The 57,232-nt window shown below is 65.0% G+C and carries 55 protein-coding genes, 2 tRNA genes and 1 pseudogene (1 of these 58 only partly in view); 24 read left to right on the top strand and 34 right to left on the bottom strand.

The window, feature by feature from the left end; all coding sequences use genetic code 11:
- A protein-coding gene (locus tag NV1_RS02260) for a protein kinase domain-containing protein (protein WP_067884875.1) crosses the window boundary here: on the top strand, positions 1-452 show its final stretch. 1,105 nt of this gene lie to the left of the window's left edge; the window shows 452 of its 1,557 coding nt (coding positions 1,106-1,557); the start codon falls outside the window, past its left edge; the stop codon is at positions 450-452.
- Positions 449-2,332, top strand: a complete 1,884-nt coding sequence (gene pknB, locus NV1_RS02255) for a Stk1 family PASTA domain-containing Ser/Thr kinase (protein ID WP_067884873.1) — start codon at positions 449-451, stop codon at positions 2,330-2,332. The genes NV1_RS02260 and pknB overlap by 4 nt, the downstream gene beginning before the upstream one ends.
- A 57-nt stretch (positions 2,333-2,389) precedes the next feature.
- On the opposite strand, the gene NV1_RS02250 is transcribed toward pknB, so the two are convergent.
- From NV1_RS02250 to NV1_RS02240, 3 genes are all read right to left on the bottom strand, one after another.
- The gene (locus NV1_RS02250) at positions 2,390-2,851 is read right to left on the bottom strand and encodes a deaminase (RefSeq protein WP_245713512.1); all 462 of its coding nucleotides are present in this window, start codon (positions 2,849-2,851) and stop codon (positions 2,390-2,392) included.
- A 277-nt stretch (positions 2,852-3,128) separates the two neighbouring features.
- Positions 3,129-3,830: a RibD family protein gene (locus NV1_RS02245; RefSeq protein ID WP_067884868.1), complete on the bottom strand. Its 702-nt coding sequence runs from the start codon at positions 3,828-3,830 to the stop codon at positions 3,129-3,131.
- A 61-nt stretch (positions 3,831-3,891) separates the two neighbouring features.
- Complete coding sequence (locus tag NV1_RS02240; RefSeq protein ID WP_067884866.1) at positions 3,892-4,530, bottom strand: aminodeoxychorismate/anthranilate synthase component II; 639 nt, start codon at positions 4,528-4,530, stop codon at positions 3,892-3,894.
- 201 nt (positions 4,531-4,731) lie between these two features.
- Here NV1_RS02240 and crgA point away from each other — a divergent pair, with 201 nt between their 5' ends.
- Both crgA and NV1_RS02230 read left to right on the top strand, forming a co-directional pair.
- Positions 4,732-4,995, top strand: coding sequence for a cell division protein CrgA (crgA, locus tag NV1_RS02235; protein ID WP_067885096.1), 264 nt, complete (start codon positions 4,732-4,734; stop codon positions 4,993-4,995).
- A gap of 85 nt (positions 4,996-5,080) precedes the next feature.
- Entirely contained in the window at positions 5,081-5,530 is a 450-nt protein-coding gene (locus NV1_RS02230) for a PH domain-containing protein (RefSeq protein WP_067884864.1), read from the top strand.
- Positions 5,531-5,539: 9 nt separating this feature from the next.
- Here NV1_RS02230 and NV1_RS02225 read toward each other — a convergent pair whose 3' ends face one another.
- The 6 genes from NV1_RS02225 to NV1_RS02200 form a co-directional block, all read right to left on the bottom strand.
- Positions 5,540-6,409, bottom strand: a complete 870-nt coding sequence (locus NV1_RS02225; RefSeq protein ID WP_067884862.1) for a rhomboid family intramembrane serine protease — start codon at positions 6,407-6,409, stop codon at positions 5,540-5,542.
- A 91-nt stretch (positions 6,410-6,500) separates the two neighbouring features.
- Positions 6,501-7,028 carry a peptidylprolyl isomerase gene (locus NV1_RS02220; RefSeq protein WP_067885093.1) on the bottom strand — a complete coding sequence of 176 codons (528 nt, stop codon included), beginning with the start codon at positions 7,026-7,028 and terminating at the stop codon, positions 6,501-6,503.
- Positions 7,029-7,621: 593 nt separating this feature from the next.
- Positions 7,622-7,813, bottom strand: a complete 192-nt coding sequence (locus NV1_RS02215; RefSeq protein ID WP_067884860.1) for a hypothetical protein — start codon at positions 7,811-7,813, stop codon at positions 7,622-7,624.
- Between the two features lie 62 nt (positions 7,814-7,875).
- A complete protein-coding gene (locus tag NV1_RS02210; RefSeq protein WP_067884857.1) occupies positions 7,876-8,718 on the bottom strand; it encodes an ABC transporter permease in 843 nt (280 codons plus the stop codon).
- Positions 8,715-9,716: an ATP-binding cassette domain-containing protein gene (locus NV1_RS02205; protein WP_067884856.1), complete on the bottom strand. Its 1,002-nt coding sequence runs from the start codon at positions 9,714-9,716 to the stop codon at positions 8,715-8,717. Before NV1_RS02205 ends, NV1_RS02210 begins: the two co-directional genes overlap by 4 nt.
- Before the next feature lie 722 nt (positions 9,717-10,438).
- Positions 10,439-11,473 (bottom strand): adenylate/guanylate cyclase domain-containing protein, encoded by a 1,035-nt coding sequence (locus NV1_RS02200; RefSeq protein WP_067884854.1) that lies wholly within the window; start codon positions 11,471-11,473, stop codon positions 10,439-10,441.
- A 131-nt stretch (positions 11,474-11,604) separates the two neighbouring features.
- Here NV1_RS02200 and NV1_RS02195 point away from each other — a divergent pair, with 131 nt between their 5' ends.
- Together NV1_RS02195 and dmpI are read left to right on the top strand one after the other, a co-directional pair.
- The gene (locus NV1_RS02195; protein ID WP_067884852.1) at positions 11,605-12,510 is read left to right on the top strand and encodes a LysR family transcriptional regulator; all 906 of its coding nucleotides are present in this window, start codon (positions 11,605-11,607) and stop codon (positions 12,508-12,510) included.
- Between the two features lie 149 nt (positions 12,511-12,659).
- Positions 12,660-12,848 (top strand): 4-oxalocrotonate tautomerase DmpI, encoded by a 189-nt coding sequence (gene dmpI, locus NV1_RS02190; RefSeq protein WP_067884850.1) that lies wholly within the window; start codon positions 12,660-12,662, stop codon positions 12,846-12,848.
- 80 nt (positions 12,849-12,928) lie between these two features.
- Here dmpI and NV1_RS45025 read toward each other — a convergent pair whose 3' ends face one another.
- Both NV1_RS45025 and NV1_RS02185 read right to left on the bottom strand, forming a co-directional pair.
- The gene (locus tag NV1_RS45025) at positions 12,929-13,036 is read right to left on the bottom strand and encodes a DLW-39 family protein (RefSeq protein ID WP_218008718.1); all 108 of its coding nucleotides are present in this window, start codon (positions 13,034-13,036) and stop codon (positions 12,929-12,931) included.
- 157 nt (positions 13,037-13,193) lie between these two features.
- Positions 13,194-14,054, bottom strand: coding sequence for a helix-turn-helix transcriptional regulator (locus NV1_RS02185; RefSeq protein ID WP_067884848.1), 861 nt, complete (start codon positions 14,052-14,054; stop codon positions 13,194-13,196).
- 141 nt (positions 14,055-14,195) lie between these two features.
- On the opposite strand from NV1_RS02185, the gene NV1_RS02180 reads away from it, so the two are divergent.
- Together NV1_RS02180 and NV1_RS02175 are read left to right on the top strand one after the other, a co-directional pair.
- On the top strand, positions 14,196-14,978 hold the full coding sequence (locus NV1_RS02180) for an NAD(P)H-dependent oxidoreductase (RefSeq protein ID WP_067884846.1): 783 nt from the start codon (positions 14,196-14,198) through the stop codon (positions 14,976-14,978).
- Positions 14,979-15,116: 138 nt separating this feature from the next.
- Positions 15,117-15,189: transfer RNA gene (locus NV1_RS02175), tRNA-Ala, on the top strand.
- 77 nt (positions 15,190-15,266) lie between these two features.
- Here the strand turns inward: NV1_RS02175 and NV1_RS02170 are convergent.
- The 6 genes from NV1_RS02170 to NV1_RS02150 all read right to left on the bottom strand — a co-directional run bounded on the left by NV1_RS02170 (position 15,267) and on the right by NV1_RS02150 (position 19,981).
- The gene (locus NV1_RS02170; RefSeq protein ID WP_084524979.1) at positions 15,267-16,604 is read right to left on the bottom strand and encodes a site-specific integrase; all 1,338 of its coding nucleotides are present in this window, start codon (positions 16,602-16,604) and stop codon (positions 15,267-15,269) included.
- 22 nt (positions 16,605-16,626) lie between these two features.
- On the bottom strand, positions 16,627-16,752 hold the full coding sequence (locus tag NV1_RS46290; protein WP_281181774.1) for a hypothetical protein: 126 nt from the start codon (positions 16,750-16,752) through the stop codon (positions 16,627-16,629).
- Positions 16,753-16,883: 131 nt separating this feature from the next.
- Entirely contained in the window at positions 16,884-18,056 is a 1,173-nt protein-coding gene (locus tag NV1_RS02165) for a replication initiator (RefSeq protein WP_307627822.1), read from the bottom strand.
- Between the two features lie 248 nt (positions 18,057-18,304).
- A complete protein-coding gene (locus NV1_RS02160; RefSeq protein WP_067884840.1) occupies positions 18,305-19,150 on the bottom strand; it encodes a helix-turn-helix domain-containing protein in 846 nt (281 codons plus the stop codon).
- Positions 19,147-19,671 carry a DUF6879 family protein gene (locus NV1_RS02155; RefSeq protein WP_067884838.1) on the bottom strand — a complete coding sequence of 175 codons (525 nt, stop codon included), beginning with the start codon at positions 19,669-19,671 and terminating at the stop codon, positions 19,147-19,149. Before NV1_RS02155 ends, NV1_RS02160 begins: the two co-directional genes overlap by 4 nt.
- Positions 19,640-19,981, bottom strand: coding sequence for a hypothetical protein (locus NV1_RS02150; RefSeq protein ID WP_067884836.1), 342 nt, complete (start codon positions 19,979-19,981; stop codon positions 19,640-19,642). Before NV1_RS02150 ends, NV1_RS02155 begins: the two co-directional genes overlap by 32 nt.
- A gap of 471 nt (positions 19,982-20,452) precedes the next feature.
- On the opposite strand from NV1_RS02150, the gene NV1_RS02140 reads away from it, so the two are divergent.
- Positions 20,453-20,650, top strand: coding sequence for a hypothetical protein (locus tag NV1_RS02140; protein WP_067884833.1), 198 nt, complete (start codon positions 20,453-20,455; stop codon positions 20,648-20,650).
- 435 nt (positions 20,651-21,085) lie between these two features.
- On the top strand, positions 21,086-22,117 hold the full coding sequence (locus NV1_RS02130) for a radical SAM protein (protein WP_218026903.1): 1,032 nt from the start codon (positions 21,086-21,088) through the stop codon (positions 22,115-22,117).
- Positions 22,118-22,124: 7 nt separating this feature from the next.
- On the opposite strand, the gene NV1_RS45020 is transcribed toward NV1_RS02130, so the two are convergent.
- Positions 22,125-22,319, bottom strand: coding sequence for a hypothetical protein (locus NV1_RS45020; protein WP_218026902.1), 195 nt, complete (start codon positions 22,317-22,319; stop codon positions 22,125-22,127).
- Here NV1_RS45020 and NV1_RS02125 point away from each other — a divergent pair.
- Complete coding sequence (locus NV1_RS02125) at positions 22,309-22,686, top strand: CYTH domain-containing protein (protein ID WP_218026901.1); 378 nt, start codon at positions 22,309-22,311, stop codon at positions 22,684-22,686. The two genes, NV1_RS45020 and NV1_RS02125, sit on opposite strands and share 11 nt — an antisense overlap.
- A 99-nt stretch (positions 22,687-22,785) precedes the next feature.
- Positions 22,786-23,337: a hypothetical protein gene (locus NV1_RS43130; RefSeq protein WP_157116420.1), complete on the top strand. Its 552-nt coding sequence runs from the start codon at positions 22,786-22,788 to the stop codon at positions 23,335-23,337.
- A gap of 493 nt (positions 23,338-23,830) precedes the next feature.
- On the opposite strand, the gene NV1_RS43125 is transcribed toward NV1_RS43130, so the two are convergent.
- Both NV1_RS43125 and NV1_RS41735 read right to left on the bottom strand, forming a co-directional pair.
- Positions 23,831-24,070: a hypothetical protein gene (locus NV1_RS43125; RefSeq protein ID WP_157116417.1), complete on the bottom strand. Its 240-nt coding sequence runs from the start codon at positions 24,068-24,070 to the stop codon at positions 23,831-23,833.
- A 3-nt stretch (positions 24,071-24,073) separates the two neighbouring features.
- Positions 24,074-24,988 (bottom strand): RelA/SpoT-related domain-containing protein, encoded by a 915-nt coding sequence (locus NV1_RS41735; protein ID WP_084524978.1) that lies wholly within the window; start codon positions 24,986-24,988, stop codon positions 24,074-24,076.
- A 1,286-nt stretch (positions 24,989-26,274) separates the two neighbouring features.
- Here NV1_RS41735 and NV1_RS02110 point away from each other — a divergent pair.
- Complete coding sequence (locus NV1_RS02110; protein ID WP_067884824.1) at positions 26,275-27,090, top strand: SAM-dependent methyltransferase; 816 nt, start codon at positions 26,275-26,277, stop codon at positions 27,088-27,090.
- Here the strand turns inward: NV1_RS02110 and NV1_RS02105 are convergent.
- Together NV1_RS02105 and NV1_RS02100 are read right to left on the bottom strand one after the other, a co-directional pair.
- A complete protein-coding gene (locus NV1_RS02105; RefSeq protein ID WP_067884822.1) occupies positions 27,080-27,811 on the bottom strand; it encodes an enoyl-CoA hydratase/isomerase family protein in 732 nt (243 codons plus the stop codon). The two genes, NV1_RS02110 and NV1_RS02105, sit on opposite strands and share 11 nt — an antisense overlap.
- Before the next feature lie 83 nt (positions 27,812-27,894).
- A complete protein-coding gene (locus NV1_RS02100; protein WP_218026900.1) occupies positions 27,895-28,407 on the bottom strand; it encodes a MarR family winged helix-turn-helix transcriptional regulator in 513 nt (170 codons plus the stop codon).
- Between the two features lie 24 nt (positions 28,408-28,431).
- Between NV1_RS02100 and NV1_RS02095 the strand changes: the two genes are divergently transcribed.
- From NV1_RS02095 to NV1_RS02085, 3 genes are all read left to right on the top strand, one after another.
- Positions 28,432-28,941: a carboxymuconolactone decarboxylase family protein gene (locus NV1_RS02095; protein WP_067884818.1), complete on the top strand. Its 510-nt coding sequence runs from the start codon at positions 28,432-28,434 to the stop codon at positions 28,939-28,941.
- Positions 28,942-29,096: 155 nt separating this feature from the next.
- Complete coding sequence (locus NV1_RS47200; RefSeq protein ID WP_444980805.1) at positions 29,097-30,068, top strand: Rv1733c family protein; 972 nt, start codon at positions 29,097-29,099, stop codon at positions 30,066-30,068.
- A gap of 28 nt (positions 30,069-30,096) precedes the next feature.
- Positions 30,097-30,993, top strand: a complete 897-nt coding sequence (locus NV1_RS02085; RefSeq protein WP_067884814.1) for a universal stress protein — start codon at positions 30,097-30,099, stop codon at positions 30,991-30,993.
- Between the two features lie 131 nt (positions 30,994-31,124).
- On the opposite strand, the pseudogene NV1_RS02080 reads toward NV1_RS02085, so the two are convergent.
- The 4 genes and pseudogenes from NV1_RS02080 to NV1_RS02065 form a co-directional block, all read right to left on the bottom strand.
- Positions 31,125-32,906, bottom strand: a pseudogene (locus NV1_RS02080) (adenosylcobalamin-dependent ribonucleoside-diphosphate reductase); the annotation flags it as partial.
- A gap of 64 nt (positions 32,907-32,970) precedes the next feature.
- Entirely contained in the window at positions 32,971-33,348 is a 378-nt protein-coding gene (locus tag NV1_RS02075) for a hypothetical protein (RefSeq protein WP_067884810.1), read from the bottom strand.
- Between the two features lie 123 nt (positions 33,349-33,471).
- On the bottom strand, positions 33,472-35,184 hold the full coding sequence (polX, locus tag NV1_RS02070) for a DNA polymerase/3'-5' exonuclease PolX (RefSeq protein ID WP_067884807.1): 1,713 nt from the start codon (positions 35,182-35,184) through the stop codon (positions 33,472-33,474).
- Between the two features lie 230 nt (positions 35,185-35,414).
- Positions 35,415-37,430: an erythromycin esterase family protein gene (locus NV1_RS02065; RefSeq protein ID WP_218026899.1), complete on the bottom strand. Its 2,016-nt coding sequence runs from the start codon at positions 37,428-37,430 to the stop codon at positions 35,415-35,417.
- 186 nt (positions 37,431-37,616) lie between these two features.
- Between NV1_RS02065 and NV1_RS02060 the strand changes: the two genes are divergently transcribed.
- A complete protein-coding gene (locus tag NV1_RS02060) occupies positions 37,617-38,084 on the top strand; it encodes a CBS domain-containing protein (RefSeq protein ID WP_245713510.1) in 468 nt (155 codons plus the stop codon).
- A gap of 633 nt (positions 38,085-38,717) precedes the next feature.
- On the opposite strand, the gene NV1_RS02055 is transcribed toward NV1_RS02060, so the two are convergent.
- From NV1_RS02055 to dnaA, 8 genes are all read right to left on the bottom strand, one after another.
- Positions 38,718-38,791, bottom strand: a tRNA-Ile gene (locus NV1_RS02055).
- 142 nt (positions 38,792-38,933) lie between these two features.
- On the bottom strand, positions 38,934-39,863 hold the full coding sequence (locus NV1_RS02050) for a DUF3566 domain-containing protein (RefSeq protein WP_067884803.1): 930 nt from the start codon (positions 39,861-39,863) through the stop codon (positions 38,934-38,936).
- A 43-nt stretch (positions 39,864-39,906) separates the two neighbouring features.
- Positions 39,907-42,420: a DNA gyrase subunit A gene (gyrA, locus tag NV1_RS02045; RefSeq protein WP_067884801.1), complete on the bottom strand. Its 2,514-nt coding sequence runs from the start codon at positions 42,418-42,420 to the stop codon at positions 39,907-39,909.
- Between the two features lie 48 nt (positions 42,421-42,468).
- Positions 42,469-44,514 carry a DNA topoisomerase (ATP-hydrolyzing) subunit B gene (gyrB, locus tag NV1_RS02040; RefSeq protein WP_067884799.1) on the bottom strand — a complete coding sequence of 682 codons (2,046 nt, stop codon included), beginning with the start codon at positions 44,512-44,514 and terminating at the stop codon, positions 42,469-42,471.
- A gap of 395 nt (positions 44,515-44,909) precedes the next feature.
- The gene (locus NV1_RS02035) at positions 44,910-45,476 is read right to left on the bottom strand and encodes a DUF721 family protein (protein WP_067884797.1); all 567 of its coding nucleotides are present in this window, start codon (positions 45,474-45,476) and stop codon (positions 44,910-44,912) included.
- A gap of 127 nt (positions 45,477-45,603) precedes the next feature.
- Positions 45,604-46,800 (bottom strand): DNA replication/repair protein RecF, encoded by a 1,197-nt coding sequence (gene recF / locus NV1_RS02030; protein WP_067884795.1) that lies wholly within the window; start codon positions 46,798-46,800, stop codon positions 45,604-45,606.
- A gap of 135 nt (positions 46,801-46,935) precedes the next feature.
- Positions 46,936-48,105 carry a DNA polymerase III subunit beta gene (gene dnaN / locus NV1_RS02025; RefSeq protein WP_067884793.1) on the bottom strand — a complete coding sequence of 390 codons (1,170 nt, stop codon included), beginning with the start codon at positions 48,103-48,105 and terminating at the stop codon, positions 46,936-46,938.
- 853 nt (positions 48,106-48,958) lie between these two features.
- The gene (gene dnaA, locus NV1_RS02020; RefSeq protein WP_067884791.1) at positions 48,959-50,767 is read right to left on the bottom strand and encodes a chromosomal replication initiator protein DnaA; all 1,809 of its coding nucleotides are present in this window, start codon (positions 50,765-50,767) and stop codon (positions 48,959-48,961) included.
- Between the two features lie 562 nt (positions 50,768-51,329).
- Here dnaA and rpmH point away from each other — a divergent pair.
- The 7 genes from rpmH (at position 51,330) to NV1_RS01985 (ending at position 56,280) form a co-directional block, all read left to right on the top strand.
- Positions 51,330-51,473, top strand: a complete 144-nt coding sequence (gene rpmH / locus NV1_RS02015; protein WP_033085250.1) for a 50S ribosomal protein L34 — start codon at positions 51,330-51,332, stop codon at positions 51,471-51,473.
- 82 nt (positions 51,474-51,555) lie between these two features.
- Positions 51,556-51,975 (top strand): ribonuclease P protein component, encoded by a 420-nt coding sequence (gene rnpA, locus NV1_RS02010; RefSeq protein WP_067884789.1) that lies wholly within the window; start codon positions 51,556-51,558, stop codon positions 51,973-51,975.
- The gene (gene yidD / locus NV1_RS02005; RefSeq protein WP_067884787.1) at positions 51,972-52,361 is read left to right on the top strand and encodes a membrane protein insertion efficiency factor YidD; all 390 of its coding nucleotides are present in this window, start codon (positions 51,972-51,974) and stop codon (positions 52,359-52,361) included. Before rnpA ends, yidD begins: the two co-directional genes overlap by 4 nt.
- A 4-nt stretch (positions 52,362-52,365) precedes the next feature.
- The gene (gene yidC / locus NV1_RS02000) at positions 52,366-53,601 is read left to right on the top strand and encodes a membrane protein insertase YidC (protein WP_067884785.1); all 1,236 of its coding nucleotides are present in this window, start codon (positions 52,366-52,368) and stop codon (positions 53,599-53,601) included.
- Positions 53,602-53,634: 33 nt separating this feature from the next.
- Positions 53,635-54,291 (top strand): Jag family protein, encoded by a 657-nt coding sequence (locus tag NV1_RS01995; RefSeq protein WP_067884783.1) that lies wholly within the window; start codon positions 53,635-53,637, stop codon positions 54,289-54,291.
- Positions 54,292-54,426: 135 nt separating this feature from the next.
- On the top strand, positions 54,427-55,155 hold the full coding sequence (rsmG, locus tag NV1_RS01990) for a 16S rRNA (guanine(527)-N(7))-methyltransferase RsmG (RefSeq protein ID WP_067884780.1): 729 nt from the start codon (positions 54,427-54,429) through the stop codon (positions 55,153-55,155).
- A gap of 327 nt (positions 55,156-55,482) precedes the next feature.
- Positions 55,483-56,280 carry an alpha/beta fold hydrolase gene (locus NV1_RS01985; RefSeq protein ID WP_067884779.1) on the top strand — a complete coding sequence of 266 codons (798 nt, stop codon included), beginning with the start codon at positions 55,483-55,485 and terminating at the stop codon, positions 56,278-56,280.
- The last annotated feature ends 952 nt before the right edge of the window (positions 56,281-57,232 follow it).

Below are 57,232 nucleotides of genomic sequence, written 5' to 3'. Positions count from 1 at the left end.
CGGCGTGGGTCCTGCTCAGCGGCAGCCCACCGCAGCAGTCGGTGACGCCGGCGGTCACCCATTCGACCACGGCCCCGGTGACGACCACCACGGCCGAACCGACCACGACCACCGACGAACCGACCACGACCAGGCATGTGGCCCCCCCGGTCGCGACCACCACGACGGCCCCGTCCACCACGACGACCCCGCCGTCCACGACCACCGGCGTCACCACGACCGCGGACGGGCCCACCACGACGACCAGCGGGCGGCATCATTCCAACCTGCCGCCATGGGCCACGGATGACTCGACATACCCCTCGGTGGACATACCATCGTTGCCGGGCGTTCCGGGAGTCAACGGATACAGCCAGAACGGTTACAGCCAGAACAGCTATTCCAACCACCACTCGCACAACCAGTACACCGACGTCAGCCCGCCGGATACCTCCTCACAAGGACTGCCATGACCACCCCGAAGAATCTGTCTTCTCGCTATGAGCTCGGCGAGATCATCGGATTCGGCGGAATGTCCGAGGTCCACAAGGCTCGGGACGAACGGCTGGGCCGCGATGTCGCCATCAAGGTGCTGCGCGCGGATCTCGCCCGCGACCCCACCTTCTACCTGCGATTCAAACGTGAGGCGCAGAATGCCGCCGCGCTGAACCATCCCGCCATCGTCGCGGTCTACGACACCGGCGAGGCGGAGGTGGACGGCGGTCCGCTGCCGTACATCGTGATGGAGTACGTGGACGGCGAGACGTTGCGCGATATGGTGCGCGGCGGCGGCCCGCTGGCCCCGCGACGTGCGATGGAGATCATCGCGGACGTGTGCGCGGCACTGGACTTCAGCCACAAGAACGGCATCGTGCACCGCGATATGAAGCCCGCCAACATCATGATCACCCGGCAGGGCGCGGTGAAGGTGATGGACTTCGGCATCGCCCGCGCGATCGCCGACAGTTCCAATCCGATGACCCAGACCGCGGCGGTCATCGGTACGGCGCAATATCTTTCGCCGGAACAGGCCCGCGGCGAACAGGTCGACGCGCGCTCGGATGTCTATTCGGTCGGCTGCGTGCTGTACGAAATTCTCACCGGCGAACCGCCTTTCACCGGCGACTCGCCGATCGCGGTGGCGTATCAGCACGTGCGGGAGGATCCGCAGCTGCCCTCCAACGTCCACGCGGGCGTGCCGCGCGAGTTGGATTCGGTCGTGCTCAAGGCGATGAGCAAGAATCCGGCGAACCGCTATCAGTCCGCCGCGGAGATGCGCTCGGATCTGATCCGCGTCCTGGGCGGGCAGAAGCCGCAGGCGCCGACGGTGATGACCGAGGAGGATCGCACGACATTCCTCGGCGCGGTCGACGCACCGCGTCCGGAGCAGGATTCCGAGGACTCCGCTGCTCCCCGTCCGCGCGATCCACGCCGCACCATGCTGATCGGCGGGATCGCCGCCGGTGTCGTGGTGGTGCTGGCGGCGCTGTACTGGGTTTTCCTCGGTCCCGGAAGCAGTTTCAATCAGGTCGGCATCCCCGATCTGGCGAACAAACCGGCCGCCCAGGCGCAGAACGAATTGCAGAAGGCCGGATTCTCGGTGGCCATTCAGCAGAAGTCCGACGGTAGGACCGCGAGCGGGAACGTCATCGAGACGCAGCCGCTGGGCGGTTCGCGCGCGCCGAAGGGCAGCACCGTCACCATGCAGGTGTCCACCGGTCCGGCGCAGATCCCGGTACCCCGGCTGGCCCGGCTGAGCCAGCAGCAGGCCGAACAGCAACTCACCGCCCTCGGGCTGCAACTGGACCCGAATATCGGTCACGACGCGTCCAGCGTCGAGGACAAGGACAAGGTGGTGAACCAGAATCCGCCCGAGGGCTCGAAGATCGATGCGGGCAGTAAGGTCACCATCTCCCTCGGCAAGGGCCCGGATCAGGTGCGGGTGCCGCAGGTGGTGGGTCAGTCGCTCACCGTGGCCGAGCCGAATCTGACCGCCAGCAGCGGTTTCAAGGTGGTCGTGCAGCGGGTGCCCTCGTCGCGGCCGAGCGGCGAGGTGATCGCGACCGATCCGCCGGGCGGGTCGATGGCGGACAAGGGTTCGACGGTGACGGTGCAGGTGTCCAGCGATCAGATCACCATGCCGAATCTGGCCGGACTGACCTCCGCACAGGCCGTGGACAAATTGCGTGCGGCCGGGTGGACCGGTGGCGTCGGCCAGATCAGCCAGACCACCCAAGGCACCTTCGACGCGGGCAGCGTCGGGCGGATCGTCGATCAGCAGCCGAAGGCGAATTCGACGATCTCCAAGGATGCGACGATAACGATCGTCACGGGGGTGCTGGGCCCGCCCTGACCGCGGTCGGGGGAAAGTGACTCGCGCGCAATCCGCTTCAGCCGGGGCGAACCGGCTTCAGCCCAGCTCGAGGTGGCGGTTCATCGACATGGCCTCCTCGGCCATATCGGCCAGTTCGATCACCTCGACGCCGTGTTCACGCAGTTTCTCCACCCCGACACAGTCCGCGACGAAGGTGGACGGTTCCCGCCAGGCGATGACCACCCGCCGGATTCCGGCGGCGAGAATACGATCGGTACACGGCGCGCGATCCTCGGAGGCCCGCTGCGAACAGGGCTCCAGCGTGCTGTAGAGGGTCGCGTGCGCGAGACGGGGATCGTCGCCGAGCTTGTTCAACGCGGATTCCTCGGCATGCACCTTCGCATCGGTCTCCCGCGAATACCCGTGCGCGAGTTCGATATCGTCCTCGTCGACGATCACCGCCCCGACCGAGAACGCCCCCGGACTCTTCGGGCACAACCGAGCCAGCTCGATGGCATGCCGCATCCGAGCCCGCCGCGCCTGATCTTCACCGGACAAGTCGGCACCTCCCGACGTTGCCTACCCGCCTTACGAAATCGGTTGTCACGCTGGCAATTCCCTTCGAGCAGCCGACTGCTTCAGATGTCATCGGCAGATGGGCGATACCGCCGACCGACCATCGTCCGCCTCCATTCTGCTCCGCAAAACGACCGGATAGGCGGTCGGGTGAGATGCCGGGACCGACCGCGGGCCTCCACCTGGAATCGGCCGCGCCACGCATCGGCCATCGGCCGCGCCACGCATCGGCCCATCGGCCGCGGACGGCGAGGCAGTTTCAGGTACCGGCTTTGTGGCCCTTGGGTAGATAGCGCAACACAGCGATATCCCCGACGCGGGTCACGCCGGCCAAGTCCATTCTGCGTCCGGAACCGCCCGGGTAGGGGGCCGGGTGCAGGAAGCGAGGCGCCCTGGAATCTCCGACCAGGATGGGGGCTACGGCCACCAGGAGCTCGTCGGCGAGGTCGGCGGACAGGAAGGCGGTATGGATCTGCCCGCCGCCCTCGACCATGAGGCGGGCGATGTCGCGGCGGCCGAGGTCCTCCAGTAGTTCACCGAAATCGATTGCGGCGCCCAGCGATACGACCTCGGCGAGACCCGCGAGGCGGTCGGTGAGCCGGCTCGAGCCGACATCGGTGGTGTAGACGAGCTTGTCGCCGCCGTGATGCCAGACGCGCAGGGCCGGGTCCAGGTCACCGCTCGCGCTGACGGTGACCTTCACCGGGTGCTCCGGCTTCCCCACGGCGATCCGCCTGGCGCGGCGATCCGCATCGGTGACCAGCAGCCGGGGGTTGTCGCTGCGCAGGGTCTGCGCGCCGACCAGGATCGCGTCGGAATCCGCGCGCACCGCGTCGACCCGATCGAAATCCGCGGGATTGGACAGCAGCAGCCGATCCGGGCTCGCGTCGTCGAGATAACCGTCGAGGCTGACCGCCGCGGAGAGCAGCACATACGGTCGCTTGCCGCCGTTGTCGCTCATGACCTCGTCTCGCTCGCACCCGAACCCGTCCGGCGCGGCGCGCGCTGTGCCGATGGTTCGCTCACACCAGCGCCGCGACCTCCGCCTCCAACGTCTCGATCAGCGGTTCGGCCGGACGCTCACCGCAGATCTCGAGCCAGTTGGCGAGCATCCGGTGCCCGCCCTGGGTGAGCACCGATTCGGGGTGGAACTGCACGCCGTGAATGGGCAGGGTGCGATGCCGCATGGCCATCACGATGCCGCTCTCGGTCCGGCCGAGCACCTCGATCTCCTCCGGGAGGGTGTCCTCGAGGACGGTGAGCGAGTGGTAGCGGGTCGCGGTGAACGGATCCGGCAGTCCGGCCAGCACACCTGCTCCGACGTGGAATACCGAACTGGTCTTGCCGTGCAGCAGCTCTGCGGCGCGGGTGACCGTCGCGCCGAACGCCTCGCCGATCGCCTGATGCCCGAGGCACACTCCGAGCAGCGGGACCCGATGGCGAGCGCAGGCGCGCACCAGCTCGATACTGGCGCCGGCGCGATCCGGGGTTCCCGGCCCGGGACTGATCAACAGGCCGTCGAATTCGGTGACGACCCGGTCCGGATCCGCCACCTGTGGATCGTCGTTGCGCCACACCGTCGCCTCGACGCCCAGCTGGCCCAGGTACTGCACCAGGTTGAACACGAAGCTGTCGTAGTTGTCGACGACCAGTACACGCATGGCGCAAGCCTACGGGGTGCCTGATCCGACGTCGCGCGAATACCGGCGCACCGCCCCGTCGACGCCCCGGCGAGCTGTTCGCGAGCACCGCGAGCCACGCGCGTACACCCAGCTGGGATAGCCTGAGGGCAGACCGGCGACGCCGGGCGTCGCGCGCGCATGCCCCCGCCGGTACGACCCGCACCCGAATACGAGGACGTCATGCCCAAGTCGAAGGTCCGCAAGAAGACCGATCATACGATCAACCCTGCCAGTCGCACCCCAGTCAAGATCAAGGGCGGCCCCTCCTCGGTCTGGTACGTCAGCATCATGCTCGGCTTCATGCTGGCCGGGCTGGCCTGGCTGATCGTGTACTACCTGGCCAGCGACAAGCTGACCTGGATGGCCAACCTCGACGCCTGGAACTTCCTGATCGGCTTCGGACTCATGGTCGTCGGCCTGGTCATGACGATGCGGTGGCGCTGACCTCGCGCGAAGCGTGCTTACACCTGTGTTATTCATGCACACCTGTGGATGAGCCTGTGGACAACTCGAGGAGCGATTGGGGATCGTGACGGCATCCGAGCCGGTGTCCCGGCTGCAATGGTCCACTCCGCCGCTGGCCCTGGTTACGGCCGCTGTGGGCGGAATCGTGCTGGCCGCGGCCGCCGTGTTCACCGGCGACGCGCCGAGCCGCCTGCTGGTCGGTCTCGCGGCGATACTGCTGCTCGGGTTGGCCGCGCTCGGACTGCGGCAACGCCCGCGAATCACCATCGTTCCCGGTCAACGCCCCGTGCTGGTCGTGCGCGGGCTGCTGGGTGCGGTGGAGTATCCGCCGGAGCGGATCCTGCGAGCCCGGGTGGTGAGTTTCCGGCGGCTCGGGCGCAAATCACCCAATCTGGAAATCGACGTCGAGCACAATGGTGAGGACCGGCTGCTCATCTTCGGTCGCTGGGATCTGGGCGTCCATCCCCAGGACGTCATGGACGCACTCGTAGCGCACGGCCTGGCCGCGCACTGACCCGCCGGGTCAAGAACCGATCGAGGCCGCCGCCGCACCGATCAGCACGAGCGCCAGCACCGCAACCAGCGCCACGGCGGCCCACCCGGCCCGCAGTCCCGTTCGCTGGGTGCGAACCCGCAACCACTGCGGCCCGTACAGCAGCCCGACCGTGGCCAGCGTGCCCGCGGCCAGGCCGCCGAGATGCCCCCACAGCGAGATACCGGGCACCGAAACGCTGATGATCAGGTTGATCGCGATCACGACCAGCAGCTGCGTGGGACTGCGCCGCAGTCGCAGCAGCACGACGGTCAGCGCGCCGAACAGCCCGAAAATGGCTCCCGACGCACCCGCGGTCGCATCGTTCGGGGCCAGCCACATCACCGCGGCCGCGCCGCCGAGCAGTGACGTCAGATAGATCGCCAGATAACGCCACCGGCCCAGCGCCGTCTCCGCATCGCGCCCGAGCAGATACAGCGCGAACATGTTGACCACCAGATGCAGCGGGCCGTAATGCAGGAAGGCTCCCCCGACCACGCGAATCCACTGGCCCTGGGCGACCGCGCGCGGCGCGAGCACCCAGTCGTAGAACAGATTCGAGGAACTGTTGGCGGCCACGCTGTGCGCCTGGATGGCGGTGATCACGAACACCGCGACGTTCAGTGCGATCAGCACATAGGTCACATACGGCGTGGGCCGCGTCGGAACCGGGGCGCCCACGGGTGTGCGCGCCTGCCGCACGTCACGGTGTCCCTGAGCCACGCATTCCACACACTGCTGTCCGACGGCCGCTTCGCGCAGACATTCCGGACAGGCGGGCCGCCCGCACCGAGTGCATGCCAGACCGGTGGTCCGGTCGTGATGGCGGAAACAGGTCGGTGCGGGCGGTTGGGGATTCACGAAACTCCGTGTTCATCGACTTCGAGCGGCGCGAGGGCAGTAATTGCACGCTACCCTCGCAAATCGGACCGCTCATCCCGGGCGAAGGAAATCAGTCGAGCGTGATGCCGGAGATGACCACCGGCTCCTTCGGCCGATCGTTGCGATCCACGGCGGTGGTCGCGATGGAGTCCACGACCTTGCGCGAATCCGGCTCCAGCACCTCACCGAAGATGGTGTGCTTGCGGTTCAGGTGCGGCTGCGGGCCGACGGTGATGAAGAACTGCGAACCGTTGGTCCCCGGCCCGGCGTTCGCCATCGCCAGCAGATAGCCGCGGTCGAAACGCAGTTCCGGGTGGAATTCGTCACCGAACTCGTACCCAGGGCCACCGCGACCGGTTCCCGTCGGATCGCCACCCTGAATCATGAACCCCTCGATGACCCGGTGAAAGGTGCTGCCGTCGTAGAACGGGCCGGTGGTGCTCCCGCCGGCGTTCTGCGTCGTGTACGACGTGCTGCCATCGGCCAGAGCGATGAAGTTGCGCACCGTTTTCGGAGCATGGTTACCGAAAAGCGAGATCTTGATATCACCGTGGTTCGTATGCAGCGTTGCCACGGAGGTCTGATTCGGTGAAGTCACGCCGAACATGTTGGCACAGCTCCCCCGCCTACCCGCGATTCAGCGCACCGGTAGGTGCCACGAAATTTCCGCTGCGGACTCACCGTCGACCGGCACTCCCCTTCCGGGCGAACCCGATGAGTCACCCGTGTGCCACTGAAACCCGTCGTTGCGTAGGCGTCGGACGGTCGGTGCCACGCGACTTGCGGTGCCGAGTCACGTGGCCACCTCTGCGTGTGCACGTGCCCAGCCGGTGCCATGTAGACGCGAGGGTCGATGCGCGCGAAATCGGATCGGTCGACACTGCCGCAGGACGCGTTGCCCGTCACGGTTGGAGCGCTTCCGAAAGTCTCGGGCTCGATGGCTCCGTACCTGCAAAGGCTGACGCTCCGGCGGTGCACATTGGCAGCCAACTCTGCCGCACCGCCGTACGCGACGTGCACGAACCCGATCAGGTGTGCGGCCAAGCTGCCGATCTGCCAGTGCCAGCGACGGATGCCGCGATATTTCCTCGGCGGCTTGCGCAACTGTCGATGGAGACTATGCGCGGGTGCGGTTCCTTGCGGACTCTTTGTCCCGCAATGTTATTCGGTCCGCTGTCCGGGGCCGGCCGGTCAGTACTGGATGGCGTGCTGGGGGTGTGTGCCGTTGGTGCTGTAGCCGAGGCGGGGCGGCTCGGGAGCGGGTGCCGGGAGTTGCGGGCGACGGGTGGCGACCCGCCACGCGGCCCCGCCTGCGACGGCGGCCAGAACTGCGACGATCAACCGGTTGCGCAACCGGCTCTTGCGGGAACTGCCCAACTGCATACGAACACTGTGTCACAGCCGCGCCCTTCGCGCAGTGTGCGCTGCTCAGCCCCGGTGTGGCATCACCGGCTGACGGTCCGCTCGAACTGACGCAGCGATAACGGCACGAACACCGCCAGCAGGACGACCACCCAGATCAGGGTGGTCAGCACCGGATGCCGCATGGACCACACATCCGGGGGCGGGGTGAGCGAACTGGTGTTGCCGAACAGTTCGCGGGTCGCCTGCGTCACCGCCGACACCGGATTCCAGTCGGCGAAAACCCTTAGCGGCGTTGGCAGTTGACCACTGGGTACGAAGGTGTTCGCGATGAATGTCAGGGGGAAGATCACCATGAAACTCGCGTTGTTGAACACCTCGGGCGCCCGGACCAGCAAACCGACCACGGCCATCATCCACGACACCGCGTAGGCGAACAGCAGAAGCAGCACATAGCCGAGCACACCGTCCAGAAAGGACCCGCGAATTCGCCAGCCGATCAGCAGTCCGGTGATCGACATCACCACGAGGCTCACCACATTGATCACCACATCGGCGACCGTGCGCCCGATCAGCACCGCGGCCGGGGCCATGGGCAGCGAGCGGAACCGGTCGATGATGCCCTTCTGCATATCTTCGGCCAGGCTGGACCCGGTGAACGTCGCACCGAACACGGCCGTCTGCGCGAAGATGCCCGCGATCAGGAACTCGCGGTAGGAGGTGCCCGTGACCTTGATCGCCGAGCCGAAGATGTACGCGAACAGCAGTACGAACATGATCGGCGCGAGCGTCGAGAAGATCAGCACATCGGGCACTCGCCGAATCTTGATGACGTTGCGCTTGGTGACCGTCACGCTGTCGCTGATCATCATCCGCGCGCGCTCGAGCAGCGAGGGATCGCCGGTAACGGCTCTCACAGAGGTCATCGTGCGGATCCTTCCGTGGTGTCCCCGACCGCCGGATCGCCCTCGCCCACACCGGATTCCCGCGCTTCGTGCCCGGTGAGGGTGAGGAAGACATCGTCGAGCGAGGGGCGGCGCAGCCCGACGTCGTGGATCTTGACCTCACGGGCGGTGAGCCGCCCGATCGCGTCGACCAGGGCCTGCGAACCATCGCTGACCGGCACGGCGATCCGGCGCAGGCCCGGTTCGACATGGATCTCCCCGACCGCCAGTCCGGCCAGGGCCTCTCGCGCGACGTCCAGGCTGTCGACATGGTCGACAGTCAGCTCTATGCGATCGCCGCCGACCATGGTCTTGAGTTCGTCGGCGGTACCGCGGGCGATCACCGAGCCGTGATCGATGACCGCGATCGCATCGGCCAGCCGATCCGCCTCCTCCATGTCCTGCGTGGTCAGCAGCAGGGTGGTACCGGCGGCGACCAGTTCCTCGATGACGTCCCACAGATCCAGCCGGGCGCGCGGATCCAGGCCGGTGGTCGGCTCGTCCAGGAACAGCACCGGCGGATTGGCTACCAACGCCCCGGCCAGATCCAGACGCCGCCGCATACCGCCGGAGTAGCCCTTGACCGGGCGATCGGCCGCATCCGCGAGATTGAACCGCGCGAGCAGTTCGCGGGCCCGCTGCCTGCTGCGTGTCACGCCGAGGTGGTACAGCCGGCCGACCATCTCGAGGTTCTCGAAACCGGTGAGATATTCGTCCACGGCCGCGTACTGGCCCGATGCCCCGATGCGCGAGCGCAGTCGCCGCGGCTCGCGCAAGACATCGATTCCGGCAACCGTGGCGCGACCGGAATCGGGCGCCAGCAGGGTGGTGAACACCCGGACCGCGGTGGTCTTGCCCGCGCCGTTGGGGCCGAGCAGCGCGGTCACGGTGCCCCCGGGGACGCGCAGATCCAGCCCGTCCAGGGCGACGAGGCGGCCGTACTTCTTGACCAGGCCCTCGGCGATGATGGCATCGGCCATGAGCTCTCCTGACGTTCCCACCGGCCGCGGACCGGATCGGCGGATCTCGCGGCAAGTATTGCCCAGACCACCGACAAAGTCTTCGAATATCGCCCCTGCCAGGGAATATTTCGGCGGACCGGTCGACGCGGGCGGAAGGTCGGGGGCCGCACCCCGGGGTCCGGCGGGTGCTCGGGGGTGCCGGCGGGATGCGACCGATGTCATCGTCTCGTCCGGCCGTCCGATATGCGTGAGTACCGCGCTACCCGACTCCGCGAAAACCGCTACTCGACCGCCCGGCCCGCCACTCCCGGACACGCCCGGAATATGCACTTCTCAATTGCGACCATGTCGCGAATTCGCATACCGACCGGTCGACAGCGACCATCCAGCGAACCGGTAAGCATGTGCCGAGTTCATCGAAAATGCGCATCCGGCAACAGATTTCAATATCTCGAGGATGGGCGAAGAGTTCAGCGGCGACGGTCCAGCAGCCCTATCGACACGCCCACTGGAAAAACTTTCGAAAAGTGGCAGCCCTCATACTCACACAATCGCCGATCGTCGCGTAGGATCATTCACGTCGGCCCCTCCCCCCCGGGCCGACCCTACGCGGGCCTCGGCAAACTCCCCCCCTTCGCCGAGGCCCGCTCCTAATTTTTCAGGTAGTCCGATACCCGGCGCAGGTCCGCCACGGCCCCCCGGAAGCCTCCCGTGAACGGCCTCGGCGAACCGGGCGAGAATCACCCACGTCCGTTGCGGCGCAACACATGTGAGCGCAGTCGGTTGATTCCCCGAACCCGCACACTGCGCAGATGCCGCATCGCGAATTCCGATCCTCCGGCCAGCTGCGTAGCGGCGCCGTCATCGATCAGCACGGTCCCCGGCCGCGCCACACCCGTCAGCCGCGCGGCGACGTTAACCGTCGATCCGTACAGATCGCCGAACCGCTGCAGCACCTGCCCGTACGCCAGACCGACACGCAGTTCGGGCATGGTGGTGGCGTCGGACTCACCGCGCTGGGTCCGAGCCGCCGCGGCGGTCTGGATGTCCAGTGCGATCCGCGCGCCGACCACGGTCGTCTCGGCGGCGAACATCACCTCGTCACCGACGTTCTTGATCACCCATCCGCCGTTGCCGGTGATCGCCTCGGTGGTGACGGTCTCGAACGTCTCCAGCAGATCCGAGAGCTCGTCGTGATCGAGATGCCGCGTCAACCGGGTGTAGCCGACCATATCTGCGAAACCCACCGCGAGGTCGCGCACGGTCTCCCCCGCCCCGTCGCCGGCCAGCGACCGGGCCAGTGCCGCGGCAAGATGCCGCCGCCACGCGTACGCCTGCAACCGCTGCAGGGTACCGACGACCTCCTCGGTCGCCTCCGTCGCGACCACCTGCGGGTCCAGATCCGGATCCTGCGCGGTGATCGAGGCGATCCGGTTGATGATCTCCTCGACGACCAGATCGACCTGCCATTCGGCCAGCCGCGCCATCGACTGCCCCATGGTCCGCACGGCCGCGGACTGCCGCCGGACATCGGCGGCGCTCAGCGCGTCCAGACTCCGAAAGTCCCGTGCCGCAGCCACATCCGCGTCGGTGTACTCGTGCGCGGTCCCGTCCGGATCAGCGGCGAATCCCAGCGCAAGCCACAGTCGCGCGCTCAGCTCCTGCGGAACCCCGGACCGGCGCACCACTTCGGCCCGGTCGTACCGGCGTGGGCCGTCCAGCAGATACGGCTCCACGACCGACTGCACCAATGCCGACAACTCCGCGCGGTCCATGGTCAACGACCATACGGCGATACCTCGTCCAGCCCCACCCGATAGTGCTGTGTCACAACGTCACAGCAGGTCGCACAGGCCGGAAGTGGTTGGATGATGCCATCGTCACAGCAGGATCGAGGAGTCCGCGCGTGGAACTGCGCCAGCTGCGCTATTTCGTGACCGTGGCCGAGGAGTTGCACTTCGGGCGCGCGGCCGAACGCCTGCACATCGCCCAACCCGCGGTCAGCCAGCAGGTGCGGCGACTGGAACGCGAGCTGAAGGTGGACCTGCTGGACCGCTCGCCGCGCCGGGTCAGGTTGACCGAGGCCGGGCTGCGTTTCCTGCCCGCCGCGCGCAACGTCCTGGCGGCCGCCGATCAGGCCCGCGCGGTGGTGGCCGATCTGGCCGGAGGCCGGTCCGAGGTGCTGCGGTTGGGCACGATCACCGGTCTCGGTGAGCGCCTGGACGTCATCCTGGACGGTTTCGCCGACCGGTTGCCGGGTCTGCGCGTCGAACTGGTGGCCCTGCCGGTGCGCGAACGGCTGGCCCAGGTATCCGACGGTCGGCTCGACGCCGCGTTCCTGCGTGCGCCCGTGCCGCGAGAGAGTCCCGACCTGGAGTTCCTGCCCGCCTGGGACGATCCGCTGATGGTCGCGCTCCCGGCCCGCCATCCCCTCGCCGAACAGGAGACCATCGCGCTGACCGAGCTGGCCGCACTGCCACTGCGGCTGACCGAGCGGCGCAATCATCCAGCACTTGTCGATCTGGTCCTGGCCGCGTGTCGAGAAGCCGGATTCGACCCGGTCCCGGCCCCGGCATCGAGCACACTGCAGGACACGCTGGCCGCCATCGGGAGCGGTTCGCCGATGTGGACGGTGGTGTACGCGGTCAACGCCCGTCAGGTGCGCAATTCGCGGGTGGCGTTCCGGCCGTTCGCGCACGAGCTGTCCCTGCCCGTCGGACTGGCCGTGCGCCCGGATGCCGCGCCACCTCAGCTGACGCTCCTGCGCACCCTCCTCGAACAGGGCGAATTCGCCATCGACCGGGATCGATAACGAACCCTTATCGCTGCGCGCACGGATTGGCCCTTGGTCCACCGCGTCGGCCGCGGTGAACTTGTCCCAGGCCGCCGGAACCCCGGAAAAGACGCCCCGAAGCGTCTGAACGGCTTGTAGGGCAATCATTTTCACCCGAGGAGACAACCATGCCCATCGTGACCGTGCAGCAGGGCCCGCGCACCGCCGAACTCAAGCGTGATCTGGTGCGCCGCATCACCGACGCATTCGTCGACGCCCTGCAGATTCCCGCCGACGCGGTACAGGTCTGGATTCACGAGGTCCCGGCCGACAGCTGGGCGGTCGGCGGCGAGTTGACCGCCGACAAACGCAAGTAATCCGGTTACTTTCCGCCGGTCGAGGGTGGTGCGGCCGCCCGCGAGACCGCACGCCCGACCGGCACGCTGCGCGAATACGCTCAGCGAGTGGTCACCTCGTGCCACAGATCCGCATCGCCGCGCTGACGGAACTTGTTGATGGCGAAGATGACACCGACGACGACACCCAGGGTGAGAAGAAGTTTCATGAAGCCCACCCTACTGTCATCGCCGAACCGCGCCCAGGAGGGGCCGAAGTTCCTCTGGCGCAAGCCTTCCCGTCGTCGCACTCGGCTCGGCCGCCGGGATCGAGTCGCCGGGCGGCGCGGGCCGGGCCGGCAGCGATCGGGACCCGTGTCCCGGGCGCTAGGCCGATGGCCGCGTCCGCGGAATCGACCGGTCCCGATCGTCGGTGGCGCCGATGCTGGCCAGCAGCCGCAGACCGTCGTGTGCCTTACTGCCGGGCTGGGCGGACAGGATGACCAGTTCGGTGCCGCTGTCGCCCGGGACCATGAAATTCTCCTGATGTAGTTCCAGGTCGCCGACTTGCGGGTGCGCGAAGAATTTGCGGCCGTGCGAGCGGCAGCGCACATCCGCCTGGGCCCACAGTTTGCGGAAGCGCTCGCTGTGTACGGCGAGTTCACCGATCAGGGCGGTGAGCTGTGGGTCGTCCGGATCCTTGCCGGCGGCCAGGCGCAATTGGCCCACGGTGTCACGGGTGCAGGTCTCCCAGTCTGCGTAGAGCTCGCGGGCGTCGGCTTCCAGGAAGATGTGCCGGGCGATATTCATTCCGCACATCGGGCGTCGGCCGTAGAGCAGTTCGGCGAGCCGGTTGGCGGCCATCACGTCCAGATGCTGATCGGCGATGAAGGCCGGGTTGTCCGGAATGAGCTCGACCACCCGCAACAGTTCCGGCCTTCGAACCGGTCCGCGGGCCGCCTCGCGGCCGGGCGCGCGCCGCGGACGATGTGCGAGCCGATGCAGGTGCGCACGTTCCACCCGGTTCAAGCCGAGGACCCGGGCCAGTGCGTCGAGGATCTGCTCGGACGGCTGCCGGGCGCGTCCCTGCTCCAGCCGGACGTAATAATCCACGCTCACCCCGGACAGATGCGCGATCTCCTCCCGCCGCAACCCCGTGACCCGCCGACGGGCATCGGGTGTGATCCCCACCGACGCCGGATCGATCCGTGATCTGCGAGTGCGCAGGAAATCGGCGAGATCGTCCATATCTCCAGTATCACCACGCCGCAGAGGGCACCGGGTGGTCCTGCCGATACCAGGAACTCCGGTCCGACGGTTCGCGCGCCCCTGAACACCGCGCGCCTCGGCCGCCACCATCGAGAGCAACCGATCTTCCAGGAGGCAGTCATGAAGGTGTTCATCGTCCACGCGCATCCCGAACCCGGCTCGTTGAACGGCGCGTTGACCGAGATCGCGGTGTCCACGCTCACCGGTGCTGGACATCAGGTGCGCGTCAGCGATCTGTACGCGATGGGCTGGAAGGCAACCGTCGACGCGGACGACTTCGGGTCCGCGGCAACGCATCCGCTCGCTGTGGTGCACGATTCCCGCAGCGCGTACCGGACCGGGACGCTGTCACCCGACATCCGCGCCGAGCAGGACAAACTCCGCTGGGCCGATACGGTGATCCTGCAGTTCCCGCTCTGGTGGTATTCGATGCCCGCGATCATGAAGGGCTGGGTGGACCGCGTATTCACCGCCGGATTCGGTTACGGCGTAGGGGAACACAACGAGCACCGGTACGGCGACCGCTACGGGGAGGGCACGCTCGCCGGTAAGCGGGCACTGCTGTCGGTGACGATCGGGGGCAAGGAATCGCACTACAGCGACCGCGGGATCAACGGCCCGATCGAGGATCTGCTCTTCCCGATCCAGCACGGCATCCTGTACTACGCGGGGATGGACATCCTGCCGCCGTTCCTGATGCACAGCACGAATCATGTTTCCGCAGAAGACTTCTCGGATGCTGCGAAGGCCTGGGAACAACGCCTGCGCACCCTCGCCGACACCGAGCCGATCCCCTATCGCTCGCAGAACGGCGGCGATTACGAGCTGCCGTCCCTGCACCTGCGCCCCGGGCTGGAGAACTCGGGCGAGCGAGGTTTCGGGCTGCACCGGCGAGCGCGGTAACCACCCAAGGTATTTCCGCCTGCGATCCGCCGGGTGGCCACGCGGACCGTGCCGACACCTGCCGGTGCGTCCCGTTTTGACCCCGCCACCTACCGAGGGGTACCGTTTTCAAGGTTGTCCGCACGGACACCACTCTCTGGGGCCTTAGCTCAATTGGCAGAGCACTGCCTTTGCAAGGCAGGGGTTAGGGGTTCGATTCCCCTAGGCTCCACTTCGACAGCAGGTCAGGGCCGCTTTTCTCATCACACGCGAGCGAGGAAAGCGGCCGATCTTCCAACTAAATCCCAACTAATTGCTCTGACGAGCCTCGCCCGTCACGGCGGTGTTCAGCGCATCAGCCGCCGCCTGATGAGTTCGCCCGCGAGCCATGTACCGCCGCTGCGTCATCGAGGGATCGGCGTGCCCGAGGACATCGGCGGTGACCCGCGCCGACAACCCGGCATCGTCCAGAATCGTCGCGACCGCACCCCGGAAGCTGTGGACGGTCACGTCATCGGGGATGTCCAGCGCACTGCGTACCCGCTGCCACTCGTGCCCGACGTTCTGAGGATCGCGCAGTGTCCACGCGGCCGAGGGGAACACCAGGTTCAAGACGTCCGCTGTCGGATCGGGCGGGGACTTCAGCCGACGAGCCGCCAGGGCAGCCTTGCGACGCTTCAACATCTCCACCGCGAACTCCGGCAGCGCGATCACCGTCTTACGGTTCTTCGGATCGTCGTCCTTCTCGGTTCGGACCAGGCCCGTGCTCTTGGTCCGCACGACCTTCCCACTCAACCGCAATGTCCGCTCATCCAGATCGATGTCCGACCACAGCAGGCCGAGAACCTGACTGCGGCGCAATCCTGTCGCGGCCAGCAGGGTCACCCAGTCCGCCAGATCGGCGCTCTCGCAGTAGTCCGCGACGGTCGGCGGTGTGTAGGACTTCACGGGCCGCCCCCGAGTCCGTTCCGCCTTGGACAGCTTGCGCGGACAGGGCAGCTGCGAGGTCCGGACCGCCGCCAGGATGAACCGCATCTCATCCACAGTGATATCCCGGGCACCGCCTGTCCGCCCCTTGGCCTCGATGTTCTTGGCCAACTGGGACTCCCGGACCGGATTCACGGACAGCGCATCCTTGCGGACTGCGTACCTGAACATGCCGGACAGCACATGCCGCCCTGTCCGCATCAACGCCGGTCCCTTGGACTTGCCGAGGTTGGTCAGGAATATCTCCACCGAGGATGTGGTGACTTCCAGCAAGCGCCGCTCGCCGAAAGCACTGTTGAACAACTCGGCCACCAGGTCATACCGTTCCACTGTGCCCGGAGCCCGTTCCTGTTCTTCCAGGTACTTGCGGTACAGGTCCCACAGTTGCCGAACAGTTGTGGACTCGGACAGCTCCCCGCCGAGATCCACCCGGACCGCCGAGGCAGCCGCCATCACCGCGTCCAGCGCCCGAGCCCCGTTGCGGTCCGGGATCTTCCGCCCGCGTGCGTCGATCTTGACCGGTGAGACTCGCTTGATGTCTCGGCGACGGCCCGAGGCATCACGGACCAAAAGACGTGCTACCCAATGCCCCGGAGACAGTTCGGTCAGCATCGGCCTGCCGGGGACACCGATCGGGCGGGCCGGTCTGCCCCGGGTCATCGGTCCACCGGTCCGGGGTGAGTCAGTCCGCGCCTTGTGCGTCCAGGGCTGCGTCCAAAGCGTCCAGGTCCCAACGGAAGTCCTTTCCGACCCGCTTGGGCTTGGGTAGCCACGGGTGCTTGTCCGATTCCCGATTCCAGCGCCGCAACACTTCAGGGTGTACACAAATGTGCGCCGCAGCGGCTTTGGTGGTGGCCCACCGTCGAACCGGTCGTGATGATGCGTGTTCAGCAGACCCCGACCCGGCAGGAAGATCAATACTCATTTGATTGCTCCAGATTAGCTGTGGCCGTTGGTGGTTGGGTTGTCCGGGTCGGGTGGGGATTGTTCGGCCGCGAGCATGGCGCGGTCGTATTCCGCTCGCCAGCCGATGCGTTCGGCGATTGCGGACATGAGCAGTTGTGCTCGTGGGGGCACGCGGGTACCGGGGGCGATGGTGGTCCAGGTGAACCGGCGCGGGTCACGGGCGGGTTTGTCGATGCCCACCAGGGCGAGCTTGCGGCGCACGAATTCGATCCGGTCCGCTTTGTGGTCGCCGAGGGTCTTGCCCGTCCATCGCTCGGAGGTCAGCACCCGGTTTCCCGGCAGGGCCAGGGTTTCGCGTCGGTGCGCACGCGCTTTGCACACTCCCGGCACGGTTTTCGCGGTGGCGCCCTTGGGGACGACGCCGTAGAGCAGCCAGATACCGCACCGCGGACTACACGGCGTGCGGCACAGTGCCCCGTGAAGCCGGTCGTAATGGTCGTGCTGGCGCGGGGTGCGTGCTTGTAGCACCTCTGTGACGGACTTGGTCAGGTACTTGCACAGGTATCCCACCGCCTCATGAGCAGCTTTCGTACCCGCCGCGAGGCCTTGGATATCCAGGCGAGGCCCGAACCGCGCCGTATGTGCCGGAGCGTCTTCGGGGCCGATCGCGTCGAGGGCCTGGTCCCAGTCCGGCAGCGGTGCTCGAGTTGTTGGGTCGGTGAACCCTCCGCGTCGCTCATCCCAGACGGGTACGTCCGCGCCGGGGTAGTGCATCTGGGTTGTGGGTGGCCACCACACTTGGTGGTAGGTGGCTTCGGTGACCTTGCGCAGTACTTCACGGGAGATGTGTCCGCGTAGCGCGATGTGCAGGTGTGGTGCGCCGCGCTTTTGTGGCTCCACGACCGCGAAGTACTGGACGTTCCAGCCGACCACCCGCCGCAGGTTCTGTATCCAGCGCGAGAACAACCGGGCGCAGCAGACCGCATCCCACGCCGCCCGCTCGTAGTCGTACGCGTCCGGGTCGCGGGCGGCCCCCGTCGCCGAAGACCTTGCCGTAGCTGTCCATGGTGAGCGTGACGAACATCGAGGAGTAGTGACCGCCGAACTCCCGGCCCACCGTGCGATCGGAGACAGCGTTGCGGGGCAGATTCGGTGCGTCCTCACGCCGACGAGTCGAACGTCGGGCGTGGGATGGCGAATCCTCATGCTCCCCCACGCCGGCCGGATCCGACTGGATCACAGGGGCCCATATCAACACAGCCAGTTCGTCTGGATCGCTACCATCAACGCTCCGTGTGCAAGCCCCGCTCGCGCCCGCCCATCACCTCGGTGCATCCGGGCGGACCCATACCCGCCATGTGTAGCCGCCCTGGGGCCGCTCGGCCGTAACCGGCGTTCAGCCCCCTCCGTCAGCGTCGTCATGCACGAATCCGTAAGGAAATACTTGCCCGTTTCTATGCGTTGCCGCTCTGCCGGGACTCGAGTGCCCGGCGGATCAATCCGCGAGCAGAGTCACCCGTGACAGACAGCGAGGCGAGTAGTTCGAACGCTCGGCTGTAGATTGAAATCTCTCGCGGTTGCGTAATCGTCAGCTCTGCAGTGATGCCTTCGACGGTCACCATGCGATTATCGAATATTACGAAGTTCGTCGTTTGCATCGGCGGACCGGCATGCGCCGGAATTATCCCAAATAATACCCGAGACAAACCGATTACCGCCATGAGGCGATCCAGTTGTCCAACCATTACGGAATCGGTTCCTACTGATGCGCATATCGCTTGTTCTGAAATCAGGATATGGAATCGTCGTTCGCCCCGATACAAATACTGCTGTCGTTCCAGACGTTTAGCTACGGCTTCGTCTATATCGTCAGGGAGTCGGTAAAAGTCTACGGAATGTCTTAATATAGCTTCAGCATACTCGGCGGTTTGGAGAATACCCGGAATGACATTGGGTTGATAGATACGCATCAACTTCGATCGCTCAGCAAGTCGGACCGATTTCTGTTGTCCCCGCTTCAACCCTGCCGCATGTTGCCGCCGGTACTCCATGTACGCAGCGTCGATATTGTGAACTGTCGCCAGAAGGTCTTCGAGCTGATCATTCGCGTCAGCATGATTACAGTACGCACGAATATCGGCATCAGATGGTTTTACGCGCCCGTACTCTATTTTGGAAATCTTGGATTCATGCCACCCGGACAGGCGAGCAAGCTCACGGCCAGAAATACCCGCCCTGCGGCGGATCTCCCTGAGCCGCTGCCCGAGCGCCTGCCGGGCCTCATGAACGCCGTTACTCACCTCCGAGCGTCTACCACATACTCGGCGTACGGCGTCGCCAGTTTCCACAGGCGCTCTTTCACCTGCCGGCACTGTTCTGCAATCCGGGGGTCTATGGTCATCGCTGACGCACCAACGGCCCGGCCGTTTTCATCTACGAGGTTGAACACGACTCGTTGATCGTCCAACAACCAAAAGTCGTCCAACGGCACATCCCCGGCTTCGTGCCGTGGCAAGTACCTAATGTCCTCCCCGGCTTCTGCATTCAGCGCGGTTAGCGTAAGCAACCACCGCTGATAATCGACATGCGGCACCGTGACAACGCGAACGCGGGTGACAGCAACGCCCCTGCTGGCTGTGGTTCGCACGAGTTGTCCCCACGGTTCGAACCACAAGTTGTCGTCCGGCTCACCGTCAAGGAAGCGTCGCAGCGGTTCCGACTCGTTGGGCACTGCGTAAGCGTCCCTGACCTCGAGGTGGAATGCTTCCCGCTGGCACTGCCCGAACAGGTCAGGCCACGGATTGCCGCGAAGCAGTTGCACCGTAGAACGTCCTCTCTTCTTTCGGGACCTCGATAGCCGTTTCGTAGGTCTCCATGGTCATCTGGTCCAGCGTGTCACGGTCTGTGACCGGTCGGCCGGACAGGGTGAAGGTGCCCCTGCCGGTGTCCGTGAGCGCGGCACCGATGAAGGTGTCCGGCTCAAGGAAGCCCAACAGCAGATGAGGAATCTCCACCACTCCCGGAATGTCGGTTACCCACCCGATGACTACGTATGTGCTCTGGTCAGTGGCGTACAGCGTCGGGCAATCATTGTTGCCCGAGCCGCCCTTACCGAGGAAATACAAGAGCATGATCTTGTTCCTTGTCTACATGTGTGCACGGACTTTCCGTGCGTTACTCGATGATCCCTCGAACTAGCCGACCAGGCCACCTGTTCGCCTAATATGAGCAAGTTTTATCAAACTCCTAGCTCGGTGAGCAGGCCGCTTCGTAGCGTCGGTACCGGCTCCCCCGCCTGTCCGGCTCGGGCCGCAGGGCGGGGGATGCCTTCCACGACCGAGAGAGGGCGAGATGCGGCAATACCTGGTGCGGGTGCACTGCTGCGGCTCCCGGTGGCTGGTGTACGTGCCAGCGGTCGAGCTGTGGTCATTCGCCATTACGAAGCAAGAGATCAGATCCGTTGCTACACAGATGATTTCAAGTGCAACCGGTGCGGACTCCGAGCTGGATTTGCAAGAGGGCCGGGTGTTGTCGGTGCCTATCGAGTTCATGCGCGAGCACACGGCGGCGAAGCGATGGCTTCCGTCTGAGGTGAGCACACGATGAACCTCGAGCAGCGCAGCGGGCCCGGCTCGTACATGGTCCCGCAACTGAACACGGGAGAGAAGTTCGAACCGGTTCCGTTGGCGGTGGTGTATGGGGCTTTGGAAGGGCTGAAGCGCGTCAGGAGCGCAGCGGTAGCGGATGAGCCAATGCCCGAGCGTATCCGCGTGGGTTCGTTCGATTGGTGGCGGGAGTGAGTTCAGGCGACATAGAGCCCCATCCTGTGCCCCGGAAGCTGACACCGGAGGAACGGCAGCAACGCGCCGAAGCTCTCAGGGCCTTTCAAGCCGCTGCCACCAAATGGGAGTTGTTCGGGCAACCCCAAGAAGGCCCGATCATGGATCAGCTGAATGCGACCCGGGAGGCGTACCTCAATGCGCCCGGATGTCGGTAACCGAAAGATGGAAGCGGCCCCGCTGAAACGGACCGGCATCGGTTCTGGTTCGAATTAGTCTCCCCCGCAACATCATTCACCCCGCATTGCACGATCGTCACCGCTGAATATCGGCGGTCTATCGAGCCGCGCAGCGGCCTGCCGCTGTCGGCACCCGTCCAACAACTGAAACGAAGGGGGCACGGCCATGCACCGTGTCGGAATCCCCGTCCATGTCTACAAAGACACTACTTTGCGCGTGAAGATCCATGATGCGTGTGGATTGACTTGTACGTTCTGTCATAACGAGGGCACGCCGGTAGCGATCGACAACCGGCATCGTTCGCCAGGTGAATTCGTCACCTCTGGTGGCAGTGGCCGTGCCTCGATCTACGCCGCGACCAACGGGGCCGCGTTCCTGCCTGCCCCGATGCCCGACGATGAGGAGTTCGCTCGCGCGATTGCCGTTCTGCGAGATGCCTTGGAGCTCAACGAACTTCACTTCACCGGCGGTGAACCGACCTCGCATCCATCCGTCGCGCGGCTCACCAAGATCGCCGTCGACACCGGCTACCGGGTCGCCATGACCTCCAACGGCGAACGCGGTGAGCGCGTGATCCCCGAATGCGCAGCCGCCGGGCTGCACAGGATCAACTTCTCGATCTTCGGCACCACCGCAGCCGAACTCGCCGAGGTCCAGCACGCCCGCTACCGCAATCCGGTTCTCGCCCAACGCAAAATCGACGCCCTCGAATGCTCGATCGCCGCCTGTGAGACACACGGAGTCAAACCCTGCGCCAATATCGTTGTGCCCGACTACAGTCACGCCCCGCGCGTGCATCGGCTACTCGACGAGTACTCCCCACACCTGAGCGTGCGCCTGCTCAACTCCCTCGATGACATCGCTACCTCGATGGCAGCGAACGAACGCATCCTCGCCGACCGTGGCGCGGTTCCCGAGGCTCACTACACCACCGCTGGAGTCTCGGGCACCAGCACCGCGTACCGGCTCCCCGAGGGACGGCGAGTGTATTTCAAACAGTTCCGCATGGTCCGGATGCCGGATACATGCACCGGATGCCGGTTCAACAACGACACCGATTGCAAGGAAGGCTTCTACGGGGTCCGGCTCTACTACGACCGAGTCAGCGGTTTCCAGGTCGGCGTCTGTATCCAACGCATGGACCTGTGCTTGCCGCTCGCGGAGTTCGTGGCCAGCCCGCTCCGCAGGGAAATCCTTGCCCTCCGTAACGACGAGTATCAGCGGCTCGCCACCCGGCAAGCCGGATAACCTCAACTCATCGACCAATCGCATAAGGGAGGCCCCCGTGCCGATCGAGCACGAAGCAAAAATTCTCGACATCGACCCCGCCACCGTCGAGCAACGCATCCTCGGTGAAGGCGGCCGAAAGGTCGGCAAACAGCTCATGCGCCGCTACGTCTACGACATCACCCCCGGCGTCCAGGGGCAAGTGGATCAGATTGCGCGACAACGGAAATACAACCACTCTCGCTGTCAAGGAGATCACCAGCGACGCCATCGACGGCACTCACGAAACAGAGATCACCGTCGATGACTTCACCACCACCCACACCATGCTCGGAAAGCTGGGCTTCACCGCGAATTCCTACCAGGAAAACCAGCGGATCAGCTTCACACTCGACGGCGCGCAACTCGAAATCGACACATGGCCCCGAATTCCGTCATATCTGGAGATCGAAGCCTCCACAAAGGAAGACGTAATCCGTCTCGCCGAACTACTCGGCTACGCAGAATCCGACCTCACCGGCGAGAACACGATCAAAATCTACACCCGCCACGGAATAGATCTGAAAACCATTCCCGAACTTCGCTTCTGAACAATGCCACACGCTCCAATAGGGGGAAACATTCATGCACGCATATCCAGATGCGGGAGAAAGGCAGAGATACACGAAACCGCTGATCGAGGTACAGCGTTGACCAACGTTGAGGACGGTTCGCGCCTCAGTTTCATGATGCCGCAATGGCACAGCGATGATATACGACTCGACGGTGTCCTCAGCGAAACCTACCGCCCATGCCCCACCTGCCCCGGCGAGACCGACGCCGAATTCAAAACTGTATCGATATACCGAGTCGATGGATTGTTGCCATGGTGGCTGACTCTCGAGGTTCACCACTGCCAGGGCGGCCACTCAGACGTCGTTGCCCGCAGGACCGCCGCCGTGATCCGTCCGGCAGTGCCCGCGGACCCTGCCTCACCGGAAAAGCGAATGTTCTCGATCACCGGAATCACGGACAAGCAGCGCAGCATTCTGGCCTGCACCGAAAGCGATAACGGCTACGAGTGCGAAGTGTGCGGAAGACCCTGGGGGATCACCGTTTACGAACCGGACGTAAAAATGCCATCCTGGGCGAGTCCAGAAATCTTCTGGTGTATCGGTTGCGGACACGGGCATGTCTATACCGGCGTGCACAGCGGACGACTGTACCGGGAAGTCAGGCCATTAAGGGACATGGCTGGCTAGGGTCAAGCCCGACAGCCCACCGATGAAGCATTAGAAGGTAGAGGCCCCCGCCACGCCGTGAACCCACGAGCAGCGGGGGACTTTTCGCAATCCCAGACTCGATACCGTCGGATGATCGTGTCATCGTGCCGGATTCGGCCGCCCCACTCCCGGAACCCTGCGTACGGGCGTGCTTGCCGGGGTGCGTCGCGGATCAGGCGGGAATACCGAACAATCCCGCGAAAAGTGTTGAGCCACAAGCTTGATGACCCATGTAGAAGACAGGAAGATTGGGGACCCCGAAAAAAGAAAAGAGAAAAAAGAAGAAGAAAACCCCAAGAAAGAACTTGCCGAATTTCCCTCTACAGAATCAAGAGCGGCGCGCATGCGCGCGCCGCCCGGTGCGCCCGCCCTACCGCTCCGCTCCCGGGCGGGCACCCCGGCGCAGAACCAGGATAGAAGCCCCCCAACGAAGGAATCGGCAAATTTGCCAGCATCACCCATTCGCCCTTGGCTAATCAGGTTCAATGAAGGTAGCCTGTCTACCTTTAAAGTATCGCGCATGAGTCTTTTTAATGCTGTCAAGCGAGTCAGCGGATAGTGCAGTGATCTCTATCGATTCGCCCTCAAATCTACGTTCAGATTCGAGTTTCAATCGCTTCTGCAATGCTGCCCTTTGCCCCGTATCCCCGCTGTATTCGATGACTTGATAGTCGCCTGTTTCTGGTTCGTATATTACAAGAAATCCAGCCATGCGCTACGCACCTCTCTGACGTGTCCGACGGAGGTCTTCTTCCATCGAGTTCATTTGCCGAATCAGCTCGGAATCATTATTTTTATTAGAGCTGTCATCTACTTTTCGTTTTTGAATTTCGGCTTCCCAGTCTATTTTACACTTCTCCAGTTTCGCTGCATACTCATTGCGCTCGATTACGTTGCTCTCAGGCAGCAAATCAATCACACGAACGATGGAATCCTGAAGTACCTGGTAAGCGTTGTCTTGCTCTCTGCGTCTCGTTCTCAAGGCGTCCTTCTTTTCCTCCACGTCAGCTAACGATTCGGACGTCCTAAACGCACTTTCAACCTTACGGCGATCTTGAGGGTTACTCGGAAGCGTTCCGTAGCGAATTTGCCGTCCTATCACGTCAGCAAGAGCCTCATAGAGATTAGCCCAGGCATTTTGCAATGATGTTCGGACTTGTATTTCAACCCTACCAGCAGGGAGCTTGACACGGAGATGAAGAGCTCTATAACCGCTGTGCGGTGCGCGCCGAGTGTCGCTGATCACCTGATCGAACTCCTGATCCAACTTTGCCGCCACCAGCTTTGCTAGATCGTCTTGTTGGTGGAGATCCATATCGGATACAATTCGAACGCCAGCTATATCGACTACGCTTGGCAATTGCAACTCCGGAGCAGCGATCAGCTTATCCCGCAGTGTGTGTATGGTTTTCGGACGCGAGGTTACATCAAGGTGCGTGATTCCGGTAGCAGATACGATCTCCATCCGCTTTATGCACGATTCGACGACAGAAGCAAGCTCTCCGTACCACAGTAAGACATTATCGTAGGATACTTCTAGCGCTTCATGCTCTCGATTAGCTCTAATGGCCTTTCCGAGACGTTTCAGCTGATTGCCCGTCCAAGGCGGTTTATCATTTAATTCAACCATGTGTTCTTACCCCCTTCATCCGTTCCACACTTATCAGCGAAGGCCAGGTCGGACTTATTATGCTGCCGCACCCCTTCGGGGCTTGCCATCGAAATCACCATTGCTCAGTCGGGCAGATAAACTGTGGGCACATCAACGATTGACATCGATTGTTTCCGGAAGCGCCGGTATATTATTCGACACATTTCAATCTCATTTCCGTCAAATTAGTCGCCTCAAAGATCTCGGACCATCGCTCCGAGGGATCGCCCTAACCGACCCGACCGTTACAACTTCCCGCGTGGCCTTCTGGGATCCCTGACTGTGGAAGATTCGTACATCTGGTCGGCGAACGTCGCTTGACATAACCGCGAAGTCCCGGCCTGCCACAAACCCACACGCCTACCTGTCCCGGCCTTGCTGCCCCGATAGCCAGCCACCCTTTTGCGCGGTAGCTAACTGGTTACCACTGATCTGTTCATTCGGCGCGTCCGGATTCGACACGCCGAGCGGGGGACATCGGCCCGTCCAACTAAGTCCCAACAAAATCCTCGATCACCTAGCTTGATCGAACTAACATTCGATTTCAATCAGTTGCCCAGAGTTGCTGTATTGACTGTTCAAGGCATCTTTCCGTGTCGAATTGACAGTCTATGGTTGCCCGTAGTAGCGGCTTTCAGCCGCACGGCAGGGGTTAGGGGTTCGATTCCCCTAGGCTCCACCGAATAGCGAGTCCGCAGGTCATCGACCTGCGGACTCGCTATTGTGCGGCCTTGCTCGAACACCGCGTTCACCGATCACCACCGCCCAGTTCGAACTCGCCCGGGGACCGAGGGAATCGATTCACGCCGCCGTGATCCGAGAGGCTCTCCCCGCGTTTGCTCGCCGAGTCATCATCTCGGGCGACGAGACGGGAAATTGGCCTTGTGCGCGTCGTCGGCCTGCCGAGCCGCATTCTTCGACACCAGCCGAAGTAGGACCCGCTGCGTGAGATGAACACGTGCGGGAATCGCCAGAAGAAGGGGCGCTTCAATGCCACCCACCGCGAGAACACCGGAGGCTGACTCCGCTCGGCTGCGCCCGGGGCCACTCACATAGCCAGGCGTGCCCTCGATCTCCTTGCCGGACAACAATATCGAAACACACGATGTGGCGTCGCTCCGGTAGTTGATCGTGAGTGAAAGCGTGCATACGGATTGTGCTGTGTTCTGTAGCGCGTCGGGACGGCGGTGGGGTACCGTCGGGGAGCGTCACGGGTCCGCTGGAGCGTTCGGTTCCGGGTTGGCGAGTTATGGAGTGAAGCTGAAATGTCCACTGTGCCACAGCTTCCCGATTGGGCGGATGATGACATCGATCCTCGGGTGCCGAGTATCGCGCGCATCTACGATCATCTGCTCGGCGGATCGCACAATTTCGCGGTGGACCGGGAGTGGGCGGACGATCTGGAACGCCGATGGCCGGGTATCACGCGGGCGACGTGGGCGAATCGCGCATTCCTGCGCCGGGTGATCACCTATTGCGTCGAGGCGGGTATCACCCAGTTCCTCGATATCGGCTCGGGCATCCCGACCGCGGGCAATATCCACGAGATCCTGACCGGGCTCGGCGTGGACGGCCAGGTCGTGTACGTGGACAACGATCCGGTCGCCTTCCTGATGGGCCGTCGAATCCTGGCCGGCATCCCCTGGGCGACGGCGATTCGCGGCGACTTCCGCGACCTGGACACGCTGCTGCGTTCGCCGGAGGTCGCACACCGTATCGACTTCACGAAACCAGTTGCCGTACTGGTACTTTCGATTCTGCACGTGGTCGGCGACGAGATGGATCCGCACGGGGTGCTCGGTCGTCTGCGCGACAGCCTGAGCCCCGGTAGTCACCTGGCGATCTCGCATTTCACCAATGAAGGCTGGTCGCAGGAGCGGCTCGAGGAACTGCTCGAACTGACCCGATCGACGACCACACCGGGCCGACCGCGGTCGGCGGCCGAAATCACCGCCCTGTTCGACGGATTCGAACTCGTCGAGCCCGGTATCGTCCAGGTCCCGCTGTGGCGGCCGGATTCGGACGCACCGCAGGAGACCAGGTACCTGGACTGGCTCGGCGGTGTCGGCGTCAAACGGTGAACCCGGAAGGCTTCGCCGCGAGCAGCGTGTTGTAACCGGCCACCGGAGTGCGCAATCGCGCCACTGCCTCCGCGTGGAGCCGGTACTTGATATCACCCAGCACCGGCCCGCGGGTATGAGCCACATTCTTGGCGTATTCGACTGCGGCGCTGAGCACCTTGTTCTCCGCCGCGATCTCGTCGACCAGCCCCAGCGCCAACGCCGCCGCACCGCCGTACCGCCGGCCACTGACCAGCGCCTCGTGCGCCGCACGCGGTGCCAGCCGGGCCGAGGCCAGCGCGACGGTTCCGGGCGCGTAGGACGCTCCGATGGTGATGCCGGGCAGACAGAAATACCCGCGGTCCGTCCGCATCACAGCGCGATCGTGGGCGAGCGCCAGGAACGCACCCGCGCCGAACGTATGCCCCTGTAGCGCCGCGACCGTCGGCAGCGGCGCGATGAGCAGCCGGGCGAACAACAGCTGAATTTCGCTGAGATATCCGTCGACCTCGTCGGGATGTTCGGCGGCCCACCGCAGATCCGCGCCGGTCGAGTAGAACTTCCCCGACCCGGTCGTCACCAGCGCCCGTGGCCCGTCCTGCGCCTCGATCTCGTCGAGCAGCGTGTGGAATCTCGCGATCCACTCGGGATGGAATCTGTTCTCCGGATCGCTGCCAGCAGTGTGCTGAGACTCGCCGAAGTGTAGGACTGCTACGTCTCCCTCGTGTTCCAGATATGGCACATCGGTGACGCTACATGGTTGCTGAAGGCCTTCAAGGGATTTCGCGGCGGATGCGGGCAAACCGTGTTGATCGGCAAGCGCAATCAGTTCGTGCCGCCCAGCCACCCTGCCGCGTCCAGCCGGAATGCGGTAGGCGCCGCGACCGTGCGCAGGGCGTCCTCCATGGCCCGCAAGCGACTCTCGCCCAGCACATCACTCCAGGTGGCGCGAATCCGATCGAAGATCGTGGCCGAGCGGGCCAGCGCATCGAACCCCCGCGGTGTCAGCCGGACGATCCGGCGGCGGGCGTCGGCGGGATCCGTGGCCCGTTCGGCATATCCCGCCGCGACGAGGCGATCGACGGTCTTGCCCGCGGCCTGTTTGGAAACCCCCAGGCGGCGGGCGATATCGCTGGCAGCCGAACCTTCCGGGCCGATCGCCTGCATGGCGAACCCGTGCGCCGGACGCATGTCCGGGTGCCCCTGCTCGGTGAGCTCAGCGTGCAGTTCGTCGATCACCGTCCGGAATCCCGCGAAAAGCAGCAGGGGCAGTTCGTAGCCCGGAGGTCCGCTCTTGCCGAAATCGACAACCTGGTTTACCTTTTTATCGTCAACCATGTTGTCCATATTAGGAGGACCCGGATGTTCACCGCACACACCGTCGACACCGCCCCGGAGGCATCCCGACAGGCGATGCGGATGGTCACCGCAGAATGGGGCGGCAAACTGCCCGATGCCGTGGCCAAGCTCGCCAACGCACCCGAACTGCTGAACGGATTCCTGGCAATGAGCCACAGCTTCGACAACTGCACCCTCGACCCGCTGGCCCGCGAGGTCGTCATCATGGTCCTCGCGGTCCGCAACGACTGTCACGTCTGCGTCCGCATACATACCGCCAGACTCCGCGCCGTCGGCGGGGAGCCCACCCTGATCACCGCGCTGCGAGAACAAAAACCGTTGTCCGACAAGCGACTCGACGCCATCAGAGTCTTCACGCTGGCCGTCTTGGCCACCGCCGGAGGTGTCGACGACGCCACCCTCGATGCTCTGCTGGCGCACGGGTACACCGAACGCAATGCCCTGGAAATCGTCCTGGGAATCGGCGCCTACACGATGTCCACCTTCGCCAACCGCATGGTCCGCGCGGCATGATCACCACGTCGGCGCATCCGAGGGCGAGAGCACGACCCGCCGCCCGCCATTCGGCTGGAACTCCAACCACACCACCGCGCGGTATTCCGGGCCCCGCATTGTCCGCACCATGAAAAGGCCGCAACGACACCGCCGGCCGTCGGGGCGGCATCGCCATGCTTGCCCCCATGGGCGGGCCGATGGTGTCGTATCGGCGCGTGTCCAAGGCCGCAGTGACGTCCGGCGATCGAGTTCTCATGGTGGATTCGGTTCGTCCGGGCGAGTCGGTAGTCCCGAAAGATCGGTGGCCGCATACCTCGCCCGCGCGCTACTCGCTGCCGGATGGCCCGCCGCCCGGTGACTTTCGGCAGTCTCGGCGCGGTTCGCCGCCGCGCGATGCTGAATACGGATCGTCGAGCCCAGCGGGACGAGTCCGGAGCGCTCAGTGGCAGGAGCGTATGGATTATCGGTGGCGCCCACCGGAACATGTCGTTCGCGCGCTGTGCGTCGCCACGAGTGAGAAGCAGGTGATCGAGGTGGTGAGGTTACCGACGGCGACGCTTCGAATATGGCGGGCACTGCCGTGGAACACGAACCCGCTGATGCGAATGCCGGACCGAATCGAAGGGGTTGTCCGTATCGTGGCAGTCGTCGCGATGCTGGCGGCAATTCCGTTGGCGGGGGCTCTGGGCACTGCCGTGTATTCCTCGTCCGCGGCGCAACTTCGTGCGGAGAACGCGACGAAGGTCGAAGTCACCGCGACGATCACCGAAAACCCGGTCCTCGTGACCCACGTGTCCTCGGCAGTGGCCGCATATGCGGTGTCCGATGACCGGTTCGACGCGCTGGTGTCGTGGAACGAGAACGGACACGTGGGTCAGGCGACCGCGGCGGTCGCCGGCGGCACGAAACTACATGACCGGATGTCGTTGTGGCTGGACGCTCGCGGCCGGCCGACCACGCCTCCGTTTCCCTCGGATTCGGCGGCTATCCGAGCCGTCGGTACCGGCGTCGGCGCACTGCTCGGAATCTGGAGTGGCGCTGCCGTTGTGGTAGTGCTGGCGGCTCGGATTCTCGACGGGCACCGCCACGCCATGTGGGCGCGGGAATGGCGCCTGCTGAGCCGTCCGATCGGACAGGACAAGTAACCAGCCGCCGACATCCCGGGAGTGCGCGATGACAGATCGGCCCGAACCCCGGTCAGTGGAAGGGAATCCGCCGGTCGTCGCGGCTGTCGACGGTTCAGCGGTGTCGTATCGCGGTGCGGCGTGGGCCGCGGTCGAGGCCACTCTGCACGGTTGCGGCCTGCTACTGGTCACCTCGCTCGTCGTGTCGACCGGTTTCGGTCGGACTCCGGTGCTGACCGATGACGACCTGAGCTGGCTCGAGGTCGAAGCAGAACGAGTCATCGCCGAGGCGTATCGCGTCGCACGGGCCGCCGCGCCGGGCGAGGCACTGGAAATCAGTACCGAGGTGACCCGTGAACCGATCATCGCCCGCCTGCACCAGCGGTCACGGCAGGCTCGGATGCTCGTTGTCGGCAGCCGCGGGCTCGGCATGATCCGGCGCGAACTTCTCGGCTCGGTCGGCACGGCGATGACGCGGCACGCACAGTGCCCGGTCGCGGTCGTGCATTCGTCGTCCACCGACGCCGTCTCGGCGCATCGGCCGGTACTCGTCGGCGTGGACGGAACTCCGAACAGCGTGCCCGCGATCGACATCGCGTTCGAGGAGGCATCCCTGCGCAAGGTCGGACTCGTAGCCCTGCACGCCTGGACCGACATCGCCGGAAGCGATGTGCCGCTATTGGGATGGGACGAGACCGTGCACGAATCGGAGGGCGCGCTACTGGCGGAAAGCCTGGCGGGCTGGAGCGAACGCTACCCGGATGTGCCGGTGCGACGAATTCTGGTGCGGGACAGGCCCGCTCGGGCACTGGTGGACGAATCGGAGAACGCTGGACTCGTCGTCGTCGGCAGCCACGGCCGCGGCGGATTCACCGGCATGCTGCTCGGCTCCACCAGCGCCACAGTGGTGCAGTCGGTCGACTGTCCGGTGATCGTGGTGCGATAGCACGCTCGGCGGTGGACTCGATCGTCCCCGCGGGTTGCAGGCCGGGGCGGTGGGCGTTTTCGCACGTTGCTGGTGCCGGCGAAGCCGACCGGGCGGACCGGCGGGTGGCAGCCGGAATCGTATCGAGACACTCAGGGCGCTCGGTCGGCGACAGGTGCGCCGCCGGCGTATGTACCGTGCACGTCGACCCTGCCCTCGCTGTCATCGGGGCTCGGATAACGCAAGACCTGATCGTGACGACTGCCCGACCGGTAGACGGTGATCCCCTTGCAGCCGGCCCGCCAGGCCTGCACGAAGATATCCCGGACCTGGTCGACATCGGCGCTCTCGGGCAGGTTGACGGTCTTGGCGACCGCGGCGTCGGTGTGCCGCTGCACGGCCGCCTGCATCCGGACGTGCCACCTCGGTTCGATCTCGTATGCGGTGATGAAGCGGCGGTGCAGGTCATCCGGGACACCGTCGACAGCGGCGGTTCCGCAGGCGGCGACTCGCGCGGCAAGGTCCGGTGACCAGATGCCGTATTCCGTGGCTGTGCGCGCGAACAGCGGCTCGACCTGCGTGAAGTCACGCCCCAGGAGGTGACGGGTATACGACAGCGCGAACAGCGGCTCGATTCCCGCTGACGTCCCGGCGAGCAGCGAGATGGTTCCGGTCGGCGCGACACTGGTGACCTGGGCATTGCGCATCGGTCGTGACGAATGTCCGGCCCAACGGCTGCGGTCGAACAGCGGGAAAGCACCGCGCTCGGCGGCAAGCTCTCGCGATGCCTCGTGTCCCGTCTGTGTGATGCGTGACATCAGCCGCCGGGCGAACCGCACGGCGGCGTCGGTCTTGTAGGAAAAGCCCAGGGCGGCAAGTGTTTCGGCGAGCCCCATCACGCCCAGGCCGATCTTGCGGGTGTTGTGCGCCGCCGCCGCCAGTTCGGGCACCGGATAGTCCGCCACATCGATGACGTCATCGAGGAATCGCACCGCTACCCGCACTACCTCGGCGAGATGCTGCTCGTCGAGCCGGTCGCCGACGACGAACCGCGGCAGGGCGATCGACCCGAGATTACAGGATTCGAACGGCGCCAACGGCACCTCGCCGCACGGGTTGGTGGCCTCGAGCGGACCCATCGCGGGCAGTGGGTTGGCGCGGTTGATCGTGTCCAGGAACAGCATTCCCGGCTCTCCCGTGCGCATGGCCTGCGCCGCGATCCTGTCCAGGAGCGCACGGGCCGAGATCTCGCGGACCGTACGGCCGGTGCGCGGATCGATCAACGGATGCGGGCGGTCCGCAGCGGCGGCGCGCAGGAACTCGTCGGTGATCCCGACCGACAGGTTGAACATCGGCAGAGCGGCGAGATCGGCCTTGGCGTCGACGAACGTTCCGATGTCGGGATGGTGAACGTCGAGCACCGCCATATTGGCGCCGCGCCTGCGTCCACCGAGCCGAATCACCTGTGCCGCAGCGTCGTACAGGTCTATGAACGACACCGGGCCGCTGGCGGTCCCGCCGGTGGAGGACACGGCGTCGCCGCGGGGCCGCAGGTGCGAGAACGAGAATCCGGTGCCCGCGCCCGCCTGATGCAACAGGGCGGTGGTGCGCAGGGTGGTGAAGATGGACTCGAGCGAGTCGTCGATGGGTAGCACGAAGCAACCCGACAGCACGCCCGACCCGGTGCCGGCGTTCATCAGTGTCGGTGAGTTGGGTAGGAATTCGCGGTTGTGCAGCAGTGCCGAGAACCGGGTAGCCCAACTGTCGGCGCTGCCCGGCAGGTAGGTGTCCTCGGCCCGGGCGACGAACCGCGCCACGCGATCCATCATCTGTCCGGGAGACTCGCAGACCTGCCCGCGCTCATCGCGCCGCAGATACCGCTCGGCCAACACGGCACGCGCGGCTGGTGTCAGCCCCAGATCGTCGGTCACACCCGCCGCCCGCTCGACACCTGGATCACCGCGGCCGCAGTTCGCATCGCCTCGCGCCGACGGCCGGTCAGCGGAGCTGAAGTGTGTGGGTATGCGCATCGATGGCGCCACGCATCTCGGCGCGAGACAGTCCATGACCGCCGCACTCGCAGCCGGCGGGTACCACATCGTCGGTGACCCGGCCCGCGTCGAGCAGGTCGACATACCGGGTTCTCTTCCTGGGAGCGTGATGTGCTTCGTCGACGAAGTCGCGGCGGCCGTGCGCGTGCATACCGACCCACGACTCGTAGACCGCGCCTGCGACGGTGCCGAAAACCGTTGCCACATGGTGGCCTCGTCCACAGCGCACGCGCAGCAGAACGTGCACGTCGTGGTCGCGGTCGTCCAGGGCCCGCCGGACGAGGAGTTGCCGCTGATCCGGGCCGAGATCCGTTGGCTGGTTCATGGTGCCTCCAAGGAGGGTGGCGGTGATCGGTTCAGTCTCGGCCGCACGACTGGACAGGTGGAAGTGCCACAAGTCGCGGCTTCCGGGGACGGACGGCTCGAGGGCCGCCTGGAAACGCCGCTGCTATGCCCTGAGAAACCGGCGAAGCCGATCCAGCGGCCAGGTGTTGATCACCTCGTCGCGTTCCACCCAGCCACGCTGGGCGGTGGCCACCCCGAAGCGAATGTGGTCGAAATGGCCGACGGCGTGGGCGTCGGTGTCGATGGCGAACACCACCCCGTACCGGCGGGCCCGACGGACCAGTTCGTCGTCGAGGTCGAGCCGGTCGGGAAAGGCGTTGATCTCCAATGCCGTTTCGGTGCGGGCGGCCGCGGCGAATACCGCATCGGCGTCGAACTGGACCGGGGGCCGGCGACCGAGGATGCGAGTGGTGGGGTGACCGATGATCTTGACGTATGGATTCTCCATCGCGGTGATCAGGCGACGGGTGAGCACCGCGGGCGACTGGTCGAAATGGGAATGCAGTGAAGCGATGAGCACGTCGAATCCGGACAGGAACTCGTCGTCCCAGTCCAGAGTACCGTCGGCGGCGATGTTCAACTCCGAACCGTGTAGCACCGTTATACCGGAACGTTGTGCGAGCGTGCGTAATTCGGCACGCTGTGCCAGGGCCTTGGCGCGAGTCATGCGCTGCATCGCCAGCGCCGGCGCGTGATCGGTGATGGCACAGTACCGATAGCCGCGCGCCGCGGCCGCGGCGACCATGTCGGCGGCCGAGGCGAGCCCGTCGGTCAGGTCGGTGTGCACGTGCAGGTCCCCGACGATGTCGCACACCCGCACCAGCTCGGGCAACCCGCCGCCGGCCGCGGCCTCCACCTCCCCGCGGTCCTCGCGCAGGGTAGGCGGAATCCACCGCAGTCCGAGGGCCGCGTAGATATCCCGCTCGGTGCCGGCCACCAACCGGTCGTCCTCGACCCGGAACAGCCCGTATTCGCTGAGTTTGTATCCGGCGTGCACAGCGCGTTCGCGGATGCGGATGTTGTGGGCTTTGGAGCCCGTGAAATACAGCAGCGCGGCGCCCCACGTGGCGGCCGGAACGACCCGCAGATCCACCTGAATACCGGCTGTGGTCAGCACCGAGGACTTGGTCGGGCCGTGCGCGAGCACCCGATCCGTCAGCGGCAGACCGCAGAATCGGTCCATCACCGCGGGCGCGTCGGCCGGGTCGGCCGTCGCCAGCAGATCGATGTCGCCGACCGTGTCGCGCATGCGACGCAGCGACCCGGCGTAATCGGCGCGGCCCACCTCGGGCATGGCCGATAGCTGGGCGACGAGGTCCTCGGCGAGATCGAGCGCGACCGCTATCGGGGTTCGCTGCCCGGCCTCGCGCATGCTCCGGATGGCCCGCGCAAGGTTGCGCTCACTGGTCTCACCCCATCCTTTGAGCCGGGCCAGCTCGCCGGCCTGCAGGGCGGTCATCAGCTCCGGCATCGAGGATATGCCCAGTTCCTGATACACCTGGTGGGCCCGCTTGGGCCCCAGCCCGGGAACGCCGAGCAGAGCCCGCAGGCCCGCGGGCAGCTGGGCGTGCAACTCGTCGAGATCGGTGATGTGGCCGGTACGGCGCAGCTCCAGCAGCCGGTCGGCGGTGTGGGCGCCGACATCGGTGATCGCGAGCAGACCTTTGCGGTCCAGCGTGTCGAGCTCGACGGGACAACCTGCTATCGCACGGGCCGCTTTCTCGTAGGACCGCACTCGGTACCGATCGCCGCCGGAGATCGCGATCAGGTCCGCCATCTCCCGCAATTCCTGCGCGGCGACATCGTTCGATCGCATGGCAGCCTCCTGCCGAGAAACCGGGGTCACCGGAGTCCGTGCCGATGGGACGAATCCAGCCTGCCCCTCGATACGGCCGGGGACACAGAGCCATTGGCCTCGGCGACATGGACGAACGACCCCTCCCGGACAGCGGGACGAGCCGTCCCACACCCTTACCATCCATCGGTGGCATCGGTCACGCTGTCGAGCAGCGGGCGAGTCGGCTATCACGACCGTCACGGCGACGTTCACAACCCGGTCGGGTAGGTCTCCGGTGTGGTACCCGCGACCCAGCGGCTCGAGGGTCTCAGCGGCTGCAGGGCGGTGGTGTGGTCGATGTGGATGACCGCGTCGTAACGGTCGGCGAGACGCGAGTGGAAATAATGGCTCTGCCGTTCGGTGCTCGGCTGGTAGATGACGCCGATGGCGCGCTCCAGGCGTGGCTGTCGCAGGACGTCTGCGGCCGGACCTGCTGTGCCGGTGCGGATCAGGAACCCGTCGCGGCCGGTGTCGTGCAGCAGTTCTTCATAGCTGCTCGGCAGGGCGGGGCGGACCTTCTTGCGTTCGGATTCGCCGTCCCAGCGACTGGCCGCGGTCACCGTGCCGTAGCACGTGCTGAACCCGATGATGCGGCAGTCGCCGCCGTGGTGTTCACGCACCAGCTGGCCCAGGGAGATCTGGCCGTCCGCGGCCATCTCCGTGGCGCGCGCATCGCCGACGTGAGAGTTGTGCGCCCACACCACGATTCGTGCCGGTCTGCCGTCCCGGCCGATGTGGGCGGCAAGGGCGTTGAGCGTATCGGCCATGTGCTCGTCACGCAGGTTCCAGGACGAGACCCGGTCACCGAACATGGCCCGGTAGTAGGCCTCGGCATCGCGAACGGCCCACGCGTTGCGCAGCGCATCGAATTGCGCCTCGCCGTCGTGGGTTTGCACGAGCTCAGTGGCGTTACGCTGCATATCGACCAACTGGCGTACCACTTCGGCCTGGCAGGACTCACCGGCACCGAACGCGGCCGCGAAACCGTAAGCCTGCCCGTCGTTTTCGCTGGTGCGATCGAAGCAGGCATATCGGCGTTTCGCGCGGTCCGCCGCCGCCGGATCGGCCTGCTCCAGATAGGAGATCACCTGCTGCATGGATCGGTGCATGCTGTAGAGGTCGAGTCCATAGAATCCGGCGAGCCTGCCACCGGACCGGCGTTGGGTGTCGTTGTGCAGACGCAGCCACCCGACGAAGTCACGGACCACCGTGTTGCACCACATCCACGTCGGAAACCGTTCGAACGCCCGCAGCGCGTGTCCCGGCGAGGAATCGTGGTCGTACCCGCGTACGAAGCGGTCGACGCGGTAGGCGTCGGGCCAATCCGCCTCCGCGGCCACCGCATCGAAGCCCTTTTCGGTGATGAGCCAGCGGGTGATCGCGGCCCGGGCGGCGTAGAACTCGTGCGTGCCGTGCGAGCTTTCCCCGATCAGCACGAAATGCGCATCGCCGATGATGTCGTCGAGCACGTTGTCGGGTGGGACACCGAAGGGAGCCTCGATCAAGGCGTCTCGCAATATCGCCACCGGATCCGACACCGCCGTGCGGGCGCCGATGGTCGGGGTGGCGAGCAGCCGCCGGACCTCGTCGTCCGGGACCTGGGTGAAATTCCAGAACGCTGTGCCGACGGCGAGGAACGGCGATGGCATGGTTGCGCACACCATCTCGTCGACCAGTGCGCCGAGTTCCCGGCACGTCGATTCGGGCGCGGCGGGAACGGCGACGACGATTCGTTTCGGCTCCTGGGCGCGCAGTGCCTCGACTGCGGCGAACATGGTTGCACCGGTGGCCAACCCGTCGTCGACAACGATCACGGTACGTCCGGCCACCTCGAGCGGCGGCCGATCTTCGTGGTAGGCCGACTCACGGCGAGACAGCTCCCGGGCCTCGTCGCGGGCGATGGACCGCACCTGTTCGGCAGTGAGATGCAAACCGCGGACCAGATCGTCGTTGACCACGATACGGCCGTCCGGCGCCAACGCGCCGATGGCGAATTCCGGGTTACCCGGAGCGCCGAGCTTACGCACGACCAACGCGTCCAGCGGCGCGCCCAGAGCCGCGGCGACCTCCCAAGCGACCGGGACACCGCCCCGAGCAAGCCCGAGCACGACCACGTCGGTGTCGCCCCGATAATGCTCGAGCAGTCCGGCCAGGACCCGACCCGCTTCCTGACGGTCGCGGAACATCGGTTGCGGGGAGTCACGCAGCGTAGGCATCGCTGTCATACACTCAGCCTCTGCCGAGTACTTCGCGCTGGTCAGAGGCATCATGCCCGATAGGCCGGGACCAACGTCCCCGCGCCCTCCCCGCCGTACCAAGCCGTTGCCTCCGCAGGATTCCCGACGTCGCGGGAACAGACTTTCGGCTCTGTCGGCAATCCAGCTATCGGCCGACGATGAGATCGGCACAAGATGAGATCGGCACAAGATGAGATCGGCATCTTCCCGGAGGAGGCGCGCACCATGACCACAGCTCGGCAAGTCATGCACGTCGGGGTGGAGACGATTTCCGCCCAGACCTCGCTCGCCGAGGCCGCGCGGCGGATGCGCGACCTGGACGTCGGCGCCCTGCCGGTGTGCGATACGCAGGGCAACCCGGTCGGTATGGTCACCGACCGCGACATCATCGTCGGATGTATAGCCACTGGCCAGGACCCGCGACACTCCACCACCGGCATGCTCGCGGGCGAGAAACTGATCACAGTCACCGGTGACACCGATATCGCCGACGTGCTGGCCACAATGGAGGCACACCGGATCCGTCGGCTGCCGGTCATCGAAGGCAAGGAATTGGTCGGCATCATCAGCGAGGCCGACCTGTCCCGAAAGCTGCGGGAACAAGAGGTCGGCGAATTCGTCGAAGCGGTGTGCGCACCGTAGTTACACCGACCCGGATGCCGCTCCGGGAGATCGCCGCAAAATTGCTGACCGAAATATCCGATACCTGTACGGCACGCCGCGCGACTCGCCAAGCATTTGCTGAAACTCGCCGGTGTATCGGTAGCGTAGCGGGCGCCCTGGCGGCCCCGGGACGACATGGTTGAATCGCCGCCAGGGTAGGTCCCGCCCGACCGCGCATGACAGGCGCAGCCGCTGCGATGTCGGACGGGGCCGTGGGAGTTCACAGTCAAGCAACCACGATCGTTGGTTGTCCGAGGCAGAGAGGATTCGAATGGTCCAGGACGCGGCGGCGTCGTACCTGGCGGCGAAGATCGAGGCCCGATACGGGTCTCTGGATGCGTTCTGCGCTCGGCTACGCGCCAGCGTCGAAAACCCGACCGCGGAGTTACGCCGTTACACAGGCAACTGGGCCGGGACCGAGTCGGACACAACCGATGGCAGACATCGAAAACAACGATGACCACCTGACCGGCCCGGTGCCGACCAACAGTCACCCCAGCGACTTGATGCGGCCTCGTTGCCGCCCATCGCGGTGAAACCGGTTCGAAAAGATCTCCGGAATGACGAAAGCCCTCGACCAAGAAATCTGGTCGGGGGCTTTGTCGTGGAGTGTGGGCCTAGGAGGACTTGAACCTCCGACCTCTTCGTTATCAGCGAAGCGCTCTAACCGCCTGAGCTATAGGCCCGTGTGGGCTGGGGTTTGTTGTCCCGAACCGAGAGCAAAGATTACCCGACCATCCCAGGAACAACCAAAACCGCTGGTCGTAGGGGTGCGGATGAAAACGGCCGGACCTGCGGAGGGCAGATCCGGCCGTGGGTAGGGCAGGGTTAGTCGGGGTCGGCCAGGGTTACCTGGATACCGCCGACGAGGTCGGTGCACTGGTTGTAGATGAAGACGCCGACCGTGGACAGGGCCGTCATCAGTACGACGTTGATCAGGCCGATGACCGCGGCGTAGCCGAAGACGGTGCCCGCGTCGATCAGCGCGGAGGAGTTCGAATTACTGTCGGACACCATATCGGTGAACGTGCTGTTCAGACGGTCCCAGACACCCATACCGGACAGCACGATGTACAGGAAGCCGACCGCGAGCATCCAGACGAAGAACATCGCCACGCTGATCACCAGCGAGATCTTCAGCGTCGACCACGGATCGATGTGCCGCAACTGGACGGTCGCGCGCAGCGGCTGACCGGTGGACGCGGCCTGGACCACGGCCTGCGGGACCGCAGGCGAGACTGGCTGCTGCGTGGCCGTGTGGTGCTCCGAGGGCGGCAGCGGATGACGCAGCTCGGACAGGTCCGGCATATCCTTGACCAGCTCCGGACGGGCGATGCTGCGGGTGGGTCCGTCGATGCCGACGGACTTCACCATCGCCGCCTCTTTGCGCGCGGCCTTGGCGGCCAGGTCCGCGGTGGTGCGGGCATTACCCGAACCACCGAGGCTCACCGACTGCGACCGACCCTTCACCGGCGCCTGGCCGGGACGGTTCAGGTTCGACTGCGGCTCGCGCTGCGGCAGCTGCGCCCACCCCTCCTCGAACCGGGAGCCGCTGTCCGCCTTGGCCGACTCGCCCGATTCCTCCTTGTTCGCGAAATCCGCTGACTGATCGGTCTTTTCGGGCGTACTGCCCGACTCGCCGTCACCCGTCGACGCCGACCTCGAAATGGGGCGCGGCGGAATCGGTGATGATGCTATCCGCTCGGTCACACCATTGGCGTGGGGCCGCTCGTCGTTCGGCTGGTTCGGAGTGGTCAATGGGATTCCTTAGATCCGTTGTGCCGCCGCTGCTCGGGTAAAACTACTTCTTCTCGGAACCACTGGTGTCGTCTGCGCCGGGAACCTCGTCGGGCTCGTCTGCATTACGAGCGATCGCAAGCAACGTATCTCCCTCACCGAGATTCATCAATCGCACGCCCTTGGTCTGACGGCCGGCCTTGCGAACCTGTTTCGCCGCGGTCCGGATGACACCACCACCGGAAGTGATCGCGTAGAGCTCGTCCTCATCGTCGACGATGAGCGCGCCCACCAGACTGCCACGACGCTGGTCGTACTGGATAGTCAGGACACCTTTTCCGCCTCGGCCCTGTGCGGTGTACTCCTCGATCGCGGTGCGCTTGGAATACCCCCCGGACGTGGCGACCAGCAGATACGTATCGTCCCGAACCACGTTGAGCGACAACAGTTCGTCATCGGTGTTGAACCGCATGCCCTGTACGCCGGAGGTGGCCCGGCCCATCGGACGCAGCACCTCGTCGTTCGCGGGGAAGCGGATCGACTGGCCGTGTGCGGAGACCAGCAGCAGATCGTCGTCTGCCGAGCACAGCGCCGCGCCGACCAGTTCGTCGGTGTCGCGCAGATTCACCGCGACGATGCCGCCGGTGCGGTTGGAATCGAAATCGGTCAGCTTGGACTTCTTCACCAGACCGTTGCGCGTGGCCAGCACCAGATATGGCGCGTCCTCGTAGGTCTTGATCTGGATGACCTGGGCGATCTTCTCCTCCGGCTGGAAGGCCAGCAGGTTCGCCACATGCTGACCGCGAGCGGTGCGGGCGGCCTCGGGCAGCTCGTACGCCTTGGTCCGGTACACCCGGCCCAGGTTCGTGAAGAACAGCAGCCAATCGTGTGTCGACGTGACGAAGAAGTGCTTGACCAGGTCGTCCTGTTTGAGACCCGCGCCCTGCACACCCTTGCCACCGCGTTTCTGGCTGCGGTACAGATCGGTCTTGGTGCGCTTGGCATATCCGGTTTCGGTGATCGTGACGACCACGTCCTCGCGGGCGATCAGATCCTCGTCGGCGACATCGCCATCGGCGGAGATGATCCGGGTGCGCCGGTCGTCGCCGTACTTGTCGACGATTTCCTTCAGCTCGTCGCGCACGATCGCGCGCTGCCGCTCCGGCTTCTCCAGAATGTCTTTCAGATCGGCGATCTCGGCCTCGATCTTGGCCAGTTCGTCGACGATCTTCTGCCGTTCCAGGGCCGACAGGCGGCGCAGCTGCATATCGAGGATGGCCGTGGCCTGGATCTCATCGATGTCCAGCAGTTCCATCAGGCCGGTGCGCGCGGTGTCGGTATTGGCCGAGCGCCGGATCAGGGCGATGACCTCGTCCAGCGCGTCCAGCGCCTTGACCAGCCCGCGCAGGATGTGGGCGCGTTCCTCGGCCTTGCGCAGCAGGTAGCGAGTGCGCCGGACGATGACGTCCAACTGGTGCTCGACGTAGAACCGGATCATCTGATCCAGGCGCAGCGTGCGCGGTACGCCGTCGACGATGGACAGCATGTTCGCGCCGAAACTGGTCTGTAGCTGGGTGTGCTTGTAGAGGTTGTTCAGCACCACCTTGGCCACGGCGTCGCGCTTGACCGTGACCACGATCCGCATACCCGCGCGATCCGAGGACTCGTCGTGGATATCGGAGATACCCGCGATCTTGCCGTCCTTGACCTGCTCGGCGATCGCGTTGATGAAATTGTCCGTGTTGACCTGGTACGGCAGCTCGGTGATGACGATCGTGGTGCGGCCGCGGTTGTCCTCCTCGATCTCCACCACACCGCGCATGCGGATCGAACCGCGTCCGGTGGTGTAGGCGTCGTGGATGCCCTGTGTACCGACGATCAGGCCGTGCGTCGGGAAATCCGGGCCTTTGACCCGCTCCATACAGGCGGCGAGGGTGTCCTCCTCGTCGGCGTCGTAATTCTCCAGCGCCCAGTAGATCGCCTCGGCGAGTTCGTTCAGATTGTGCGGCGGGATGTTGGTCGCCATTCCGACCGCGATGCCGTTGCTGCCGTTCATCAACAGGTTCGGCACCCGGCTGGGGAGAACTACCGGTTCCTGCGAACGACCATCGTAGTTCGGCGTGAAATCGACTGTCTCGTGGTCGATTTCGCGCAGCAGCTCCATGGCCAGCGGCGTGAGGCGGCATTCCGTGTAACGCATCGCGGCCGCGCCGTCGTTACCGCGCGAGCCGAAGTTGCCCTGGCCGTCCACCAGCGGATACCGCAGCGACCAGGGCTGCGCCATGCGGACGAGGGTGTCGTAGATCGAGGCGTCGCCGTGCGGGTGGTAGTTACCCATCGTTTCGGCGACCGGGCGCGCGGATTTCACATAGCCGCGATCGGGTCGATACCCGTTGTCGTACATCGCGTACAGCACGCGGCGGTGCACCGGCTTGAGGCCGTCGCGGACCTCGGGCAGAGCGCGCCCGACGATGACGCTCATCGCGTAATCGATATAGCTGCTCTGCATTTCGTTCTGGATGTCGACCGGTTCGATCCGGTCGCCACCACCGCTGGGCGGCAGTGTCGTTTCAGTCATGAAGTCTCCTTTGTAGTCCTGTTCTGCGGCACGGTGATTCGCGCCGGACTACACGTCGAGGAAGCGAACGTCCTTGGCATTGCGGGTGATGAAGCTGCGACGCGCCTCGACGTCCTCGCCCATCAGAATGGAGAACAGCTCGTCGGCGGCGGCGGCATCGTCCAGGGTGACCAGGCGCAGCACGCGCACCGCCGGGTCCATCGTGGTCTCCCACAACTCCTTGGCGTTCATCTCGCCCAGACCTTTGTAGCGCTGGACGCCGTCGTCCTTGTTGATCTTCTTGCCCGCGGCCAGACCGGCCTCGAGCAGACCGTCGCGCTCGCGGTCGGAGTAGGCGAATTCCGGATCCGAACGCTGCCACTTGAGCTTGTACAGCGGCGGCTGGGCCAGGAATACGTGACCGTGTTCGACCAGCGGGCGCATGAAGCGGAACAGCAGCGTCAGCAGCAGGGTGGAGATGTGCTGGCCGTCGACGTCGGCGTCGGCCATCAGCACGATCTTGTGATACCGCAGCTTCGCGATATCGAATTCGTCGTGGATGCCGGTGCCGAAGGCGGTGATGATCGACTGCACTTCGTTGTTCTTCAGTACGCGGTCGATCCGGGCCTTCTCGACGTTGATGATCTTTCCGCGCAGCGGCAGGATCGCCTGGTACATCGAGTCACGGCCGGACTTGGCCGAACCGCCGGCGGAGTCACCCTCGACGATGTAGATCTCGGACTTCGTCGGATCCTTCGAGCGGCAGTCGGCCAACTTACCGGGCAGACCGCCCAGATCCGTCGCGCTCTTGCGACGCACCAGCTCGCGAGCCTTACGCGCGGCGACGCGGGCCTGCGCGGAGGAAACCGCCTTGTTCACAATAGTTTTCGCATCGGCCGGATTGGCCTCGAACCAGTGCGCCAGATGCTCGTTGCAGGTGCGCTGCACGAAGGATTTGACCTCGGTGTTGCCGAGTTTGGTCTTGGTCTGGCCCTCGAACTGCGGCTCGCCGACCTTCACGCTGACGATCGCGGCCAGGCCCTCACGAATATCGTCGCCGGTGAGGTTGCCGTCCTTCTCCTTGAGAAGTTTCTTGTCCTTGGCGTACTTGTTCACCACCGTGGTCAGGGCCGCGCGGAAACCTTCCTCGTGCGTACCGCCCTCATGGGTGTTGATGGTGTTGGCGAAGGTGTGGACGGATTCGGAATAACCCGAATTCCACTGCATCGCGACCTCGAGCTCGTGGCCGGTGCCCTTGCCCGTGAACGCCACCACCGTGTTGTGGATCGGCTGCTTGGTGCGGTTGATGTGCTTGACGAAGTCCTCGAGGCCGCCCGGGTAGTGATACGTGCGGGACTTGACCTTGTGCTCGGCCGGCGCGGCCTCCTCGGCGTGCTTGGGCGCCTCGGCGTGCTCGCTGACCACTTCCTCGGTGACTTCGGACTGGGTCACCCGCTCGTCGGTCAGGGTGATGGTCAGGCCCTTGTTGAGGAAGGCCATCTCCTGCAGACGGCGCGACACCGTCTCGAAGTTGAACAGGGTGGTCTCGAAAATATTGGGATCCGGCCAGAACCGGATGGTGGTTCCGGTGCGCTTGGTCGACTCGCCCTGGATCAGCTTGCCGGGCTTGGCGTCCTTGTACTCCTGGCTCCAGTGATGACCGTCGTAGTCGATCTCGGCCTGCAGGCGAGTGGACAGCGCGTTCACCACCGAGATGCCGACGCCGTGTAGACCACCGGACACCGCATAGGACTCGGAGTCGAACTTGCCGCCCGCGTGCAGCTGGGTCATCACCACCTCGATGGTGGGTATGCCCTGTGCGTGCATGCTGGTCGGAATACCGCGGCCGTCGTCGACGACCTCGACACCGCCATCGGCGAGCAGGGTGACGTCGACGCGCGTGGCGTAGCCGGCCATCGCCTCATCGACGGAGTTGTCGACAACCTCCCAGATCAGGTGGTGCAGACCGCGCTCGCCGGTGGAACCGATGTACATGCCGGGGCGCTTGCGTACCGCCTCGAGTCCCTCGAGGACGGTGATGGAGTCGGCACCGTAGGTCTGCTTACCTGACTTGGGGTTGGTCGAGCCGCTTGCATTGGAGTCGTTGGCAGCCACTGCTCGGTAGCTCTCCTTACTTGCTGATCCCTCGGCACGACGCCAGAGGCGCACACGTCGGACCCCAGATGGTCTCTGCTCGAGATGTCGAACCGCTCGAGAATTATGGGTCCAGCGGGCGGCAGCACGGAACGTGCCGAGGGTATCGCCGCTAGTTACCTCACCATCCTACTGGTACGCCCGGCACAGGATGTACCTATGACACCCCTGACAGCGTCGTGAGTGAGATAAATCGAACCGCATCGGGTCGGGTTGTAGGTTCGAATGTCCCGTGAGCCTCCGTGGCCGATCGGATGCTGTGCGACCACTGCGCCGATCGGCATGCGGGTCCCGACGCGGGATCGGTTGCCGCACTCGCCGTTCCCCGCGAACTTCCCGGTTCCACGTGAAACGGATCAGCCATAGGTGTCGCGCGGCCCCAGGCCCTTCACGTGGCGAGCTCCCTTACGCCAGCTGGGTGTGGCGGGGCCGCTGATCTTGAGGGTCTTGACCACACCCTGCCCTACGGCCGCGTTGATCTTGGCCAGCAGTTGAGCCTGCAACATACGCAGCTGGGTGGCCCACGCGGTCGATTCGGCCTGAATGCTCAGCACGCCGTCGGTGAGCGAGATCGGCGTCGCGTGGGTGGCGATATCCTCACCGACCACACTCGGCCAGCGACCGAAAACCATGCCCTCGGCGACTTTTCCGGACCAGCCTCGGCTCTTGGCCAACGCACCGGCGACCGTGGCGAGCAATTGTGGATCGCGTTCATCGGGGCGAGCGCCCGACCAGCCGCGGCGGCGCAGTGCGCGCACCCCGCCCCTGCGCGGCGAGGCCCTCCCCTGCCCTACCGCCTTGCCGCTGGCCTTGGCCGCGGCACGGGCTTCCTCGAGGGCGCGGCGGGCCAGATCGACTCCGCGCAACTCCGGCCCGGAGTCGCCGGATGACGATGCGGCGGCCTCGTCGAATCCGGAATCCATCAGTGTCCTTTGTTTCGTCGATCTGTGAATAAGGTCGATCTGTGGATAAGTAGGCTAGTCGTTCTGTGCGGGGACACGTCGCGACGCCGGGGAGTGTCACATGACCTTGTTGTGACATCCGCGAACATCAAGATGTGGTGGGCGACACCTGATCCGCGATATGCGATGTCCGCTCGTCGGCCGCACCAGTGGTTTCCACCCGTATCGGGGTCGCCTCGAGCTCGGCGGGGACGTCCTCGGGCACTGCCGCGGTGATCAGCACCTGTTCGGCGGTCGCGGCGACGGCGGCCAGAGCGGTGCGGCGACGGCGATCCAGCTCGGCGAAGACGTCGTCGAGTATGAGGATCGGATCGGTGCCCATACCGCGCAGCAATTCGAAGGCCGACAACCGCAGCGCCAGCGCGAACGACCACGATTCTCCATGGCTGGCAAAGCCTTTCGCTGGCGCCGAGCCCAGCATGAGCTCCAGATCGTCACGATGCGGGCCGACCAGGCACACCCCGCGCTCGAGCTCTTTCGGTCGGGCCTGCGCCAGCTCACTCAGCATGACCGCCTCCAGGACCTCGACGTCGTCGGGCTGTGGATCGCGGGCCGGATCCAGCATTTCCGGGGGCAGATATCCGCTGCGATAGCGGATCGACGCGATGCGCGATTCCGGAGCGATCGAGCGATACGACTGTTCCAGATGTGGATACAGGTCGTGTACCAGCCGCAGTCGCTGGGCCAGCAGTTCAGCGCCGTGGGTGGCCAGATGTCCGTCCCAGGCGTCCAGAGTGCTCAGTTCCGCGGCCGGTCCCGAGCGTGAACGCGACTGTCTGCCAGCAGTTTTCAGTAGCGCCGAGCGCTGGCGCAGCACTCGGTCGTAGTCCGAACGCACACCGGCCAACCTGGGCAGGCGGGCTGTGCACAACTCGTCGAGGAAGCGACGTCGTTCGGAGGGGTCGCCGCGGACCAGGGCCAGATCCTCCGGCGCGAACAGCACGGTCTGCAGGATGCCGAGGATCTCCCGGGTGCGCCGGACCGGAGAGCGATTGATCTGTGCCCGATTGGCCGAACCCTGATTCAACTCCACGTCGACGCGCAGTTCGCGTCCGGCGTTGACCACCGTCGCTCCGAGCCGAGATCGCTGCGCACCCAGGCGAATCAGCGGTGCGTCCGAGGCCACTCGATGTGAGCCGAGTGTGGACAGATAACCGACCGCCTCGATCAGGTTGGTCTTCCCGTTGCCGTTGGCCCCCAGGAAAACCGTTCGGCCTGGGGATAATTCGAGATCGACCTGATCCCAGGAGCGAAAATCACGCAGCGTCAATGTCCGCACGTACATCGCTCAGTCCACCGCTCCGGTCGGGAACTCTGTGGAAAACTTCGGCAGGCCCCTCGAATATCGGCCTCGCCCTTGGTTTTTCACAGAGTTGTCAACATTCATCCACAGTTGTCCCGGGCAATCGCCGGTGCGGACTCAGCCCGGCAGGCGGACCGGCATCAGCAGGTAGATGTAATCGGTGGACAGCGCGGCGAACGAACCCGAGTCGAGCACCTCCGGCTCTTCCTCACCGGTCGGGGTGAGGACCGCCGGACGACTCGGCGTGGTGAATCCGAAGGTCACCCGGTCCGAATGCAATGCGGACAGGCCGTCGTTGAGGTAGCCCGGATTGAAGGCGATCGTCAGCGGCTCACCACGGAACTCGGCCTCGAGCCACTCCTCGGCGCGGCCCGCGTCGTCACCGCCGGCCGAGAGCTGCAGGCCCTGCTCGGAGAATTCCAGCCGGACCTGGGCGCCGCGTTCGGCAACCAGTGCGACGCGTTTGATGGCCTCGATCAGTGCCGCGACCTCGAGCGTGGCGATCGAGGTGTGCTCCTTGGGGAGCAATTGGCGGAACTTGGGGAATTCCGCGTCGAGCAGCCGGGTGGTAGTGCGCCGACCGCCGTTGACGATGCCGAGCAGACCATCTGTGCCGGTGCCGAAGGCGAGCTGCACCGGAGCGTCGGAGGCGCCGAGCGTCTTGGCCGCTTCGGACAGCGTGCGCGCCGGAACCAGCACCGCGGTCTCCACATCGGGACGACCGGGCTGCCATTCCAGGTGCCGGACCGCGAGCCGGAACCGGTCGGTGGCCGCGAGCACGACCTTGGTGCCCTCGATCTCGACCCGGATGCCGGTGAGCATGGGGAGGGTGTCGTCGCGACCGGCGGCGACGGCGACCTGGCCGACGGCCGAACCGAATACATCCACACCGAGTTGACCGGTCTGCGGAGGAAGTTCGGGAAGCTGGGGATAGTCCTCGACCGGCATGGTCGGCAGGGAGAACTTGGCGCTGCCGCAGGCGATCAGCACGCGGGTGCCGTCGACCGAGACGTCGACGGGTTTGTTGGACAGGGCCTTGGTGATGTCGGCGAGCAGGCGGCCGGAGACCAGAACCTGGCCCGGGCCGGCGACCTCGGCGGCTACTCGCATCTGCGCGGAGACCTCGTAGTCGAAACCCGACACGGTGAGCCCGTCCTCGCCCGCGACGAGCAGGACGCCACCGAGCACCGGGACCGGCGGCCGCGAGGGCAGACTCCGGGCCACCCAGGCGACGGATTCGGCGAAATCCTCGCGAGCGACCCGAAACTTCATGCTTGCAAGCTCCATCGCCCGGTATTTCCTCTCCCAGTCTCGATCGGTCGTGATCTTTTTCGGCTCGGCAGTGCGGGTTGATGCAGGAGGTGCTCGATCGGTCTCCCGCATTCGTCTCACAGGAGTGTGACACAGGCGACCGACACCAAACCGTACCCGCGGATGAGCCTACCGACTACGTCACCCCTCCCGGTGCGTCGGATACAGGGCGCGCGCTCGGGCGCGATGCGAGGTTCGGCTCGCGGGTGTCCGTCCTTCTCCGTGCCTTCTCCCTGCAATCGATACGGGTTGGGGACGAAGCCCCGTCGTGCCGATCCGTCCCGAACCGAGTTTCCACACCGCCTGTTTTAAAAGAGAGATCTCTAGAAGAGGAACTGAAGTAGTAGTAGGCGCTGTGGAATCTGTGGACTCCCGGCGAATCCCCTGCTGGAAGGGCGTGGCGGCATGGGGATGTCGAGAGGGTGACTCGAGGATGAACATCGGGTCGTTGTGGACTCCGCGAATCTGTCCCGAGTCCATCCTCGAGCCATCCTCGAGTTCTTCCATGATGATCACCCTGTTGTGCACACATGTGCACCATTCCGTGCAGAACGGGTGGATTCCTCGAGGACCTGACAAGGAGTCCTCGAGGAATCCACAAGCCGAATCGGCCATCGGCGCTGGTCAGACCTCGAGGATGAATCGGGGTGTGCAATCTGTGCATTAACTGCTGTGAGTAGCTCGTGCACAGATTCCTCCCCAGAGCTGTGCGCAACTCGGTGGACAACCGGTGGAATCCTCGAGGAATCCACAAGAATTCCTCGAGGACTACACATACGAAAAACCCCCTTCACCCTGGTCAACGGGGTGAAGGGGGTTGTGGATCCGCTCAGCGGGAGCGCTGTTTGATTCGGGCTGTGAGTTCTTGAACCTGGTCGTACACCCGGCGGCGTTCGGTCATCTCCTTGCGCACCTTCTTCTCCGCGTACATGACCGTGGTGTGATCACGGCCGAATGCCTGGCCGATCTTCGGCAGCGACAGATCGGTGAGTTCGCGACACAGATACATCGCGATCTGCCGGGCCTGTGCGAGCGGACGCGCCTTACCCGGGCCGGTCAGCTCTTCCAACGTGGTGTTGAAGTACTCCGCGGTCACGGCCATGATCGTCGAGGCGGTGATCTCCAGGGTCGTGGTGTCGGGCATCAGATCTCGCAGCACCACCTCGGCCAGTGACAAATCCAGCGGCTGACCGTTGAGCGAGGCGAACGCCGTCACCCGGATCAGCGCGCCCTCGAGTTCGCGGATATTGCGTTCGACCCGGCTGGCGATCAGTTCGAGCACGTCGTGTGGGACGTCGAGCCGATCCATCCGCGCCTTCTTGCGCAGAATCGCGATGCGGGTCTCGAGTTCGGGCGGCTGCACATCGGTGATCAGTCCCCATTCGAACCGGGTGCGCAGTCGCTCTTCCAGGGTGGCCAGCTGTTTGGGCGGGCGATCCGAGGACACCACGATCTGCTTGTTCGCGTTGTGCAGGGTATTGAAGGTGTGGAAGAACTCCTCCTGGATCCCCTCCTTGCCCTCGATGAACTGGATGTCGTCGACCAGCAGGATGTCGGTTTCGCGGTAGCGCCGCTTGAACGCTACTTTGCGATCGTCGCGCAGGCTGTTGATGAAGTCGTTGGTGAATTCCTCGGTCGAGACGTACTTCACCCGCATCCCGGGGAACAGTCGCTGGGCGTAGTGGCCGGCCGCGTGCAGCAGGTGCGTCTTGCCCAAACCTGAAGCGCCCCAAACGAATAACGGGTTGTAAGCGCGGGCGGGCGCCTCGGCGATCGCCACCGCGGCCGCATGTGCGAACCGGTTGGACGCACCGATGACGAACGTCTCGAAGGTGTACTTGGCGTTCAGGCTCGCCGAGGAGGGAGCCGCCGCGGACGGCGCCGGGGCCGCCGGTTCGGGTGATTTGGCGAAGTAGGCCGGCCACGAGTTGTGCGCGTTGACGACCGGTTCGTCGTCCTCCTGCTCGCTCGGCACGGGACGATGCTGCGGTGCGGGCTCGGGATCGGGCGCGAACAACGATTCCTGCCCCGGCGGAACGGGGACGTTCCGCACCGGAGGTAGATCGATATCACGTCTTTGTGGGGTTGCGTGTCCGTGGTTGGGGATGCTCGGCAATTCTCCGGCCATCGGCGCGGTGACGTATTCGGGCTGGGGATAATCGTCGTGACCCGGGTATTCGGGCGGCGTGTGATAGCGCTGTGCGGCGTAGTCGGGGGCCGGTTGGTAGTCGGTCGGTGCGGGGTAGTTCACAGGCTCGCGGGGAGCGCGCGGATGTTCGCGCAACCGATCCGGCCGCGAGGTGAGCCGCGCGTGACGGGGCGGGCCGCCCGCGCGATCGGCCGTCGGCGCCGCCGGTGCCGCGATGCGCACACCGAGTCCCTCCACCTGTGGGCCGAGCCGGCGGGCCAGCGATCGGAGGATGGGTTCGCGCAGATCGCGTTCGATCGCCTCCTGGGCGAGTGAGGACGGCACCGAGAGCAGCGCGAATCCCTGCGCCACCGTCAGCGGTTTGACCAGGCCCAACCACGCCTTCTGGGCATTGGACACCGGTGGTATGGCACCATCACCGGATCCTGTGGTGAGCTCGGCGACCACCTCCGGCCACACGGCGGTCAACACGTTCTGCTCGTCGTCCACGTATACTTCCTCCCCGATACAGGTCGCTAGGAGCCGACGGTCGGCATCGCCCGCAACCCCCGGTGGCATGAGCGTCGACGTGGCCGTCTGGATGGGTTGGGGGCCATAAGAATATGCCACTCCACGGGTCTTTCCACACAATTATCCACAGATGTGGACAACCCTGTCCGGGTGGCTCTCGCTGTACACATTCCCCCAGTGGCGCCAGGACCAGCGCATCTATAGCAATCTGCTAGCTATGCAGCCTATATGCTGAGGTGACCGCACGGCAAGGGTCGCTTCGGGCGTTGCGCGCGGCCCGAGTTTCGGCAGCGCCCGGATTGCCGGAAGTGGTGTGGATCGCATCCAGGGACCCGGGTTTGACCCTGTCCGAGCTGATCAGTACCCTCGTACAGTCACCCATTGACGTGGTGCTGAGTGCCTGCTGCCCAGGTAGCGAGGCTGGCGTACCCCGATGGGAGTTGCTCCGATACGGACATCGTCCGCCGTCGCGAGCACAAAAGAGTTTCACCCACCAGCTTCGGGCGTCACTGGGCGCCCACCTACTCGAGGAGTGTCGACCGTGGCCAAGGGCAAGCGGACGTTCCAGCCGAACAACCGTCGTCGGGCGCGGGTCCACGGGTTCCGTCTCCGGATGCGGACCCGTGCGGGCCGCGCCATCGTGTCGGCGCGCCGCGGCAAGGGCCGCGCCAAGCTCACGGCCTGATCCATCGGTACCGGTATCGGCGTCATGCCCTGTTCGCCGTTCGGTCCGCTCATTTCCACCCGTTACGTGCTCGGACACTCAGGTGCTGCCTGAGCCGTATCGGCTGCATCATCGTGCCGAATTCTCCCGGACGGTGCGGCACGGCCGACGAATCGGGAGACATGATCTTGTCGTGCACATATACCTCACACCCGCGCTACAGGCGGACGGCGGAACACCGTCCGTCCGGCACGGTGGGCCGAGGTTCGGTCTGATCGTCAGCAAGGCGGTGGGTCCCGCGGTGGTACGTCACCGTGTGGCCCGCCGCCTGCGTCATATCTGCGCCGGCCTGGTCGATACCCTGCCCGATGCCGCGGACGTCGTGATCCGCGCCCTGCCCGGGGCGGCCGCCGCCGACAGCGCCGATTTGGATCGGCAGTTGCGTTCCGCCCTTCGCAAACTTCTTCCTCCTCCGCCGACCCGGGCGGCCACGGATGTGCCGGAATACGGCAGGTCCTCATGAACCGGCTGCGGGCGTTGGGCGCACTGCCGGCGAAGATTCTGATCTTTCTCATCGAGCTGTACCGAACCTATGTCTCCCCCACGCGGATGCCGGTATGCCGATTCACCCCTACCTGCAGTGAGTACGCGGTGACAGCGTTGCGTACCCGAGGACTGTTCGTCGGCCTCGGACTGACGGCCGTGCGTCTGGCCAAATGTGCGCCCTGGCACCCTGGAGGGTGGGACCCCGTTCCGGAGCGCAAACGGAAAGGGGCTGCCGTCGATCCGGGTACGTCCGGGAGCTCTGCGACCGAGCCGAGCCCGGCGACCGACGCGGCGGCCGAACACAAGCCTTTGAAGGGGTCGCCGCGTGCGGCGACCGGCGACACGACCGACGGGAGTACATAGAGCCGTGCTCAATTTCATCTATTACCCAGTGTCCTGGATCTTATGGTTCTGGCACAAAGCCTTCGGGCTCGCACTGGGCAATGACAACGGGTTCGCCTGGGCACTGTCCGTGGTGTTCCTGGTGTTCACACTCCGTCTGGTCCTGTACTGGCCGTTCGTGAAGCAGGTACGCACCACCCGCCAGATGCAGCAACTGCAGCCGAAGATCAAGGAACTGCAGAAGAAGTACAAGAACGATCGCCAGAAGATGGCGCTCGAGATGCAGAAGCTGCAGAAGGAACACGGCTTCAATCCGCTCATGGGCTGTCTGCCCGTGCTTGCCCAGGTGCCGGTGTTCATCGGCCTGTACCACGTGCTGCGTTCGTTCAACCGGGTCGGTGTGACCAGTGGTCTTCCCGGCTTCGGACACGGTGGTGGCATGACCGCGTATGCGAATGCGCACACCCCGAACTACGCGTTCGGCGTCGACGACGTGCAGTCGTTCCTGCGAGCGCGGATCTTCGGCGCCCCGATCTCCGCGGCGATTACCACTCCCAAATCGCAGATGGAGGCGTTCGCCGATTACGGTGGCATTCCCGAGATCTCGCACATGATCGCCGTCGCGGTCCCGTTGATGGTGATCGCGGGTCTGGCGACCCACTTCAACGCCCGCGCCTCGGTGGCCCGCCAGCGGGCGACCGGCGTATCGGTGGATCCGACGGGTATGGGCGGCGGCGGTTCACCGAGTCCGATGGGGCCGAACCAGGCCGAGCTGATGAACAAGCTGGCGCTGTACGTTTTCCCGCTCGGTGTGATCGTCGGTGGCCCGTTCCTGCCGATCGCCATCCTGCTCTACTGGGTGTCGAACAACATCTGGACCTTCGGTCAGCAGCACCTCGTGTTCAAACAGATCGAGAAGGAAGACGAACACAAGAAGCAGGAGGCGCTCGAGCGCCGCGCACAGAATGCTCCCAAGCCAGGCGCCAAGCCGGACAGCCGTCGGAAACGCGGTCCCGCGGTAACCGATACACCGGTCGAGGCGACCGCGGATGCTTCCGATGTCCCTGCCGAAGGTCCCGTCACCGACGATTCGACGGCATCGAAGAACGGAACCGGACAGTCGAAGAACGGAACCACGCCGCCGAAGAGCACTGCGGCGAAGTCCGGTAAGTCGACGGCGTCGTCGGGGAAGTCGACCGGACAGGGTAATCGCAAGCGATCCGGTAATCGTGGCCGTCCGAATCAGAAGCGACGTCGCTGATAACTCGCAGCAGGAGTGAAGGAAACCACAACAATGACTGTTGAGACCGATGGAGGGGACGCCACCGTGGCGCTGAGCGCGAACGACACGATCGAGCAGGCCGCCGCGAAGACCACGGCGCCCCAAAATTCCGATGACGCGCAGCAGCGCCCGGCTGATTCCGGCGCCGCCGACGAATCCGATTCCGCCGCAGACGATGTCGATGATGCCGAGGACGCCGAGGACGCCGAGGAGGAGTTGATCGAGGAGGGCGAGATCGCCGGTGACTACCTCGAGCAACTGCTCGATGTGCTCGATTTCGACGGCGATATCGATCTGGACGTCGAGGGTGATCGGGCGATCGTGAGCATCGACGGCGGGCGCGACCTGTCGAAGCTGGTGGGCCGTCGCGGCGAGGTGCTCGACGCTCTGCAGGAGCTGACCCGCCTGGCCGTGCAGCAGGCGACCGGTGTGCGCAGCCGCTTGATGCTCGATGTCGCCGGGTGGCGGGCCAAGCGCCGCGAGGAGTTGAGTGCGTTGGGAACCGCTGCGGCGCAGCGGGTGCTCGATTCCGGTAAGCCCGAGTCGCTCGCGGCGATGACTCCATTCGAGCGGAAGATCGTTCACGATGCCGTGGCTGCTGTCGACGGTGTCGAGAGTGAAAGTGAGGGCGTGGAGCCCAATCGGCACGTGGTGGTTGTGCCGTCGTAGAAGTGTCGTGTGAGGGTAGGGCCCCCGGTTCACTGAACCGGGGGCCCTACCCTTGTACGGACGCAGTCGCAGTGCGGGCGGACCGATCGGTGGGCGCCCGATATCTATTCCTATCGGTCGGGAAGGAAGTTTCACGTGGAACGAGGCGCGGACGGCGTTGATACGAACCCCTCCCCCGCTTCCGGTGCGGAAGAGCCGCCCGCTGAGGCGACGCGGGTATTCGGGGATCGGCTACCGCTGGCCCGGAAGTACTACGCGGCTTTGGCAGGCGCCGGGGTCGAACGAGGATTGATCGGACCGCGAGAGCTACCGCGGCTGTGGGATCGGCACATCCTCAATTGCGCCGTAATCGGTGAACTCATCGCCGAGGGGGCCACGGTGGTGGACGTCGGCAGCGGTGCCGGGCTGCCCGGTATTCCACTTGCGATAGCCCGGCCCGACCTTCGAGTCACGCTTGTTGAACCACTGCTGCGCCGGACGATATTCCTCGCGGAATTCATCGAGGAGGCTGGGCTGGATGTGACGGTGGTCCGCGGTCGCGCGGAGCAACCGGGCGTTCGAAAAGAGGCCGGCGGCGCGGATGTCGTCACTTCTCGTGCGGTCGCACCGCTCGCCAAACTTGCGCAATGGTCGCTGCCGTTGGTGCATGAGCACGGCCGCATGCTCGCGCTGAAGGGGTCGAGCGTCGCGGAGGAACTGGAGCGCGATCGCGAAGAATTGACGCGCGCCGGGGGCGGTAATGCGCAGGTTCTCGAATGTGGCGCCGGAATCGTCACTCCTCCGACGGTCGTTCTGAGTGTGGAACGACTCCCCCGCTCCGAGCGTCCGGGACGGCGCGTGGTCCGAGTGCGTAGGTCGCGCTGATCCGAGTGTGGTGTTTCATGTGAAACATCGGGATGGTTTGTCGCGTCTTGTACGCCCCGCTCGACTAGTCGACGGACGAGCAGTGGACTCTGCTGGAGGCGCTGCTGCCACCGGCGGGTAACACCGCGGAGGTTAGAGGACGCAATGAGAAGCATCTCGCCGCCTGAGGGTAGTCGAGCGGGCCTTCGCATGGATCATGCGAACAGCGCCGCTGTGTCCGCGATTACGAGACGCTACCCGCCCGCCATGAGGCCATGGTCCACATAGCGATGATCATGACCATGTCACGCCGACCGGCCCGCCCGACGACCCAGGTAACTTGGCGGGATGGAGATCGGCGTGGGGCGGGTAGTGGTCCACTACGTGGAGCACGGGAGCGGCCGGCCGGTCCTCGTGCTGCACGGCGCCGGCGTCGACCACCGGGAGGCTGAGGCTTGTTTCGAGCCGGTTTTCGACGGCGGCGCGGAGCTGCGGCGAATCTATCCCGACCTCCCCGGAATGGGCCGGACAACCGCACCCGACACGCTGCGCAGCGCCGACGACGTGCTCGACACGCTGCTCGAGTTCACCGACGAGGTCATCGGTGCGACCGAGTACCTGTTGGTCGGGCATTCGGCGGGCGCGTACTATGCGCGGGCGATGGCCGCGCGGCGCTCGGCGCAGGTCGCCGGTTTGGCGCTCGTCTGTCCGTTGTTACCGGGATCGCGTGACATCCCAGAGCGCCGCGTCGCCGCCGGATCGGGTGAGATCGGTGACGACGTCTTCCGCAGCTACTTCGTGATCCACACCCCGGAGATGCTCCAACGGTACGAACGCTATGTCGCCCCGGCTGCCGCGCTCACCGACCAGGCTGCGCTCGAGCGACTCAGCGAACGGTGGGCGCTCACCTCCGAACCCACATCGGCTTACCGGGGTCCGACACTGATCGTGGCGGGACGGCTGGATTCGACGGTCGGATATGCCGCCGCTACCGATCTCGTCGACCACTACCCCCACGCCTCGCTCGTCGTAATGGACGACGCGGGACACGCTCTCCCCCATGAGCAACCGGGACTCCTGCGCGCTCTCGTCGCCGACTGGCTCGTACGCGTCGAACGTCGACTGGCCCGCCCGAGGACCCGGTAGCCAAGTTCTCAGACGCTCACTGAGAGGTGGGGCCGCGGCTGGCCAGGGGTGTGTCCGCTGAGTGCGGTGTGGCCGCGGTGGTGGTTTTAGGGGGTCGATCGCGGTGTGCAGGAAGTGGTAGCCGCGCACGGGCTGGCGGTTTGAAGGCGCCGGAACTTTTATCGGCCTGCGAGTTCCGGTCACTGACGGTGCGGTCGGGTTGCGTCAGCCTCGCACGTCACCCGGAGGTCTTCGCTATGTCAGCTTGCCACGCCGTTACCGATGGTCATGGTCAGCACAGTTTGGCGACCCCAGCGGACTTTCTCGTTTCATGTGAAACATCGCGTCGTTGCCCGTAAGTCTGCCGAACCAATGCGCGCGCCGGAGCTAGTGCATAGCGCCCCGAGGGCCCTCATGGGGGCTGCGGCTAGTTCGGGGCCGTTGGAGCGGCGGGCGGTCCACCGGACCGTTGGTAGACGATTGCGATGGGTGGTCGGTCGGTGTGATCACAGGCCGCACGGTGGCTGTAACCGAGTGGCCCGGGACGCGACCACGGTTAGTGGCCGCAGATGTGAGTGGTAGCGGTTCCAGCTGTACGGCATGTGCGGTTTCACGTGAATCATTGGGCACTCTCGCGAACTTCGCCTCTGCGCGACTGCACCTCCGCGCCGCTCTGGGATGGAAGGTGAGTTGCCACATACCCGAGTTGCCCCGATGGGTTGCCGGTGCCGGTAGCAGCCTCGGCTCACCTGGAGCGCGGATCGCGCTCAGCGACGTCGTCGGTCACGGCGTCCGTGCCTGGCGATCGGCCGCGTTCACATCAACGAGATGAGACCTTCCGATCGCTGCGCAGAGGCCGGGACCGCGGGCGTCGTATCCAATCTGCCTCCCATGTTTCATGTGAAACCGTGATGCGACAGTTCCGGCTTCGCCTGCCCGCACGGCTGCCACGTCCTCGCGAACTCGGGCCGCC

The organism is Nocardia vaccinii NBRC 15922 (assembly GCF_001613305.1).
GTDB classification, from domain to species: Bacteria; Actinomycetota; Actinomycetes; order Mycobacteriales; family Mycobacteriaceae; genus Nocardia; species Nocardia vaccinii.
The sequence above is the reverse complement of the archived record's forward strand: the minus strand, read 5'-3'. Positions and strand labels throughout refer to the sequence as shown.

What these genes read in the sequence shown, in the direction of transcription:
- NV1_RS02060 (WP_245713510.1), top strand. Translation starts at nt 37,617, where the DNA reads ATGAGATCGGCACAAGATGAGATCGGCATCTTCCCGGAGGAGGCGCGC.
- NV1_RS02180 (WP_067884846.1), top strand. Translation starts at nt 14,196, where the DNA reads ATGAAGGTGTTCATCGTCCACGCGCATCCCGAACCCGGCTCGTTGAAC.
- NV1_RS02210 (WP_067884857.1), bottom strand. Translation starts at nt 8,718, where the DNA reads ATGACCTCTGTGAGAGCCGTTACCGGCGATCCCTCGCTGCTCGAGCGC.
- NV1_RS02065 (WP_218026899.1), bottom strand. Translation starts at nt 37,430, where the DNA reads ATGACAGCGATGCCTACGCTGCGTGACTCCCCGCAACCGATGTTCCGC.
- NV1_RS01995 (WP_067884783.1), top strand. Translation starts at nt 53,635, where the DNA reads ATGACTGTTGAGACCGATGGAGGGGACGCCACCGTGGCGCTGAGCGCG.
- NV1_RS41735 (WP_084524978.1), bottom strand. Translation starts at nt 24,988, where the DNA reads ATGGTTGAATTAAATGATAAACCGCCTTGGACGGGCAATCAGCTGAAA.
- NV1_RS47200 (WP_444980805.1), top strand. Translation starts at nt 29,097, where the DNA reads ATGCTTGCCCCCATGGGCGGGCCGATGGTGTCGTATCGGCGCGTGTCC.
- crgA (WP_067885096.1), top strand. Translation starts at nt 4,732, where the DNA reads ATGCCCAAGTCGAAGGTCCGCAAGAAGACCGATCATACGATCAACCCT.
- NV1_RS02085 (WP_067884814.1), top strand. Translation starts at nt 30,097, where the DNA reads ATGACAGATCGGCCCGAACCCCGGTCAGTGGAAGGGAATCCGCCGGTC.
- pknB (WP_067884873.1), top strand. Translation starts at nt 449, where the DNA reads ATGACCACCCCGAAGAATCTGTCTTCTCGCTATGAGCTCGGCGAGATC.
- NV1_RS02075 (WP_067884810.1), bottom strand. Translation starts at nt 33,348, where the DNA reads ATGAACCAGCCAACGGATCTCGGCCCGGATCAGCGGCAACTCCTCGTC.
- NV1_RS02035 (WP_067884797.1), bottom strand. Translation starts at nt 45,476, where the DNA reads ATGGATTCCGGATTCGACGAGGCCGCCGCATCGTCATCCGGCGACTCC.
- dmpI (WP_067884850.1), top strand. Translation starts at nt 12,660, where the DNA reads ATGCCCATCGTGACCGTGCAGCAGGGCCCGCGCACCGCCGAACTCAAG.
- NV1_RS02200 (WP_067884854.1), bottom strand. Translation starts at nt 11,473, where the DNA reads ATGGACCGCGCGGAGTTGTCGGCATTGGTGCAGTCGGTCGTGGAGCCG.
- NV1_RS02165 (WP_307627822.1), bottom strand. Translation starts at nt 18,056, where the DNA reads ATGAGGATTCGCCATCCCACGCCCGACGTTCGACTCGTCGGCGTGAGG.
- NV1_RS02140 (WP_067884833.1), top strand. Translation starts at nt 20,453, where the DNA reads ATGAACCTCGAGCAGCGCAGCGGGCCCGGCTCGTACATGGTCCCGCAA.
- NV1_RS02240 (WP_067884866.1), bottom strand. Translation starts at nt 4,530, where the DNA reads ATGCGTGTACTGGTCGTCGACAACTACGACAGCTTCGTGTTCAACCTG.
- NV1_RS02150 (WP_067884836.1), bottom strand. Translation starts at nt 19,981, where the DNA reads ATGCTCTTGTATTTCCTCGGTAAGGGCGGCTCGGGCAACAATGATTGC.
- NV1_RS02095 (WP_067884818.1), top strand. Translation starts at nt 28,432, where the DNA reads ATGTTCACCGCACACACCGTCGACACCGCCCCGGAGGCATCCCGACAG.
- NV1_RS02110 (WP_067884824.1), top strand. Translation starts at nt 26,275, where the DNA reads ATGTCCACTGTGCCACAGCTTCCCGATTGGGCGGATGATGACATCGAT.
- dnaN (WP_067884793.1), bottom strand. Translation starts at nt 48,105, where the DNA reads ATGGAGCTTGCAAGCATGAAGTTTCGGGTCGCTCGCGAGGATTTCGCC.
- polX (WP_067884807.1), bottom strand. Translation starts at nt 35,184, where the DNA reads ATGCGATCGAACGATGTCGCCGCGCAGGAATTGCGGGAGATGGCGGAC.
- NV1_RS02170 (WP_084524979.1), bottom strand. Translation starts at nt 16,604, where the DNA reads ATGACCCGGGGCAGACCGGCCCGCCCGATCGGTGTCCCCGGCAGGCCG.
- NV1_RS02215 (WP_067884860.1), bottom strand. Translation starts at nt 7,813, where the DNA reads ATGCAGTTGGGCAGTTCCCGCAAGAGCCGGTTGCGCAACCGGTTGATC.
- NV1_RS02205 (WP_067884856.1), bottom strand. Translation starts at nt 9,716, where the DNA reads ATGGCCGATGCCATCATCGCCGAGGGCCTGGTCAAGAAGTACGGCCGC.
- yidD (WP_067884787.1), top strand. Translation starts at nt 51,972, where the DNA reads ATGAACCGGCTGCGGGCGTTGGGCGCACTGCCGGCGAAGATTCTGATC.
- NV1_RS02185 (WP_067884848.1), bottom strand. Translation starts at nt 14,054, where the DNA reads ATGGACGATCTCGCCGATTTCCTGCGCACTCGCAGATCACGGATCGAT.
- NV1_RS02245 (WP_067884868.1), bottom strand. Translation starts at nt 3,830, where the DNA reads ATGAGCGACAACGGCGGCAAGCGACCGTATGTGCTGCTCTCCGCGGCG.
- NV1_RS01985 (WP_067884779.1), top strand. Translation starts at nt 55,483, where the DNA reads ATGGAGATCGGCGTGGGGCGGGTAGTGGTCCACTACGTGGAGCACGGG.
- gyrA (WP_067884801.1), bottom strand. Translation starts at nt 42,420, where the DNA reads ATGACTGAAACGACACTGCCGCCCAGCGGTGGTGGCGACCGGATCGAA.
- recF (WP_067884795.1), bottom strand. Translation starts at nt 46,800, where the DNA reads ATGTACGTGCGGACATTGACGCTGCGTGATTTTCGCTCCTGGGATCAG.
- NV1_RS02100 (WP_218026900.1), bottom strand. Translation starts at nt 28,407, where the DNA reads ATGGTTGACGATAAAAAGGTAAACCAGGTTGTCGATTTCGGCAAGAGC.
- NV1_RS43125 (WP_157116417.1), bottom strand. Translation starts at nt 24,070, where the DNA reads ATGGCTGGATTTCTTGTAATATACGAACCAGAAACAGGCGACTATCAA.
- NV1_RS45025 (WP_218008718.1), bottom strand. Translation starts at nt 13,036, where the DNA reads ATGAAACTTCTTCTCACCCTGGGTGTCGTCGTCGGTGTCATCTTCGCC.